The organism is Nocardia tengchongensis, assembly GCF_054781395.1.
The window spans coordinates 1-55785 of the sequence record NZ_BAAGUM010000001.1 but is presented as its reverse complement, the minus strand read 5'-3'; the positions used below and the strand labels follow the sequence as shown (position 1 = coordinate 55785).

59 protein-coding genes, 1 tRNA gene and 1 pseudogene are annotated in these 55785 nt (G+C 67.5%); 37 read left to right on the top strand and 24 right to left on the bottom strand.

The window, feature by feature from the left end:
- The first annotated feature begins 97 nt into the window (after window positions 1-97).
- From ACYVKL_RS00305 to ACYVKL_RS00290, 4 genes are all read left to right on the top strand, one after another.
- Window positions 98-322, top strand: coding sequence for a hypothetical protein (locus tag ACYVKL_RS00305; protein WP_213555077.1), 225 nt, complete (start codon window positions 98-100; stop codon window positions 320-322).
- Window positions 323-383: 61 nt separating this feature from the next.
- Complete coding sequence (locus tag ACYVKL_RS00300; protein ID WP_379170000.1) at window positions 384-1016, top strand: urease accessory protein UreF; 633 nt, start codon at window positions 384-386, stop codon at window positions 1014-1016.
- 69 nt (window positions 1017-1085) lie between these two features.
- On the top strand, window positions 1086-1793 hold the full coding sequence (ureG, locus tag ACYVKL_RS00295) for an urease accessory protein UreG (RefSeq protein ID WP_379169998.1): 708 nt from the start codon (window positions 1086-1088) through the stop codon (window positions 1791-1793).
- Entirely contained in the window at window positions 1783-2433 is a 651-nt protein-coding gene (locus tag ACYVKL_RS00290; protein ID WP_379170642.1) for an urease accessory protein UreD, read from the top strand. The genes ureG and ACYVKL_RS00290 overlap by 11 nt, the downstream gene beginning before the upstream one ends.
- Window positions 2434-2549: 116 nt before the next feature.
- Here the strand turns inward: ACYVKL_RS00290 and ACYVKL_RS00285 are convergent, their stop codons facing one another.
- From ACYVKL_RS00285 to ACYVKL_RS00265, 5 genes are all read right to left on the bottom strand, one after another.
- Entirely contained in the window at window positions 2550-3329 is a 780-nt protein-coding gene (locus ACYVKL_RS00285; RefSeq protein WP_379169996.1) for a hypothetical protein, read from the bottom strand.
- 197 nt (window positions 3330-3526) lie between these two features.
- The gene (locus ACYVKL_RS00280; protein WP_379169994.1) at window positions 3527-4534 is read right to left on the bottom strand and encodes a hypothetical protein; all 1008 of its coding nucleotides are present in this window, start codon (window positions 4532-4534) and stop codon (window positions 3527-3529) included.
- 125 nt (window positions 4535-4659) lie between these two features.
- Window positions 4660-6111, bottom strand: a complete 1452-nt coding sequence (locus ACYVKL_RS00275) for an NAD(P)/FAD-dependent oxidoreductase (protein WP_379169993.1) — start codon at window positions 6109-6111, stop codon at window positions 4660-4662.
- A 217-nt stretch (window positions 6112-6328) separates the two neighbouring features.
- Window positions 6329-7207 (bottom strand): class A beta-lactamase-related serine hydrolase, encoded by an 879-nt coding sequence (locus tag ACYVKL_RS00270; protein ID WP_246597619.1) that lies wholly within the window; start codon window positions 7205-7207, stop codon window positions 6329-6331.
- 142 nt (window positions 7208-7349) lie between these two features.
- Window positions 7350-7556, bottom strand: a complete 207-nt coding sequence (locus ACYVKL_RS00265) for a hypothetical protein (RefSeq protein WP_213555082.1) — start codon at window positions 7554-7556, stop codon at window positions 7350-7352.
- A 178-nt stretch (window positions 7557-7734) separates the two neighbouring features.
- On the opposite strand from ACYVKL_RS00265, the gene recC reads away from it, so the two are divergent.
- From recC to ACYVKL_RS00240, 5 genes are all read left to right on the top strand, one after another.
- Window positions 7735-11055 (top strand): exodeoxyribonuclease V subunit gamma, encoded by a 3321-nt coding sequence (recC, locus tag ACYVKL_RS00260; protein WP_379169990.1) that lies wholly within the window; start codon window positions 7735-7737, stop codon window positions 11053-11055.
- A gap of 49 nt (window positions 11056-11104) precedes the next feature.
- Window positions 11105-14707 carry a UvrD-helicase domain-containing protein gene (locus ACYVKL_RS00255; protein ID WP_379169988.1) on the top strand — a complete coding sequence of 1201 codons (3603 nt, stop codon included), beginning with the start codon at window positions 11105-11107 and terminating at the stop codon, window positions 14705-14707.
- Complete coding sequence (gene recD, locus ACYVKL_RS00250) at window positions 14704-16590, top strand: exodeoxyribonuclease V subunit alpha (RefSeq protein WP_379169986.1); 1887 nt, start codon at window positions 14704-14706, stop codon at window positions 16588-16590. The genes ACYVKL_RS00255 and recD overlap by 4 nt, the downstream gene beginning before the upstream one ends.
- A 145-nt stretch (window positions 16591-16735) precedes the next feature.
- Window positions 16736-17578: an alpha/beta fold hydrolase gene (locus ACYVKL_RS00245; protein WP_379169984.1), complete on the top strand. Its 843-nt coding sequence runs from the start codon at window positions 16736-16738 to the stop codon at window positions 17576-17578.
- Window positions 17579-17623: 45 nt separating this feature from the next.
- The gene (locus tag ACYVKL_RS00240; RefSeq protein ID WP_379169982.1) at window positions 17624-19078 is read left to right on the top strand and encodes a flavin-containing monooxygenase; all 1455 of its coding nucleotides are present in this window, start codon (window positions 17624-17626) and stop codon (window positions 19076-19078) included.
- A gap of 42 nt (window positions 19079-19120) precedes the next feature.
- Here the strand turns inward: ACYVKL_RS00240 and ACYVKL_RS00235 are convergent, their stop codons facing one another.
- Window positions 19121-20074 (bottom strand): aldo/keto reductase, encoded by a 954-nt coding sequence (locus ACYVKL_RS00235; RefSeq protein WP_379169980.1) that lies wholly within the window; start codon window positions 20072-20074, stop codon window positions 19121-19123.
- A gap of 101 nt (window positions 20075-20175) precedes the next feature.
- Between ACYVKL_RS00235 and ACYVKL_RS00230 the strand changes: the two genes are divergently transcribed.
- The 3 genes from ACYVKL_RS00230 to ACYVKL_RS00220 all read left to right on the top strand — a co-directional run bounded on the left by ACYVKL_RS00230 (window position 20176) and on the right by ACYVKL_RS00220 (window position 22847).
- Complete coding sequence (locus ACYVKL_RS00230) at window positions 20176-20778, top strand: TetR/AcrR family transcriptional regulator (RefSeq protein WP_379169979.1); 603 nt, start codon at window positions 20176-20178, stop codon at window positions 20776-20778.
- A 59-nt stretch (window positions 20779-20837) separates the two neighbouring features.
- Window positions 20838-21359: a DUF2199 domain-containing protein gene (locus ACYVKL_RS00225; RefSeq protein WP_379169977.1), complete on the top strand. Its 522-nt coding sequence runs from the start codon at window positions 20838-20840 to the stop codon at window positions 21357-21359.
- 228 nt (window positions 21360-21587) lie between these two features.
- A complete protein-coding gene (locus ACYVKL_RS00220; RefSeq protein WP_460770682.1) occupies window positions 21588-22847 on the top strand; it encodes a glycosyltransferase in 1260 nt (419 codons plus the stop codon).
- Window positions 22848-22862: 15 nt separating this feature from the next.
- Here the strand turns inward: ACYVKL_RS00220 and ACYVKL_RS00215 are convergent, their stop codons facing one another.
- A complete protein-coding gene (locus ACYVKL_RS00215) occupies window positions 22863-23225 on the bottom strand; it encodes a cupin domain-containing protein (RefSeq protein ID WP_379169973.1) in 363 nt (120 codons plus the stop codon).
- Window positions 23226-23260: 35 nt separating this feature from the next.
- Entirely contained in the window at window positions 23261-23968 is a 708-nt protein-coding gene (locus tag ACYVKL_RS00210; protein WP_379169971.1) for a TetR/AcrR family transcriptional regulator, read from the bottom strand.
- 89 nt (window positions 23969-24057) lie between these two features.
- Between ACYVKL_RS00210 and ACYVKL_RS00205 the strand changes: the two genes are divergently transcribed.
- The 4 genes from ACYVKL_RS00205 (at window position 24058) to ACYVKL_RS00190 (ending at window position 28522) form a co-directional block, all read left to right on the top strand.
- Window positions 24058-25629, top strand: coding sequence for a succinic semialdehyde dehydrogenase (locus tag ACYVKL_RS00205; protein WP_379169969.1), 1572 nt, complete (start codon window positions 24058-24060; stop codon window positions 25627-25629).
- A 35-nt stretch (window positions 25630-25664) separates the two neighbouring features.
- Complete coding sequence (locus ACYVKL_RS00200) at window positions 25665-26492, top strand: SDR family NAD(P)-dependent oxidoreductase (RefSeq protein ID WP_379169967.1); 828 nt, start codon at window positions 25665-25667, stop codon at window positions 26490-26492.
- Between the two features lie 205 nt (window positions 26493-26697).
- Window positions 26698-27426, top strand: coding sequence for a hypothetical protein (locus tag ACYVKL_RS00195; RefSeq protein ID WP_379169965.1), 729 nt, complete (start codon window positions 26698-26700; stop codon window positions 27424-27426).
- Window positions 27427-27631: 205 nt separating this feature from the next.
- The gene (locus ACYVKL_RS00190) at window positions 27632-28522 is read left to right on the top strand and encodes a class I SAM-dependent methyltransferase (RefSeq protein WP_379169964.1); all 891 of its coding nucleotides are present in this window, start codon (window positions 27632-27634) and stop codon (window positions 28520-28522) included.
- 46 nt (window positions 28523-28568) lie between these two features.
- On the opposite strand, the gene ACYVKL_RS00185 is transcribed toward ACYVKL_RS00190, so the two are convergent.
- Window positions 28569-28949, bottom strand: a complete 381-nt coding sequence (locus ACYVKL_RS00185; RefSeq protein ID WP_379169962.1) for an ester cyclase — start codon at window positions 28947-28949, stop codon at window positions 28569-28571.
- A 90-nt stretch (window positions 28950-29039) separates the two neighbouring features.
- Here ACYVKL_RS00185 and ACYVKL_RS00180 point away from each other — a divergent pair, with 90 nt between their 5' ends.
- Window positions 29040-29627, top strand: coding sequence for a TetR/AcrR family transcriptional regulator (locus tag ACYVKL_RS00180; RefSeq protein ID WP_379169960.1), 588 nt, complete (start codon window positions 29040-29042; stop codon window positions 29625-29627).
- 60 nt (window positions 29628-29687) lie between these two features.
- The gene (locus ACYVKL_RS00175) at window positions 29688-30704 is read left to right on the top strand and encodes a hypothetical protein (protein ID WP_379169958.1); all 1017 of its coding nucleotides are present in this window, start codon (window positions 29688-29690) and stop codon (window positions 30702-30704) included.
- 25 nt (window positions 30705-30729) lie between these two features.
- On the opposite strand, the gene ACYVKL_RS00170 is transcribed toward ACYVKL_RS00175, so the two are convergent.
- Window positions 30730-30801: transfer RNA gene (locus tag ACYVKL_RS00170), tRNA-Ala, on the bottom strand.
- Window positions 30802-31099: 298 nt separating this feature from the next.
- Here ACYVKL_RS00170 and ACYVKL_RS00165 point away from each other — a divergent pair.
- A complete protein-coding gene (locus ACYVKL_RS00165; protein ID WP_379169956.1) occupies window positions 31100-32122 on the top strand; it encodes a hypothetical protein in 1023 nt (340 codons plus the stop codon).
- A gap of 12 nt (window positions 32123-32134) precedes the next feature.
- Here the strand turns inward: ACYVKL_RS00165 and ACYVKL_RS00160 are convergent, their stop codons facing one another.
- The 3 genes from ACYVKL_RS00160 to ACYVKL_RS00150 form a co-directional block, all read right to left on the bottom strand.
- Complete coding sequence (locus ACYVKL_RS00160) at window positions 32135-32737, bottom strand: hypothetical protein (protein ID WP_379169954.1); 603 nt, start codon at window positions 32735-32737, stop codon at window positions 32135-32137.
- Between the two features lie 89 nt (window positions 32738-32826).
- A complete protein-coding gene (locus ACYVKL_RS00155) occupies window positions 32827-33537 on the bottom strand; it encodes a carbon-nitrogen hydrolase family protein (RefSeq protein WP_379169953.1) in 711 nt (236 codons plus the stop codon).
- A 37-nt stretch (window positions 33538-33574) separates the two neighbouring features.
- On the bottom strand, window positions 33575-33751 hold the full coding sequence (locus ACYVKL_RS00150) for a hypothetical protein (protein ID WP_379169951.1): 177 nt from the start codon (window positions 33749-33751) through the stop codon (window positions 33575-33577).
- 18 nt (window positions 33752-33769) lie between these two features.
- Between ACYVKL_RS00150 and ACYVKL_RS00145 the strand changes: the two genes are divergently transcribed.
- Window positions 33770-34423 (top strand): hypothetical protein, encoded by a 654-nt coding sequence (locus ACYVKL_RS00145; RefSeq protein WP_379169949.1) that lies wholly within the window; start codon window positions 33770-33772, stop codon window positions 34421-34423.
- Between the two features lie 105 nt (window positions 34424-34528).
- Here ACYVKL_RS00145 and ACYVKL_RS00140 read toward each other — a convergent pair whose 3' ends face one another.
- The 3 genes from ACYVKL_RS00140 to ACYVKL_RS00130 all read right to left on the bottom strand — a co-directional run bounded on the left by ACYVKL_RS00140 (window position 34529) and on the right by ACYVKL_RS00130 (window position 36602).
- Window positions 34529-35515 (bottom strand): DUF2332 domain-containing protein, encoded by a 987-nt coding sequence (locus ACYVKL_RS00140; protein WP_379169947.1) that lies wholly within the window; start codon window positions 35513-35515, stop codon window positions 34529-34531.
- A gap of 405 nt (window positions 35516-35920) precedes the next feature.
- A complete protein-coding gene (locus ACYVKL_RS00135; RefSeq protein ID WP_379169945.1) occupies window positions 35921-36226 on the bottom strand; it encodes a hypothetical protein in 306 nt (101 codons plus the stop codon).
- Window positions 36213-36602 carry a hypothetical protein gene (locus ACYVKL_RS00130; RefSeq protein ID WP_379169943.1) on the bottom strand — a complete coding sequence of 130 codons (390 nt, stop codon included), beginning with the start codon at window positions 36600-36602 and terminating at the stop codon, window positions 36213-36215. The genes ACYVKL_RS00135 and ACYVKL_RS00130 overlap by 14 nt, the downstream gene beginning before the upstream one ends.
- A gap of 161 nt (window positions 36603-36763) precedes the next feature.
- Between ACYVKL_RS00130 and ACYVKL_RS00125 the strand changes: the two genes are divergently transcribed.
- The 9 genes from ACYVKL_RS00125 (at window position 36764) to ACYVKL_RS00085 (ending at window position 43733) form a co-directional block, all read left to right on the top strand.
- Complete coding sequence (locus tag ACYVKL_RS00125) at window positions 36764-37654, top strand: helix-turn-helix domain-containing protein (protein WP_379169941.1); 891 nt, start codon at window positions 36764-36766, stop codon at window positions 37652-37654.
- Window positions 37651-37866, top strand: a complete 216-nt coding sequence (locus tag ACYVKL_RS00120; RefSeq protein WP_379169939.1) for a DUF397 domain-containing protein — start codon at window positions 37651-37653, stop codon at window positions 37864-37866. Before ACYVKL_RS00125 ends, ACYVKL_RS00120 begins: the two co-directional genes overlap by 4 nt.
- A gap of 78 nt (window positions 37867-37944) precedes the next feature.
- Window positions 37945-38154, top strand: a complete 210-nt coding sequence (locus tag ACYVKL_RS00115; RefSeq protein ID WP_379169938.1) for a DUF397 domain-containing protein — start codon at window positions 37945-37947, stop codon at window positions 38152-38154.
- Between the two features lie 184 nt (window positions 38155-38338).
- On the top strand, window positions 38339-39526 hold the full coding sequence (locus tag ACYVKL_RS00110; RefSeq protein ID WP_379169937.1) for an SPFH domain-containing protein: 1188 nt from the start codon (window positions 38339-38341) through the stop codon (window positions 39524-39526).
- Between the two features lie 1011 nt (window positions 39527-40537).
- Window positions 40538-41719, top strand: a complete 1182-nt coding sequence (locus tag ACYVKL_RS00105) for a TFIIB-type zinc ribbon-containing protein (RefSeq protein WP_379169935.1) — start codon at window positions 40538-40540, stop codon at window positions 41717-41719.
- Between the two features lie 22 nt (window positions 41720-41741).
- Complete coding sequence (locus ACYVKL_RS00100; protein ID WP_379169933.1) at window positions 41742-42245, top strand: hypothetical protein; 504 nt, start codon at window positions 41742-41744, stop codon at window positions 42243-42245.
- Window positions 42246-42324: 79 nt separating this feature from the next.
- Window positions 42325-42846: an ester cyclase gene (locus ACYVKL_RS00095; protein ID WP_379169931.1), complete on the top strand. Its 522-nt coding sequence runs from the start codon at window positions 42325-42327 to the stop codon at window positions 42844-42846.
- A gap of 173 nt (window positions 42847-43019) precedes the next feature.
- Window positions 43020-43199, top strand: coding sequence for a hypothetical protein (locus ACYVKL_RS00090; protein ID WP_379169929.1), 180 nt, complete (start codon window positions 43020-43022; stop codon window positions 43197-43199).
- A 105-nt stretch (window positions 43200-43304) separates the two neighbouring features.
- Window positions 43305-43733 (top strand): DUF6892 domain-containing protein, encoded by a 429-nt coding sequence (locus tag ACYVKL_RS00085; RefSeq protein ID WP_379169927.1) that lies wholly within the window; start codon window positions 43305-43307, stop codon window positions 43731-43733.
- Between the two features lie 125 nt (window positions 43734-43858).
- On the opposite strand, the gene ACYVKL_RS00080 is transcribed toward ACYVKL_RS00085, so the two are convergent.
- The 3 genes from ACYVKL_RS00080 to ACYVKL_RS00070 all read right to left on the bottom strand — a co-directional run bounded on the left by ACYVKL_RS00080 (window position 43859) and on the right by ACYVKL_RS00070 (window position 45614).
- A complete protein-coding gene (locus ACYVKL_RS00080) occupies window positions 43859-44305 on the bottom strand; it encodes a DUF6193 family natural product biosynthesis protein (RefSeq protein WP_379169925.1) in 447 nt (148 codons plus the stop codon).
- A gap of 65 nt (window positions 44306-44370) precedes the next feature.
- Window positions 44371-44919 carry a ferredoxin gene (locus tag ACYVKL_RS00075; protein WP_379169923.1) on the bottom strand — a complete coding sequence of 183 codons (549 nt, stop codon included), beginning with the start codon at window positions 44917-44919 and terminating at the stop codon, window positions 44371-44373.
- A 323-nt stretch (window positions 44920-45242) separates the two neighbouring features.
- A complete protein-coding gene (locus ACYVKL_RS00070; protein WP_379169921.1) occupies window positions 45243-45614 on the bottom strand; it encodes a nitroreductase family deazaflavin-dependent oxidoreductase in 372 nt (123 codons plus the stop codon).
- A 99-nt stretch (window positions 45615-45713) separates the two neighbouring features.
- Between ACYVKL_RS00070 and ACYVKL_RS00065 the strand changes: the two genes are divergently transcribed.
- The 4 genes from ACYVKL_RS00065 to ACYVKL_RS00050 all read left to right on the top strand — a co-directional run bounded on the left by ACYVKL_RS00065 (window position 45714) and on the right by ACYVKL_RS00050 (window position 49839).
- Window positions 45714-46358: a TetR/AcrR family transcriptional regulator gene (locus tag ACYVKL_RS00065; protein WP_379169919.1), complete on the top strand. Its 645-nt coding sequence runs from the start codon at window positions 45714-45716 to the stop codon at window positions 46356-46358.
- 169 nt (window positions 46359-46527) lie between these two features.
- On the top strand, window positions 46528-47667 hold the full coding sequence (locus ACYVKL_RS00060) for an IS30 family transposase (RefSeq protein WP_379169917.1): 1140 nt from the start codon (window positions 46528-46530) through the stop codon (window positions 47665-47667).
- A 209-nt stretch (window positions 47668-47876) separates the two neighbouring features.
- Window positions 47877-48629, top strand: a complete 753-nt coding sequence (locus tag ACYVKL_RS00055) for a Mut7-C RNAse domain-containing protein (RefSeq protein ID WP_379170640.1) — start codon at window positions 47877-47879, stop codon at window positions 48627-48629.
- Between the two features lie 703 nt (window positions 48630-49332).
- Complete coding sequence (locus tag ACYVKL_RS00050) at window positions 49333-49839, top strand: hypothetical protein (RefSeq protein WP_379169915.1); 507 nt, start codon at window positions 49333-49335, stop codon at window positions 49837-49839.
- A gap of 163 nt (window positions 49840-50002) precedes the next feature.
- Here the strand turns inward: ACYVKL_RS00050 and ACYVKL_RS00045 are convergent.
- The 3 genes and pseudogenes from ACYVKL_RS00045 to ACYVKL_RS00035 all read right to left on the bottom strand — a co-directional run.
- Window positions 50003-50257: pseudogene (locus tag ACYVKL_RS00045) on the bottom strand (IS30 family transposase); the annotation flags it as partial.
- Between the two features lie 12 nt (window positions 50258-50269).
- A complete protein-coding gene (locus ACYVKL_RS00040) occupies window positions 50270-50458 on the bottom strand; it encodes a hypothetical protein (protein ID WP_379169913.1) in 189 nt (62 codons plus the stop codon).
- 4 nt (window positions 50459-50462) lie between these two features.
- The gene (locus ACYVKL_RS00035; RefSeq protein WP_379169911.1) at window positions 50463-51845 is read right to left on the bottom strand and encodes an NADP-dependent succinic semialdehyde dehydrogenase; all 1383 of its coding nucleotides are present in this window, start codon (window positions 51843-51845) and stop codon (window positions 50463-50465) included.
- A 223-nt stretch (window positions 51846-52068) separates the two neighbouring features.
- Between ACYVKL_RS00035 and ACYVKL_RS00030 the strand changes: the two genes are divergently transcribed.
- The gene (locus tag ACYVKL_RS00030; RefSeq protein WP_379169909.1) at window positions 52069-52263 is read left to right on the top strand and encodes a hypothetical protein; all 195 of its coding nucleotides are present in this window, start codon (window positions 52069-52071) and stop codon (window positions 52261-52263) included.
- Window positions 52264-52401: 138 nt separating this feature from the next.
- Complete coding sequence (locus ACYVKL_RS00025) at window positions 52402-53256, top strand: alpha/beta fold hydrolase (RefSeq protein WP_379169907.1); 855 nt, start codon at window positions 52402-52404, stop codon at window positions 53254-53256.
- Window positions 53257-53392: 136 nt separating this feature from the next.
- On the opposite strand, the gene ACYVKL_RS00020 is transcribed toward ACYVKL_RS00025, so the two are convergent.
- Together ACYVKL_RS00020 and ACYVKL_RS00015 are read right to left on the bottom strand one after the other, a co-directional pair.
- The gene (locus ACYVKL_RS00020) at window positions 53393-54178 is read right to left on the bottom strand and encodes a type 1 glutamine amidotransferase domain-containing protein (protein ID WP_379169905.1); all 786 of its coding nucleotides are present in this window, start codon (window positions 54176-54178) and stop codon (window positions 53393-53395) included.
- A 2-nt stretch (window positions 54179-54180) separates the two neighbouring features.
- Complete coding sequence (locus ACYVKL_RS00015; protein ID WP_379169903.1) at window positions 54181-55002, bottom strand: alpha/beta fold hydrolase; 822 nt, start codon at window positions 55000-55002, stop codon at window positions 54181-54183.
- A gap of 159 nt (window positions 55003-55161) precedes the next feature.
- On the opposite strand from ACYVKL_RS00015, the gene ACYVKL_RS00010 reads away from it, so the two are divergent.
- Together ACYVKL_RS00010 and ACYVKL_RS00005 are read left to right on the top strand one after the other, a co-directional pair.
- Window positions 55162-55371: a muconolactone Delta-isomerase family protein gene (locus tag ACYVKL_RS00010; RefSeq protein ID WP_379169901.1), complete on the top strand. Its 210-nt coding sequence runs from the start codon at window positions 55162-55164 to the stop codon at window positions 55369-55371.
- Between the two features lie 82 nt (window positions 55372-55453).
- The gene (locus ACYVKL_RS00005) at window positions 55454-55702 is read left to right on the top strand and encodes a hypothetical protein (protein ID WP_379169899.1); all 249 of its coding nucleotides are present in this window, start codon (window positions 55454-55456) and stop codon (window positions 55700-55702) included.
- The last annotated feature ends 83 nt before the right edge of the window (window positions 55703-55785 follow it).

Genomic DNA, 55785 nt, shown 5'->3' with positions numbered 1-55785 from the left:
TTCATTTTGAAACAAACGCCATTCACACCTCTGGATCGTGGGTTAGTCTCGGCTTCGATCACATCCTGTGAGGATGCTGTGTGAGAAAGGGATACTGATGAAAAGCGTTGCCCTGAAAGCCTTTGCCGTCGCCGCCATCGCCTCCGGCATCGGCGCCGCCCCGGCCATGGCCGCCCCGGTGGAGCTGGTGCCCGCCGGCGCCGACACCAGCGTGACCCCGGTCGCCGGCCTGGTCCCGATGACCGGCTCGGCCGGCCTGACCAACTCGATCACCTGTGCGCTGAAGACCATCTCGGCGTCGGCGCCCTGCCTGCTCACCTAGTCGCGACCGCCACGCCGGGTGCCGCTTAGGATCGAGCCATGCGACACCCGGACGTGCGGCGATGAGCCTGGCCACCCTGCTGACCCTCGCCGACTCCCGGCTGCCGATCGGCGGGCACGTGCACTCGGGCGGCGTCGAGGAGGCGATCTCCTCGGGTCTGCTGCGCGACGTGCCCAGCGTCGAACTGTTCCTGCGCCGGCGCATCCGGACCTCGGGTCTGGTCGCGGCCTCACTGGCCGCGGCGGTGTGCGCGGGCACCCTCGACCCGGCGCGCGCGGAACTCGAGGCCGATGCGCGCACCCCGTCACCGGCGGCCCGCACCGCCTCCCGCGCCCAGGGGCGCGGCCTGCTGCGGCTGGCGAAACAGGTGTGGCCGCACGCCGATTGGAGTGCCCTGGGTACTCGCCCCCATCTCTCCACCGTGTTCGGTCTGGTCGGCTCGGTCTGCGCGGCCACGCCCGCCGACATCGCCGCCGTCACCGTCTACACCACCATGACCGGCGCGGCGACCGCCGCTCAACGTTTGCTGGCGCTGGATCCCGCCGCCGTGGCCGCGTGCACCATCCGCCTCGCCCCGCTCTGCGACGCCACCGCGCGCTCGGCCGCCGAATCCCTTGCCGCGCTCTCCGACCCGCTCCAGGACGTGCTCGCCGAACGGCACCCGCGCCGCGATATGCCGTTGTTCGCGTCGTAGTAGCCGGTCACGGCCCAGGTAACACCCGGTTTACGTGACTGGGCAAGGATGGGGGTGAAAGGAGCCGACATGCCACCTCACCTCATCGACGGGGAACCGCACGATCACAGCCACGACCGGCCCAAGCGAGCGCGGACGGCGGGCGAGCCGCTGCGCATCGGGATCGGCGGTCCGGTCGGATCGGGCAAGACCGCGCTGACCGCGGCCCTGTGCCGGCAGCTGCGCGACGAGTTGTCGCTGGCCGTGCTGACCAACGACATCTACACCACCGAGGACGCCGACTTCCTGCGCCGTAACGCGGTACTGCCGGATGAGCGAATCACCGCGGTGCAGACCGGCGGCTGCCCGCACACCGCCATTCGCGACGACATCACCGCGAACCTCGATGCCATCGACGATCTGATCGAGGCGAATCCGCCGCTGGATCTGATCCTGGTCGAGTCCGGTGGCGACAACCTGACCGCCACCTTCTCCTCCGGCCTGATCGACGCCCAGATCTTCGTGGTGGACGTGGCCGGCGGCGACAAGGTGCCGCGCAAGGGCGGCCCGGGCGTCACCTGGTCGGATCTGCTGGTGATCAACAAGACCGACCTGGCCCCGATGGTCGGCGCGGATCTGTCGGTCATGGAACGGGATTCGACGACCGTGCGCGAGGGCCGGCCGTTCGTGTTCACCTCCCTCACCCAGGACCCGGCCGCCACGCCGGTGCTGACCTGGGTGCGCGAACAGCTGCGGCTGGCCGCCGAACAGGATGCGGGCGTTGCCCATTCGCACTGAGCTCCGCATCACCGCGACCGCCCGGACGCTTCCGCACGTGCACGCGGTGGGCGGCCTGGCGGCGCGGCACACGGGCCCGGACACGGTGCACCTGATCGGTACCGCGGCGACGCCGCTGGGCGGGGACGTGCTCGATATCGTCGTCTCGGTGGGAGCGGGTGCGCGGCTGGCGGTGCGGTCGGTGGCCGCCACCATCGCGCTGCCGGGCCGCGAGACGCGGAAGTCGTTGGCGCACTGGCGCTTCGAGGTGGCCGCGGGCGGGGAGCTGGATGTCGATCCGGAGCCCACCGTCGTCGCGGGCGGCGCCGAGCACGAGTCGATCACCACGGTGTGCCTGGAAGCGGGTGCGCGCCTGCGGCTTCGGGAACGGGTGCAGATCGGCCGCACCGGCGAGGATCACGGCCACTGGACCGGGGAGATGATCGCGGATGTCGGCGCGATCCCACTGCTGCGGCACCGGCTCGAACTCGGGTCCGAGGCGATCACCGATGACGCGCTGTCGGGTCCGCGCGCGCTGGAGAGCGTGCTCACCTACCCCGACGACCGTCCGGCGGAAACCTCCGGCCTGGATCAGGCACTGCTGCCATTGGCCGCGGGGGGCACGTTGTTCACCCGCACTGCCCGCCTGCTGATGGTCTGAGCCGTAATGGCTTTCGCTGACCCAGTCGTGGCCCGCGGCGGGTCGCGGTGGGAACCGAAACTTGCCGCCGGTTCCCGCCGCACATCAATCCGGTCGAACGGCCTCGACGGCGAGGATCAGTCGCCGACGACGCGGGGCGGTGCGTTGAATCCGTTGAACGCGCCGACCGCGGCGCCGACCGCAGCACCTGCGACGGCAGCCGGTATGGCGACTACGGCCGCGCCCGCGGCAGCGCCGAGGACGGGACCGGCCACCAGGCCGACCGGAAACAGCGGGGCGCCGACGACCAGGCCCGTCACCGCGCCGACGGCGGCGGAACTGAGCTCGATCGGGATGGCCACGGCCGCTCCGGCGACAGCGCCCATGGCGGCGGTGCCGATGGTCTGCCCGGCGATCCGGTCGGAGCGGCTGCGCTCCATGCCGACCGAGTCGAGGAAGGTGGCGAGATTCGCCTCGACCTGCGCGGCATTGTCATTGATCTGGATCGCCTGTTCGTTGTCGATCCAGTCGGGCGCCGGGACGGTCACGTCGCCGAACCGGAACATGCCCGGCGGCGGCGCGATCGGCGGCACCGCCGGCACCGGGACCGGCGCGTGCAGCACGCCCACGGGGGCCAGGTAGCTCTTGTCCGGGGCCTGGCGCGACCACTGGATGGAGCTCTTGGTGTCGCTCGGAATGTGCATGCCCTCATAGGGATTCACATTCGGGGCGTCCGCGGCGGGCCACTGGGCGCGGGGCGCGTCGTCGCGCTGCGCCACCGGCGCGATCTCGGACGGGGCGGCATTGGCGGCGCCGGATCCGACGATCGCCAGGACTAGCGGGACGGCTCCGGCCGCGACCACGTTTCCGACCTTGTTCCGGTGCGGGTTGAGCGCTCGGTGCTTACCTGCGGCCATGCAAAACCTTTCTGATCAAGGTTGAAGCATCGGAAAACATCGACCGACATTCGAGCCCACCGACCACCTGGATTGGTGAGGAACCGGACGACCGAAAAACCTTGTCGTAACCGAAAATTAGCCGTCCGGTGGGGGATTCGGGCAAAAGAAGAGGCCGGAATCCGGGGTGACGGATTCCGGCCTCGGTGGCTCGGCGCTCACTCCTGAGCGGCGGCCTCCTCGGTGATCGTCGTGTCCACCGTGGTGGAGTCGTCGATGCCGGTCGCCCGGTCCGTCGGCGCGCCTGGAGTGGCCGGAGCCAGGTACCCGTTGACCGCGCCGACGGCCCCGCCGACCACGGCGCCGACCGTCGCGGCGGGCACCGCGATCAGGCTCACGGCCGCGGTCGCGCCCGCGACCGGACCGAAGACCCAGCCCGCCGGCGCGAACGGTGTGGCCGCGATCGCGCCGATGACCCCGCCCATGGCGGCGCCGGCGACCTCGAGCGGGGCGGCCACGCCCATGCCGACCACCGCGCCCACGGCGGCGGAGCCGACGGTCTGGGCGGCCATGTGGTCCGACCGGCTAGGTTCGAAGCCGGCCGAGTCGTAGGTGCGGGCCAGGTCGGCCTCGGCGCCCGCGGCGAGCGCGTTCACCTGGGCGGCCTGGTCCGGGGAGAGCCAGACCGGGATGTCGACCTGGACGTCGCCGAAGCGCAGCTTGCCCTCGGGCGCGGCGATCGGCGCGACCTCGGGGGCGGCCATCGGGTCGGGCTGGCGCAGCTTGCCCTGATCGACCGGGGCCAGCGGCGCGTTGGGGATGTCCCGCACGCCGGTGACGGAGTTGCGGCCGACCCGCACGGGCATGACCTCGGCCGCGGGCTCGACCAGATCGGCCGGGGCGACCTCGGCCGCGGTGCCGGCCAGGTAGGCGTGCGCGCCCTCGGCCATGGCCTGCGGGACCGGCACGGTGAGCTTGCCGAACGGAGTGTCCACCACCACGCCGGTCTGGGCGTCGGTGCCGCCCGGCAGCGTGGCCGCGGGTTGGTTGTCGACTACGGCCGGCTGTGAATCGTCGGACGAGACCGGTTCCGCCGCACTGGTTCCGGCGGCGGCGAGGGCCGCGACGAGCGGCAGCGCACCCGCGACCGCCAGTGTCCCCAGACGCCGTCGCCGCGGCACCGTGTTCGATTCACGAACCGTATCGACCGGTTGGCGTTTGCCCATGAATGACCTTCTCTTTCCGAAATATCGACGGATGTCGAACATTCGGACCCGGCTGTGTGCCGGATTGGTCTGGACACGCCGCCCGGTCAGTCCCGCCATCGTGGCGGGGCGGGCGCGGCCGTCAGTCAGCCCGCGCGCTGTCCTGTCGTTTTGCTCGCTTCGGAATTCGCCACGGATTTGCCATTGTCCGAGACGTATTCGGTGGCGCCGATCTGCTTGGCGAGTTCGAGCGCCTCGGCGGGATCGTCGAGCGCTTCCAGGGCCAGGCGCGCGAACACCCACTGCTCGGTGGCCGCCATCTGGCCGCGGTGGCGGCCCAGGAAGGAAACGAACCATTCCAGTACCGTGACGAAGCGGCTGCGGAAGCCGACCAGGTACCACAGGTGCAGACCCAGCCAGGCCAGCCACGCGAAGAAGCCGCTGAACTCCAGCTTGCCCACCTGGCACACCGCGCTGAAGCGCGAGACGGTGGCCATCGAGCCCTTGTCGAAGTACTTGAAGGGCTTGCGGTCCTCGACCTTCTGCTTGCCCTCGTTCTCGGCCTTGATGGCCTTGGCGGCGTAGGTGCCGCCCTGGATCGCGCCCTGGGCCTGCCCGGGCACGCCCGGCACCGACATCAGGTCGCCGACCACGAAGACGTTCGGGTAGCCCTTGATGGTGAGGTCGGGCTCGACGATGACACGTCCGGCCCGGTCCACCTCGGTGCCCTTGGACTTGTCGGCCAGGATCTTGCCCAGTCCGCTGGCCTGCACGCCCGCCGACCAGACCTTGCAGGCCGATTCGATGCGGCGTTCGGAGCCGTCCTTGTCCTTGACGGTGACGCCGCGCGCGTCGACATTGGTGACGATGGCGTTGAGCTGGATCTCGACGCCCATCTTCTCCAGCCGCTTGTGCGCCTTGGCGCCGAGCTTGGGGCCCATCGGGGCGAGCACGGCGCCCGCGCCCTCGACGAGGATGACGCGCGCGTCGCGGGTGTCGATATTGCGGAACGTGCCGTCCAGGGTGCGGTCGGCGAGTTCGGCGATCTGCCCGGCCAATTCGACGCCGGTGGGGCCGGCGCCGACCACGACGAAGGTCATGAACCGGTCGCGGGTCTCCTGGTCGGCGGCCAGTTCGGCCTCCTCGAAGGAGCCGAGGATGCGCGCCCGCAGTTCGAGGGCGTCGTCAATGGTCTTCATGCCGGGGGCGTAGGTGGCGAAGTGGTCGTTGCCGAAGTACGACTGCTGTGCGCCCGCCGCGACGATCAGGCTGTCGAACGGGGTGACGTAGTCCCGGTTGAGCAGCCGCGAGGTGACCGAGCCGCCCTCGAGGTCGATGTCGGTGACCTCGCCCATGATCACCTGCGTGTTCTGCTGCTTGCGCAGCACGATGCGGGTGGCGGGGGCGATCTCGCCGACCGACAGGATGCCGGTCGCGACCTGGTACAGCAGCGGCTGGAACAGGTGCGTGGACGTCTTGGAGATGAGGGTGATGTCGACATCGGCCTTGCGCAGGTGCTTGCAGGCGAACAGTCCACCGAAACCGGAACCGATCACCACCACCCGATGGCGCTGTGCGACGGAATTCTCGGCGTTCATCTAGTTCCTGCTCCTCGCCAGACGGTGAAACTACGACAACTCACGCACAACGGTAATGCAGTGTGAGTAGCGCAGCCCAATCAGGACCGACCGAAAACAGACCTTCCAGACAGCTGCCTCGAAAATACAATATGGGCGGTCGTTCAGTCAGGATTGGCGCGAGGAGCGCGGCGGGCGGCTGTCGCGGCCCGCCGCCGCACACTTTCCCGGTCCGGGATCAGCGTCCCTGGAACAGCAATTGCGCTACGTGCGTAGTGGTTTCGGAGCCGTCGGCGTATCCGCCCTGCATGCCCTGCTCGGTCATGATCGCGAGGGTGTAGCGCTCACCCGGGCCGGCGAAACCGACCGAGTTGACCACCCAGCCGCCCTGCTCGTCGGACCAGCCGTTCTTCAGACCCGGGTTCATCGCCGCGCCCGCGCCCCACACGCCCCAGTGCTGGTTGGTGTCGACGTGACGCATCCGGTCGAGCAGGTAGGCGCGGTCGTCGGGGTGCATGCGGGTGAGGATGTTGTCCATCAGCCGATCCAGGTCGGCGGGGGAGCACTGCTGGAAGCCCCAGTCCGGAAAGATCTTGAGCTGCTCGATGGAGGTGGTCGGCGGCAGCGGGGTCAGGCCGACCATGCCGTTGGCGCGGAAGGCGTTGTTGAACGACATGCGGTCGAACCCGGCGAACTTGTTCCACAGGATGTCGGCGGCATTGTCGTTGGAGGTTGCCAGCATCGACTCCATGAGTGCGCGGTCGTCGGGGCCGAGCACGATGGCGCCGACCCGGGCGCGGTTCAGCAGATCCTCCGCGATTGCCAGCTTGATGGTGGAGGCGGTCCAGAAGTTGGTGTCCGCGTTGGCATTCCGGTAAATGCCGCCGGTGACGCGGTCGCGCATCACATAGCCGGTGACGCCGGGGCGCAGGGCGAGGTAATTGTCGACCGCGGCGATGCGCGCGCTCATGTCGGCGTCGAATCCCGCGATCGGGCCCTGGGTGTGCACCGGGATCGCGCCGGCGACGGGAATGAGGGCGGGGGCGGCCGGAATCAGGGCAGCGGCCGCGAGGACACAAGCGGAGGAGGCCACGCGCCGGGCCTGGGAGGAACGCACGAGGGATCACAATAGAGGGGACAATGCCCGATTCGCACGTCTTGCAGGTGTTCGGGTTGTCTGTTATCGAATCGACACTGTCGCACGGATTTTCACGCGCTCCCAAATGTCCGCTGCGGGCGTTCTCGGAGGATTGTCCCGATCAGTGGAAAGCGGCGCGTAGCTCTTCGATGCCGCGGCCGTTCAAGCGATAGCAGTGCTCGAAAGCCTCGGTATGGCGATCCCGCGGCCACGAGCGCAACACCACGCCGCGTCCGTAATGGCGGGAGTTGACCAGTTCCCAGCGGTCTCCCACCCGCCGCACCGTGAACCCGGTTCGGGGGACCAGGGGAATCACCGACGCAGACATGTACGCGGACCAGCCTTTCAGCGAGAAATGAGAACCACCCCGAAAGGCACTGTCGCATACCACACTCGAAATTCGCAGTGACGCGCCCTAGCAAATACCTGGCGTGTGGCAGGTGTCACCCGGCGAGCCGCGGCGCTCGGTGTTTGCATGTCGTTCGCCAACTGTATAAACACAGCTCGTGCACATTCACCGGGCCGAACGAGCGGATACCCTCGCCGACGCGCTCGCCGGGCTGCTCAGCGCACCGCTCGGCGATCCGTTCACCCCGGAAGTGGTGGCCGTTCCGGCCAAGGGGATCGAACGCTGGCTGAACCAGCGGCTGTCCACGGTGCTCGGCAGCGGCGCGGGCACCGACGGCATCTCGGCCAATATCGACTTCGCGGATCCGGCGGCGCTGGTGTCCACCGTGCTCGCCGAGGCGACGGGCGTGGACCCCGAGCGGGACCCGTGGTCTCCGGAGCGACTGGTCTGGACGCTGCTCCCGGTGCTCGACGAGGTCTTGGCCGAACCATGGGCCGCGGTGCTGGCGCGCCATCTCGGGAACGGAGACGCGGGCGGGTACCGGGTGGGTCGGCGCTACGCGACCGCGGCCCGGATCGCGGCGCTGTTCGACAGCTATGCCGCCCAGCGCCCGGCCATGATCCTCGACTGGTCCGGCGGGCGCGACACCGATGGCGCGGGGCACGAGCTGCCGTCCGATCTGGTGTGGCAGGCGATGCTGTGGCGGCGGGTGCGCGGCGTGGTCGGGGTGCCGGGTCCCGCCGAACGGCTCGCATCGGCGTGCGCGCGGCTGCGGAGCGACCCGTCGATCGTGTCTGTGCCGGAACGGATCTCGCTGTTCGGGGTGACGCGGCTGACCACCGATCAGCTGGAGGTGCTCTCGGCGCTGTCGGCCGGACGGCAGGTGCACCTGTGGCTGGTGCATCCCAGCCCGGCTCTCTGGACCAAACTGGCCGACGCCGAGGTGATCCCGAATTCCGGTGTGCGCGTGCGGCATCCGCTGCTCGCGGCGCTCGGCCGGGACGTGCGCGAGTTGCAGGAGCGGCTGGCCGGATACGACCACATCGACACCTATCACCCGGGGCCCGAGTCCACGGGGCCGCGCACGCTGCTCTCCGAGCTGCAGTCCGCGGTGCGTCAGGACCGGTGGTCGCTGATGCCCGACCCGAGCCTGGCCGACGGGACCGTCACCGTGCACTCCTGCCACGGCCCCGCGCGGCAGGTGGAGGTGCTGCGCGATGCGCTGCTGAGCGTCTTCGCCGCCGATCCGACGCTGGAACCCCGCGACGTCATCGTGCTCTGCCCCGATGTCGAGAGCTACGCCCCCTTGGTGCGGGCGGCGTTCGGGCAGTGGTCCCTCGACGGGGCCGAGCCCGGCCATCCGGCGCACGGGCTGCGGGTGCGGCTGGCCGATCGTGCGCAGCGGGCCGTCAATCCGGTGCTCGACGTGGTGGGCACGCTGCTCGAGCTGGCCGACGGCCGCGTCACCGTGACCGAGGCGCTGGATCTGTGTGCGGCCGAACCGGTTCGGGTGCGCTGCGGCTTCGACGACGACGATATCGAGCGGCTGCGGGAATGGGCCGCCGAGACCGGTGCGCGGTGGGGGATCGGGCAGCGGCAGCGGCAGGCGTTCGGGCTCGGGGACTTCCCGCAGAACACGCTCAATGCCGCCGTGGACCGGATCCTGCTCGGGGTGGCGGCCGGCGAATCCAGTGAGGACTGGCTGGATCTGGTGCTGCCGCTCGACGACGTCGACAGCAACGACATCGATCTGGGCGGGCGGTTCGCCGAATTCGTGGACCGGCTCGCGGTGTGCCTGCGCGACCTGCGCGGCTCCACCCTCGACGAACCGGCGGGCAGCGCACGGCCCGCGGCGGAATGGTCCGCGGTGCTGGGGCGGGCCCTGGACCTGCTCACCGAGGTGCCCGCGAGCAACGGCTGGATGGCGGTGCAGGCGCGCCGGGAGCTGGCGACCGCGCTCGAACCCGCCGGCGCGATTCCCTTGCGGCTCAGCGATATCGGCGCGCTGTTGAACGCCCGGCTGGCCGGGCGGCCCTCACGCGCCAACTTCCGGACCGGGGAGCTGACCGTGTGCACCATGGTGCCGATGCGGTCGGTGCCGCATCGGGTGGTGGTGCTGCTGGGGCTCGACGACGAGGTGTTCCCGCGCGCCGGCGGCGTGGACGGTGACGACGCGCTGGCCCGGCATCGCTGCCCCGGGGATCGGGATCCGCGCAGCGAGGATCGGCAGCTGCTGCTCGACGCCATCATGTCGGCAGGGGAGCGACTCGTGTTGCTGCACACCGGATCCGATCCGGTGTCGGGTGCGCATCGCCCGCCCGCGATTCCGCTGGCCGAACTCCTCGACACCGTGCGCGCGCATATCGGCGCGGACGCGATGGACCGGGTCCTGACGCGGCATCCGTTGCAGCCCTTCGATCGCCGCAATTTCCGGCCCGAGAACCCGTTCAGCTTCGACACCGTCGCGCTGGCGGGCGCGCAGGCCGCCGGGCGTGCACCGCACCCGCGCCCGCTGTTCCTGCCCACCCCGTTGGCCGCACGCGAGCCCGGCGATGTCGAGCTGTCGGATCTGGTGGCCTTCGCCGAACATCCGGTGCGGGCATTCCTGTGGCAGCGCTTGGGAATCCGGGTGCCCGAGGACGAGGAGGAGATCGCCGACCGCCTCCCCATCGAGCTCGACGGCCTGACCAAATGGAACATGGGCGAGCGGATGCTCTCGGCCCGGCTCACCGGTGTGGACCCGAACGTGCTGCGCGCCGCGGAGTGGCGGCGCGGCACCCTGCCGCCGTTCGGGATGGGCGCCGCGGTCCTCGACGAAGTCGAGGGCACCGTCGACCAGCTGGTGCGGGTGGCGCGGCCGCTGCACGAGATCCCCGCGCGCACCATCGATATCGCCGTCGACCTCGGTGACGGCCGCCGCCTGACCGGCACGGTCCCCGACGTCCACGACGACGCGCTGCTGCGCACCACCTTCTCCCGGCTGGCCCCGAAACATCGGATGGCGGCGTGGATCCGGTTGCTGGCGCTGGCCGCCACCGGCACCCACCAGTCGTGGCGCGCGATCACCATCGGCCGTGGCAAACACCACCGCCCCGCCTGGCAGTCCACGCTCACCGCGCCGCCCGCTCCGCTGGCCCGCGGTCTGCTGCGTGATCTCGCGCTGCTGCGCGACGAGGGCCTGACCGAGCCGCTGCCCATCGCCCCGTCGGCCTCGGCGACCTACGCCGAGCGCCGCCTGGCGGGCGCGACTCCTGGCGACGCCCTGCACGCCGCCGGCCAGGACTTCGACGACCGTTTCGGCGAACACACCGACCGCTACTTCCGCCACATCTTGGGTCGCACGCCGCGCTTCGACCAGCTCACCGAGGCCGCGGCCCCCGCCCCGCCCGGTATCGATTCCGAACCGACCCGTTTCGGTGAACTGGCGCGCCGTCTCTGGAATCCCCTGCTCACCAACGAGAATCAGGGCCAGCCATGACCACCCCGAGGAGCACCACCCCGCCCGTGACCGCCCCCGGGAGCCCCGCATGACCGACGACCTGTTCTCCCTCACCGACCCCGACCTGGCCCCGCGCCCCGCGCCGCGCACGCGACGCCGGGCGGACGGGACCGTCGGTGAACCCCGCCGTGATCAGATATCGCCCGAGATTGCCGCCGACTTGTTCGACACACCCGTCGAATCACCGGTGGACTCCGACCAGATCATTCGTACCGAGGCTGCGGGCGAAGGGCTGTGGGATGCGCCGCGGGCCGACCCGCCCACTGAGGCCGGCCGGGTGGGTCGGTCCGAATCGGTCGAGGCGTCGGCGGATGCGGGGAATCGGTTCGAGTTGACCGGGCCGCTGCCGACCGGGACGACCGTGCTCGAGGCGAGCGCGGGGACCGGGAAGACGTACGCCATCGTGGGGTTGGCGGTGCGGTTCGTCGCCGAGCTGGGGGTGGATATCTCGGAGCTGCTGCTGGTGACGTTCAGCCGGGCGGCGACGCAGGAGTTGCGGGAGCGGACGCGGGATCGGTTCGTGGGGGTGGCGGCCGCGCTGGCCGAACCCGAGCGAGCGCTGGCGTCCGGGGACGAGCTGATCCGGCATCTGGCGCAAGGGAATCCGGGGGAGATCGCGACGCGGCGGGAGCGGCTGCTGACGGCGCTGTCGGACTTCGACGCGGGGACCATCGCGACGACGCACAGCTTCTGTCAGCGGATGCTGGACGAACTGGGATTGTCGGGGGAGCAGGACCCGGGGGTGCGGCTGGTCGAGGGGGTCGCCGACGTGGTGTCCACGGTCGCCGACGATCTGTATCTGAGCCGGTACGCGCGGAGCGGGTCGGTGTTCGGGCCCGCGGACGCGCAGCGGCTGGCCGCGGCGGCGGTGGGGGATCCGCACGCGTTGTTGCTGCCCGAGGCCGAGGGCGAGGATGATCCGGCGGCCGAGCGGGTGGCGTTCGCGTCGGCGGTGCGGGTGGAAACGGCTCGGCGGAAACGGCTTTCGGGGCTGCGCGACTTCGACGACCTGCTGGTGCTGCTGCACGAGGTGCTGGCCGATCCCGAGCACGGGCCGCGCGCGTGTCAGCGCATCCGGGACCGGTATCGGGTGGCGCTGGTCGACGAGTTCCAGGACACCGATCCGCTGCAGTGGGACATCCTGCGCCGCGCCTTCCACGGGCACGCCACCCTGGTGCTGGTCGGGGACCCGAAGCAGGCCATCTACGCGTTCCGCGGCGCGGAGGTGCTGAGCTACCTGGATGCCGTGGCGCACGCGGACAGCAAGCGTGAGCTCACCACGAATCGGCGCAGCGACGCGGGACTGCTGAGCGCGCTGGAACACGTGCACGGCGGTGCGGCGTTGGGGCACAAGGAGATCACCGTGCACCGGGTGGCGGCGACCCGGCCGTTCTCGCGGCTCTCCGGCGCGCCGGAACGGGTGACGCCGCTGCGGTTGCGGTGCCTGCCGCGTAGTGGCGCGGGGCCGCTGAACAAGTCGGGGTATCCGACCGTGGGCCGGCAGCGGGAACGGGTAGCGATGGATGTCGCCGCCGATATCGTCGGGCTGCTGGGGTCCGGGGTGCTGATCGACGCCGGGACCGCCGGCGAAAGGCCCGTCGGGCCGGGCGATATCGCGGTGCTGGTGCGCAATCGCTCGCAGTTGGAGATGGTGCGCGGCGAGCTGGAGGCCGCCGGGGTCGCCTCGGTCCTGGCCGGCGGCGCGAGCGTATTCGGGACACCGGCCGCGACGGAATGGCTGTGGGTGCTGCGCGCCGTCGAGCAGCCGCACCGTGGTGACCGGGTGCGGTTGGCTGCCGGGACGGCGCTGCTCGGGCTGAGCGCGCAGGAGATCGACGGTGGGGGACCGGATCTGGTGGGCCGGCTCAGCGCCGAACTGCGCGACGCGGCCCGGCTGTTCGCGCGCGCGGGCTTCGCCGCGGTCGCCGAGAAGCTCAGTGCCGAAACCCGATTGGCGCCGCGTCTGCTGGCCCTCGAGGGCGGCGAACGGCAGCTCACCGACCTGCGGCAGATCGCGCAACTGCTCGACGACGCCGCCCTGCGCGAAGGTTTGGGCCTGTCCGCGCTGACTCGCTGGCTGGCAGACCGGGTGCGCGATCCGGCGTCCGGCAGTGTCGCCGATCGCAGCCGTCGCCTGGATCGGGACGCGGCGGCCGTGCAGGTCGCCACCGTGCATGCCAGCAAGGGCCTCGAATTCCCGGTCGTATACCTGCCTTTCGCGTGGGACGCGGCCAAACTGCGCAATCCGCCTACCCTGCTGTTCCACGACGAGCAGGGCCGCCGCGTGCTGGACGTCGGCGGCTCCGAGGCGCCCGGCTACAGCTCCCGCCGCCTGCGCGCCGAAACCGAGGAGCAGGCCGAGGAACTGCGGCTGCTCTATGTGGCGTTGACCCGCGCGGGCGCGCAGGTCGTGGCCTGGTGGGCGCCCTCCTATGACACCCAGACCGCGCCGCTGCACCGCATGCTGCTCGGCCGGGAGCCGGGCAGCCCCGCCGTGGCGGACAAGGTGCCGGTGCCCGCGGATTCGGTGGTGCTGGAACGGATTCGGGAGTGGGCGTCCACCGCCGAGCCGGGCGTCATCGCGGTCGAACCGGTGCACGAATTCACCCGTGCCCGGCTGCCCCACGACGACACCGCCACCGCCGCCGAGCCGCTGGCCGCCGCCCGCTTCGACCGCGCCCTGGACCAGGCATGGCGGCGCACCTCCTATTCGGCGCTGACCGCGGGCGCCCACGACGCGCTGCCCGCCGCCGACCTGCCCGAAGGCGGCGGCGTCGCCGACGAACCGGCCGATCCGGCCGTGCTCGCCGACGACCTCGACGCGTTCGCGGGAGCCGCACCGTCGCTGATGAATTCGCTGCCCTACGGCGCGGAGTTCGGCACGCTCGTGCACGAGGTGCTCGAGTACGTCGACACCGACGCACCCGACCTGGCCGCCGAGATCCGGGCCCGCTGCCTGCACGCGGTGGGGGAGCAGATGTTCGACGCCGACCCGGACGTGCTGGCGGGGGCGCTGCTGGCGGTCATGCACACACCCATCGGCGACGGGACGCTCGCCGGATTCTCGACGCGGGACCGATTGAGCGAACTGGACTTCGAACTGCCGCTGGCCGGAGGCGACCACCCGGTCGCCGCCCGCGTGACCGTCCCGCGCATCGCGGACTTGCTGCGCCGCCACCTGCCCGCCGACGACATTTTCGCTCCGTACGCCGATCAGCTCGCCCACCTCGACGACACTCCGTTGCGCGGCTACCTGACCGGCAGCATCGACGCGGTACTGCGCACGGCCGGACCGCGATTCCTGGTCGTCGACTACAAGACCAACCGGCTCGGCGTCGGCGACCTCACCGTGGCGCACTACACCCGCGAACGCATGGCCGCGGAGATGATGCGCTCCCACTATCCGTTGCAGGCCATCCTGTATTCGGTCGCCCTGCACCGCTATCTGCGGTGGCGGCTGCCCGGCTACGACCCCGCCGAACACCTGGGCGGCATCCGCTACCTGTTCGTCCGCGGCATGATCGGCCCCGAAACCCCGGACGGCTGTGGCGTTTTCGACTGGTATCCGCCCGCCGGACTGGTCGTGGACCTGTCGGCCCTGCTCGCCGGGGATCTGGAGGTGCGTCGATGACCTCGATCCAAGTGGCGCAGCGCGGAACCGGGCTGTTGCAGGTGTTCAATACGGCCGGGGTCCTCTCCGCCGCGGATGTCCATGTGGCGCTGCGGCTGGCGCGGCTCGGTGGGGAGCGGTCGGAGGCGGCCGTTTTCGCGACCGCGCTGGCGGTGCGTGCGGTGCGGTCCGGGTCGGTGTGCCTGGAAGTGCGGCGCATGCACGAGATCGGCGTGGACGCCGAGGGGACCGAGGAGTCGGCCATCGATCCGGCGACCTTGCCGTGGCCCGAGGTGGAATCGGTGATCGCGGCGCTGCGGGTGAGTCCGCTGGTGACCGGCAGTCCGGCGGGGCCGCTGCGGCCGTTGCGACTGATCGACCCGCCCGGTGATTCGGGGCCCTTGCTCTACCTGGACCGGTATTACCGGCAGGAGGAGACGATCCGTCGCGTGCTCACCGAGCGTGCCGCCTCGCATCCGATGGTGGACGCGGAACTGGTGCGCCGCGAACTGGATCGGCTGTTCCCCGACCACAGTGGGCCCGGTGAACCGCCGGACCGGCAGCGGTTGGCGGCCGCGCTGGCCACCACCCAGTGGACGACCGTCGTCGCCGGCGGGCCCGGAACCGGCAAGACGCACACCATCGCTCGCGTGCTGGCACTGCTGGTGGCGCATCAGCAAGCCGTGCCGGGCGCATCGGCGCTGCGGATCGCGCTGGCCGCCCCGACCGGCAAGGCCGCCGCGCGCATGCAGGAGGCGGTGCGCGAGCAGGCCGGTGAGATCGGGCTGCCCGTACTGACCGCCGCCACCCTGCACCGGCTGCTGGGCTGGCAGCGCGGCGGTGCGGGACGGTTCAAGCACAACGAATTCAACCGGCTGCCCTACGACGTGATCGTGGTGGACGAGACGTCCATGGTGTCGCTGACCATGATGAGCCGCCTGCTGCCCGCCGTGCGGCCCGACGCGCGGCTGGTGCTCGTCGGCGACCCCGACCAGCTGGCGTCGGTCGACGCGGGCGCGGTGCTCGCCGATCTGGTGGCGGGACCCGTTCCGGGACAGGCGAATCCGGTGCTGGACCGGATCCTCGGCGGCGAGTTGCAGGGCACGGCCGCGCATCCGGACGCGCTGTCGGGCCGGGAACGGGAACGGCTGCGCGGCGGCATCGTCCGGCTGACCCGGGGTCGTCGCTTCGGTGGGCGGATCGCCGAACTGGCGGTCGCGATTCGCGCGGGTGACGCCGACGGCGCGCTGGCGTTGCTCGCCGACGGCGGCGACGAACTGTCGCTGCACGCGCCCGACGACATCGCGGGCGTGCGGGCCGATGTGCTGCGCGCTGCCCGCGAGGCCACCGATGCCGCCACGGCGGGTGAGGCCGGCGCCGCGCTCACCGCCCTCGAATCGCATCGGCTGCTGTGTGCGCACCGCCAGGGCCCCTACGGCGTCGAGCGCTGGGACCGGCTGGCCGCGGGCTGGGTGATCGGGGCCGGGATCAGCGCTGATCCCGGTGCCGGACACTGGTATCCGGGCCAACCGCTGCTGGTCACCGCCAACGACCACGAGGCGCGCATCTACAACGGCGACACCGGTGTCATCGTCCGCGCCCCGGACGGCACCCTGCGGGCGGCGTTGCAGCGCGGCACCGAACCGTATCTGGTGCACCCCACCCAGTTCCCGGGCGTGACGACGGTCTACGCCATGACGATCCACCGCAGTCAGGGCAGCCAGTACGACACCGTGTCGACGGTCCTGCCCGGCCCCGAATCGACGCTGCTCACCCGAGAGCTGCTGTACACGGCCGTGACCCGCGCGCGCCGCCACGTGCGGATCCTCGGCACCGAGGAGTCCATCCGCTCCGGTATCGCCCGGCGGGTGCTGCGCGCCAGCGGCCTGCGCAACCGGGAGTGACGTCCGGATCGGGACACGCCTGTGGGGGTGCAGAGTTTCGTGGACCGTGCGGGCGGCGGGCGCTGCGGCGTAGCGTGAACGGGGTGCAATAGCCGTGTAGCCGTACGCTTTCGGCGTTCGGCGTCCGAACCAGGGGAGGGTGGACGTGGTCGATGCCGACGGTGATCAGGACGTGGATTCGGTGGTGTCGGGGGACGGGACTCGGATCGAGTATCTGACGACCGGTTCCGGGCCGGGGGTGATCGTGATTCCGGGAGTGCTGGCGCTGGCGAGCGGCTACGAGCGGTTCGCGAAGGCGCTGGCCACCGCGTTCACTGTGCACACCATCGAACGGCGAGGGCACGGGCACAGCGGCCCGCAGCGGGCGGATCACGGGGTCGAGGACGATTGCGCGGATGTGCGAGCGCTACGGGACAAGACCGGCGCGGCATTCCTGATCGGGCACAGCTACGGGGGATTCGTGGCGCTCGAGGCGGCCCGCGGGAACGCGGATATCGCGAAGGTCGCGGTGTACGAGCCGGGACTGTCGGTGAACGGGTCCATGCCGTTGGGGTGGATGGACGCCTATGAGAAGTACTTGGCCCGGGGCAAACCCTTCGATGCCTTCATCGAATTCTTGCGGTCGATCGGGCCGGACGCGATCCGTAAGACGCCGCGGTGGATGTTCCGGCGCATGATGCCGATCATGATGAAGGCCCCCGAGCAGGAGGAGGTCTTCGCGCAGCTGCCGCAGAATCTTGTCGAGCATCGCCAGTACGCGCGGTTCGACGGCACATACCGGAATTACGCGGAGATCACCGCCGCAGTGCTGCTCCTCTACGGGGATCGGGACCGGCGGTCGTGGACCGCCTCCGACGAGGACCTACTCGCCTCGGTGATCCCGAATCATGAGCGCGCGACGCTGCCGGGCCTCGACCACTTCGGCATCGACAAGGGTGCGCCGGAGCAGGTGGCGGGCGTGGTCGCGGAATTCCTGTCGCGTTCGTAGCGGCATCCGCCGCCGCGATCGTGCCGTGGTGGATACGCTGAGGTCATGGCCACTACGCCGGAGCACGTCGATGTGCTCATCGTCGGGGCCGGATTGTCCGGCATCGATGCCGCCTACCATGTCCAGCGCGCCTTCCCGGAGCGGACATACGCTCTGCTGGAGGCGCGGGAGGTCAGCGGCGGCACCTGGGATCTGTTCCGCTACCCGGGGATTCGCTCCGACTCCGACATGTTCACCCTCGGCTATCGGTTCCGGCCCTGGCTGGGCGCGAAGGCCATCGCCGATGGCGACGACATCCTCGCCTACCTGCGTGACACGGCCGCCGAGAACGGCATCGACCGCCACATCCGGTACCGGCACCGGGTGGTGCGGGCGGAATGGTCGTCGGAGACCCAGCGCTGGACGGTGACCGCCGACCATGCCGGCGAACCGGTCACGATGACCGCGAACTTCCTGTTCAGCTGCTCGGGCTACTACCGCTACGACGAGGGCTACATCCCGGACTTCCCGGGCACGGAACGCTTCGCGGGCCCGATCATCCACCCCCAGCACTGGCCCGGGCAGGTCGACGTCGCCGGCAAGCGGGTGATCCTCATCGGCTCCGGCGCCACCGCCGTCACCCTCGCCCCCGCCCTGGTCGAGCAGGGCGCGCAAGTGACCATGCTGCAACGCTCACCGTCCTACATCATCTCCTTGCCCGACCGCGACGGCATCGCCGACCTCGCCCGCAAAGTCCTCCCCGCTCGCCCCGCCTACGCGGTGGCCCGCGCCAAGAACGTCGCCCTCAGCACCGCGATGTATCAACTGTCGCAACGCTATCCGAAGCGCATGCGGGCCTGGATCCGCGGCTGGCAGGAGCGCTGGCTCCCGAAGGGCTACGACCTCGACACCCACTTCAACCCCAGCTACAAGCCCTGGGATCAACGACTGTGCCTCTCGCCCAACGGCGACTTCTTCCGCGCCATCCGCCACGGCAAGCTGGAGCTGGTCACCGACCGGATCGTCACCTTCACCGAATCCGGCCTGAGCCTGGAATCCGGCCGCGACCTCGACGCCGACATCATCATCACCGCGACGGGCCTGAACCTCGTCCCCTTCGGCGGTCTCGCCCTGGCCGTGGACGGCCAGGACATCAACCTCCCCGACACCATGGCCTACAAGGCGATGATGCTGTCCGGCATCCCGAATTTCGCGTTCATCATCGGCTACACCAACGCCTCCTGGACGTTGAAGGCAGACCTGGTGTGCGAGTACGTCATCCGCCTGCTCCGCCACATGGACGCCAACGGCTACACCAAGGCCACGCCCATCCGCGACCCCGCCATCGGCCCCGCCCCCTTCCTCGATTTCGAGCCCGGCTACGTCCTGCGCTCCCTCGCGGTTCTCCCCAAACAGGGCACCCGCGCCCCCTGGAAGCTCCACATGAACTACCTGCGCGACCTCCCCGCCCTGCGCTACGGCAAGCTCACCGACCCCGCCATCCGCTTCGAACGCGGCTAGCGCATCGGTTCTCCCGCAACCGAGTTGCGCGCGGCTGTCCCGCTACCGCCAGGGCGAGGGTGTGCCGCGGCCGCCGTGTCCGCCGGCGGGGGCGATGGCGGCGATACGCGCGAGGTCCGCTGCGGTGAGCGCGATGTCGGCGGCCGCGATGTTCTGCGCGACGCGGTCGGGGTTGCGGGAGCCGGGAATCGGGACGATGTCGTCGCGTTGCGCGAGCGTCCAGGCCAGGGCCAGCTGCGAGACGGTGATGCCCGCGGCGGCCGCGAGTTCGGTCAGCTGATCGACGATGTGCGTATTGGCCTCGTAGTTGTCGGCGTGCCACCAGGGCACGTGGCTGCGGAAGTCGCCCGAGTCGTACTCGTGCGCCGGTTTCGCTGCACCGGTGAGGAATCCGCGCGCCAGCGGCGAGTATGCGACGAACCCGATACCGAGCTCCTCGAGCAGCGGGAACAGTGGTTCGGCGTCCGGCGCGAAGATCGAGTACTCGGTTTGCAGCGCCGAGATCGGGTGCACGGCATGGGCTTTGCGAATGACCTCGGGCGTGGCTTCCGACAGGCCGAGGTATCGCACCTTGCCGGCGTCGACGAACTCGGCCATGGTGGCGACGACGTCCTCGATCGGCACGGCGGGGTCGACCCGGTGCTGATAGAGCAGGTCGATGCTGTCCACGCCCAGGTTGCGCAGGCTGGCCTCGACCACCTCGCGAATGTGCTCGGGTCGCGAGTCGGTGCCGAAGCGGCGGGTGAACCCGAACTTGGTGGCGATCACCACCTCGTCGCGAAACGGCGCCACCGCGCCCCCGAGCAGCTTCTCGCCCTCTCCCCAGCCGTACATCTCGGCGGTGTCGAAGAAGGTCACGCCGAGGTCGTGGGCCCGGCGGATAGCGGCGACCGATTCGGTGTCATCGCTGGCCCCGTAACCGACCACGGTGCCCATCGACCCGTAGCCCATCGCCGAGACGGTCAAACCTTGCTTTCCCAGAGTCCTGTGCTGCACGTATCGACCTTTCCCATTGCCAAACCGAACTGTTTGGTTTGACGCTACGCCGGCTGATCAACTCGGTCAAACCAAACAGTTCGGTTTGATAGGGTGCTAAGGTGCCGCCCGCGTCCAGAACCGACTCGTCCCGTGACCGCATCGTCGAAGCGGCCACGGCCGAATTCGCCCGGCACGGCATCGCCGGTGCGCGCATCGACCGGATCGCGAAGTCCGCCCGGACCAGCAAGGAGCGGGTCTACGCCTACTTCCGCAGCAAAGAAGAGCTCTACGGATTCGTCGTGGCCCACGAACTCGACGCGGTCGCCGAGGCGACCCACATGGATCCCGCCGACCTCCCCGGCTACGCCGGCCGAGTCCATGACTACTTCGTCGCCAACCCCGACAACCTCCGCCTGATGCGCTGGGGCCAACTCGAATTCGCCGCCACCGGCTCCGACGCCGCCACCCGCGCCACCGTCACCGGCAAGGCCGAAAAACTCCGCCGCGCCCAGCACGAAGGACTGCTCGACCCCGCCTGGGACCCCCTCGACATCCTCATCTTCGTCAACCAGATCGCGATGGCCTGGGCCGAGCAACCCGGCCTGATACCCACCGAAAACCCTGCGCGCGACCAATTCCTGGCGGACCGCCGAGCAGCGGTCGTCGCGGCGGTCGAGCGGCTCTTTCCTCCGTTCGTCGGCCGGACGAACCGACGCTCATAGCGACCGATCGACTGACCCCGCCGCATTCCTCGCAGCCAGGGTCCCCCTACGCTGCCATCGTGACCGACAGCCCCACCTTCCTCTGCCCCTGCTGCTCCGAACGGCACGACGGCCCCCCGTTCAGTTACGCGATGCCCGCGCCCGCGTACTGGAACGACGACCTCGCGCACGAACCGGGCAACGTCCTCGGCGAGGAGCAGTGTGTGATCGCCGGACCGCACTACTTCGTGCGGGCGAATCTCGTCCTGCCGGTTGTGGACGCCGACACCGAGTTCGTCTGGGGCGTATGGGTATCGCTGAGCGAGCAGAACTTCCGGCAGATGGAATGTCTGTGGGACAAGCCCGAACGAGTCGACGAACCACCCTATTTCGGCTGGCTGTCCACTGTGCTCCCGCTCTATGAACCGTCGACCCTGAACCTCAAGACCAAACTCCGCACTCAGCCGCCGGGAACCCGCCCCCTCCTCGATTTGGAACCCACCAACCACCCGCTCGCCGTCGAGCATCGCACCGGAATCACCCGTGCCCGAGTCCAAGCCATAGCCGAACAACTCCTGCACGGGCCGGCGTCCAACGGATAAGTGGCCCTATCGGATCTGCCCGGCCCACCTGATCGCTCGATGGTCGGCTACCCCCGGTGGTGGTTGCGGTGAGTGGTGGTGTCCGGGGCGGTGGTGGTGGAGTATGGGTGCGCGCATGACTGGGGGTATTCGATGAGTTGCCAAGCGGGAGTGGGCATTCGATAGTCGATTCGTGGAATCAAATCGTTTCGGTTCGGTCGTCGGGGCTCCTCGGGTGGGGGTCGGGCAGTGAGCAAACTTGTTATTGCGGCGATGGGGACTCGGGGCGATGTGGCGCCACTGCTGGACGTGGGGCTGCGGTTGCGGGAGGCGGGGCATGACGTCGTCGTCGCCGCGCATTGTTTGTTCCGGGAGTTGATCACCGAGTCGGGGCTCGAATTTCGGCTGATGGGCGCCGATGTCAAGGTGGACGAGTCGGATCCGTTCGCGGTGGATCTGAGCGGGCACGAGGATCTGGTGGTGCCGGACAAGCTGGCCTGGCCGGAGGGGCAGCGGTTTCTGGGGAATGGGCTGATCGAGGCGTTGATCGATGAGCCCGCGGATGCGTTGCTGCTGAGTCCGATCACCGAGTTCTCGGGCTTTCAGCTCGCCGAGGCGAAGGGGATTCCGGCTATCGGGTTGCGGCTGTTCCCGCTGTCGGCGACGGCGCAGCATCCGCCGAGTTTGTTCGGGGACAAGGATTTCGGCGGATTCCGTAATCGGCGTGCGGCCGATTTCGGGGCGTGGTTGTTCGACACCGTGTACCGCGGTCCGGTCGCGGATTTCCGGCGTGATCTGGGTCTGCCGAAGGTGTCCCCCCGGGAATTGCGCCGACGGCGCACCGTTTCGGAATGGCCGGTGCTGCACGGATATTCGCCGAGTGTTTCGCCGCGGCCCGCGGACTGGCGGCCGGGGCTGGAGGTCTCCGGCTATTGGTGGCCGCCCCGGCCGATCGACTGGGAGCCGCCCGCCGAGCTGGTGGATTTCCTCGCGGACGGACCGCCCCCGGTCTTCGTCGGATTCGGCAGCACCACCGAAGGCCGGGAACGCCGGACCGAGTTCTCGGAGATGCTGAACGAGACGCTGAGACGGTTCGGCGGTCGGGCGCTGGTGCAGACCGGGTGGATGAACCTCGACATCAGCGGTGACGATGTGCTGACCATCGGCAGCGTGCCCTACGACTGGCTGTTCCCGCAGGTCGCGGCCGCCATCCACCACGGCGGCGCCGGAACGACGTCGGCGAGTCTGCGGGCGGGCATGCCATTCGCCGCGGTGCCCGGTCAGGCGGATCAGGGTTTCTGGGCGCGGCGGATGCGGGAACTCGGCGTCAGCCCGGCGACGATCCCTTTGCAAAAGCTGTCGATCGACGGCTTGGTCTCCGCCTTGCACGCGTTGACCGCCGACAGTTTCTACCGCGACAACGCGGGCCGGTTGGCCGACCGGATCGCGCTGGAAGACGGTGCTGGCACCGCGGTCAAGGTCATCGAGGCCCACCTCGCCGCGTACTGACCGCGTCGAATCCGCTCAGTCGGCGGGCCATTCGATCGCCGGTTCCTGGTCGGCGCTCAGGAGGAAGTGGGCGAGGAAGACGACATCCTGGTCCAGGGCGTCGAATTGGGCAATGCGGGTGGATTCCGGTTCGAAGAACACGTCGCCGGGGCGCAGGGTGATCAGGGGTTCGCCGTCGATGCGGTAGGCGACGGAGCCGGGCACGATGCTGCCGACGACCGGTCCGTTGTGGGTGTGCAGGCCCGCGGGCGTGCCGGCGGGCATGGTGATGCGGCGGGTCTGGATGCGGTCGGTCGGCTTGGCCGGGCTGACCGTGACGTCCTGGACGACCGTGCGGGTGACGGCCGAGAAGGCCTGGGGCGGTGTGGTTTCCGGCATGCGGCCAGCCTAGCCGGGTGGTGCCGGGGAGCCCGCTACTCGGGCAGGGGGTCGAACAGGCCCGGCACAGTGAGGGCGTATTCGACGTCCTGACGCGTGCCGAGCATGGTGAGCACGCCGCGGATCATGGTCAGGCGAGCGGCGTCGATGGTGGCCTGGTCGGGTTCGCCGTGCGGCGCGGCGGCGGAGATGCGGTAGACGACGTATTCGCAGGTGTGCAGCGCGGTGTCGAGTTCGAGGTCGGTGGGGGCGGGCCGGCCCAGCGCGGTGATCTTGCTGCGCACCAGGACCCGGATGTCGTCGACGACCCGGTTGCGATACTCCGAGACCGGTGAGCCCGGATCGTGCAGTTCGGCGAAGAGCGGGGCCAGCATCGACCCGTGCCCGCCCGCCCAGTCCAGATACGCCTCGATCATGTTGATGCCGAGTTCGACCGGTTGCTCGGTGCGTTCCAGCGCCGACCGGATGCCGCCGACGAGATCGTCGTTGGAGACGGTGAGCACCGCGTGCAGGGGTTCGGTGGCATTGGCGAAGTACCGGTAGAAGGTGGGCCGCGCCAGTCCGGCCTGTTCGATGATGCGGGCCACGCTGAGCCCGCGGGAGCCGTGCGCGGCGAACACCTCGGTGGTTGCCAGCACGATGCGGGCCCGCACCTGGTCGGCCTGCTGTTCCGTCTGCGGGGGGCGGCCGCGGCGGGCGGGGGTGGTCTTGTCCGCCGAAGGGCTTGACATCGCATGCGTCACGTCTATTAATCTAACACTGGTGTTCATGTAACACTGGTGTTCAGTTAATAGTGAGCTCCACCGGATACGACTCTTCGAGAGGGCGACCAATGTCGACTGCCCCGCAGCTCGCCGCCGCCGATGCGCTGCCTTTTGACCTGGTCCAGCGGCTGCTCGGCCATGCCGTCGCGGGTGGTGCGCCCTCGGTCGAGGTGTTCGCGCCCGCCACCGGCGCCAAGATCGCCGATCTGCCGCAATCCTCGGTCGCCGATATCGAGGCCGCCTTCGTCACCGCGCGCGCCGCGCAGGCCGAGTGGGTGAAGGTCCCGGTCGGGGAGCGGGCCGCGCTGCTGCGTCGCATCCACGATCTGGTGCTGTCCGAGCAGCAGACGATCCTCGACATCGTCCAGCTCGAGACCGGCAAGTCCCGCGTCCACGCCTTCGACGAGGTGTCCGACGTCGCGGTCAACTCCCGCTACTACGCGGCCGAGGGCAAATCGATTCTGGCGCACCGCAAGCCGCGCGGCGTCATGCCGGTGCTCACCCAGGTGGAGGTGCGCAACCGGCCCAAGGGCGTGGTCGCGGTCATCTCGCCGTGGAACTACCCGCTGGCCCTGGGCGCCTCCGACGCGCTGCCCGCGCTGCTCGCCGGAAATGCCGTGATCGGACGGCCGGACAACCAGACCGCGCTGACCCTGCTGTGGGCCATCGACATCGCCGAGCGCGCGGGCCTGCCCAAGGGTCTGTGGCAGGCCGTGCTCGGGCGTGGCGCGGTGGTCGGCACCGAGGTGATCGCCCGCGCCGACTACGTCGACTACACCGGCTCCAGCGCCACCGGCCGCACCATCGCCCAGCAGGCGGGGGAGCGGCTCATCGGCTACTCCCTCGAACTGGGCGGCAAGAACCCGCTGCTGGTGCTGGAGGACGCCGATGTCTCCGCGGCCGCCAAGATCGCGGTGCGGGCCTGCTTCGCTTCGGCCGGGCAGCTGTGCGAATCGATCGAGCGAATCTACGTGCACGACAAGGTGTATGACCAGTTCGTGTCCGAGTTCGTCGCGCACACCAAGAATCTGAGCCTCGGTAAGACCCTCGACTTCGGTTACGAGATCGGGTCGTTGACCTTCCCGCGTCAGATCGACAATGTGTCCAAGCATGTCGATGACGCCGTCACCAAGGGCGCGACCGTCCTGGCGGGTGGCAAGGCGCGTCCGGACCTGGGCCCGTACTTCTACGAGCCGACCATCCTCGAGGGTGTGCGCGAGGGCATGATCGTCTACCGCGAGGAAACCTTCGGACCGGTCGTGTCGCTGTACCGGGTGCACAGCGACGACGAAGCCGTCGCGCAGGCCAACGACACCGCCTACGGCTTGAACGCGAGCGTGTGGAGCCGCGATATCGCCCGCGGCCGTGAAGTGGCCGCCCGCGTGAACGCCGGCTCGGTCAACGTGAACGAGGGCTTCATCGCCGCCTGGGGTTCGGTCGCCGCGCCGTCGGGTGGACTGGGCATCTCCGGCACGGGTCGTCGGCACGGTCCCGAGGGCCTGCTGAAGTACATCGACACCCAGACCATCGCGGTGCAGCGGGTGCTGCCGATCGCGCCGCTGCCGGGCATGTCGGAGCAGCTGTGGGCCAAGACCATGACGCTCTACCTGAACGTCATGAAGACACTGCGGCAGAAGTGAATCCGCTCGACCATTCGACAGGGGAACAAGGGGTTATGAAGACGGTTGCCGGTAAGCGGGTCCTGGTCACGGGTGCCGCCATGGGTCTGGGTAAGTCGTTCGCGCAGCGGGCGGTGGCCGAGCAGGCCGCCGACGTGGTGCTGTGGGACGTCAACGAGAAGGCGCTGAAGGAGACCGCCGCCGAGTTGGCGGCGCTGGGCGGCAGCCGGATCCACCACTACGTGGTCGACGTGTCCGACCGTGACGCCATCGCCGAGGCGGGCGCCACCGTGCGCGCCGATGTCGGCGGCATCGACGTGCTGGTCAACAACGCGGGCATCGTGCGTGGCAACGGCTACTTCTGGGAAGCCGACAACCGCGCCGACATCGACAAGACGATGGCGATCAACTCGCTGGCGCCGATGTACATCACCCTCGAGTTCCTGCCCGCCATGGTCGCCAACACCGGCGTCGAGGCCCGCGTCCTCAACATCGCCTCGTCCGCCGGCCTGGTCTCCAACCCGCGCATGAGCGTCTACGCCGCCTCCAAGTGGGCGGCTCTGGGTTGGTCGGACTCGGTCCGGCTGGAGCTGGAGCAGTCCGGCAACACCCACGTGACCTTCACGACGGTCTGCCCGACCTACATCAACACCGGAATGTTCGACGGCGCCAAGGGATTCTGGTTCACCCCGATCCTGGAGCAGGAGGAAGTGGTCGACACCTCCTGGTCCGAAATGAAGAAGGGTTCGGCCCTGGTGGTCCTGCCCTGGACCTCCCGCCTCAACCGCGCGATCTCGGGCCTGCTGCCGCTGAAGCTGCGCGACTTCTACCTCAACACCGTCGGCGTCTATCACTCGATGGACGAATTCACCGGCCGCAAGTAGGGATTCGCGCCGAACGACGAAGGCGCTCCGCCGCACCGACACCACCCGGCCGTCTGGTCCGGGTGGTGTTCGCTGTCGGGGCCTACTACGGATCCGCGCCGAATGCACCCGGGCCGGAGCTGGACGTGTTGTCGGACCCTTGATTTACGGTGGCGGACAACGCCGTACACGGCGGCGAGCCGAGTACCCGAACGGAGCACCCGTCGTGCTGTATGTCGTAGTCAATGGATTGTGGGGCCCGCGAGCGGAATTCGTGCCGGGCATCGCCGAACGCTTGTCCGGCACGGTGTGCGCGCTCGAGGAGATCGACGGCTCGACATTCCAGCGATGGCACGAGGCGGGCAACGATATCCCGTCCGATCCCGTGGTGGAGCCGTCGGTTCCCGCGATGGCGGAGTACATCGAACGGAAGAACACAGGTCCCGACCTCGACGTCATGGGCTACACGACATCGCTGTGGGCGCGGAACCCCGGTGCGGCGTACGTGTCCATCGCGATTCACGCGGGCGGTACCTCGCGCTATGCGGTGAGTTCGGTGTCGCTCGTCTTCCGGTCGCGTGAGATCGACGAAACCGCCGAGGTGATCCGGCGGGCTCCGCGGATCCTGCGACTACTTGCGGAGAACTGGGAGATCGACGCCGGGCAGGTGTACAACAAGCACCAGTATCGGGCGGTGGCCGAGCGGTGGGACCTGGCGAACAGTGACCCGCGCTGTGGCCGCGCGGTCTACCTCTCCGCAGGTCGTGCCGCGCTCGCACCCGAGGGACTGCCCGCGATGTACGTCCGCACGGCACACGGTGGACTGGTCATCGACCTCACCCTGGGCGGTGCGGTTTCCCCGGCCATCGAGACGATCCTGGAAGCGAACGCGCGATTGCGGGCCGCCGGGGCGCTGGACAAGCTCGCGACGCCGTTCGACCGGGCCACGTTCTGACGGCTGTGCGCTGCCGGACGGGGTGCCGCTCCGATCGTTGGGCTTGCCAAAACTTTGCTGAGTGTCAGATCCAGCCGCTGTCCGGGAGGTATCCGGTTGGTTGCCGGAGCTTCGGAATGGGCGCAGAATCGACGGGGGTGGTGATGGGCCATCAGCTCCGCTCGAGATAACTCAGACGATCGCTGACACCATTGGGGTGACCTTGATGCGAACCGACGGGGATAGCTGGGACATAGTGACGAGCGTGGGCCTGACCGCCTTGGGCGTCGCCACGTTTCGCGCGCTCGAGACGGTCGATCCCGAGCCGATGATCCGCGACGACTACGCGGCGTGGTTCGTCGAAGCGGCCGGTGAACCGCACTTCGTGGGCATGCTGGCCGACCCGGAGTCGGTGGGCGACGTCAGGCGGTTCGGGCGGTTCATGGGTGTTCGGACCAGATACTTCGACGAGTTCTTCGCCGCCGCGTGGCAGCAAGGGGTGGAGCAGGCGGTGATCCTGGCATCCGGTCTGGACGCACGGGCGTACCGGCTGGATTGGCCCGCCGGCGCGGTCGTCTTCGAGATCGATCAGCCTCAGGTGCTGGAGTTCAAGGACCAGGTTCTCGCCGAACACGGTGCCGTGCCCAAGGCCGATCGCCGAGTGGTAGCGGTCGATCTGCGCGACGATTGGCCCGCCGCGCTCACCGCCGCCGGATTCGATCCGGGTCAGCCGACGGCGTGGTCGGCCGAGGGCCTGTTGCCGTTCCTGCCGGGCCCCGCGCACGACGCACTGTTCGAACGCATCGACGCGCTGTCCGCGCCCGGCAGCAGCGTGGCCACCGACGAATTTTCCCGCGGCTTGGCCCTGCGAGACTTCGCCGACACAGAGGAAAAGTTCTTCGGCAGCAACCCCTTCGGCAACCTCGACGTCAGCGACCTCTTGTACGACGACACCCGCGCCGACCCGGGCGACTGGCTGTCCCGCCATGGCTGGTCGGTCCACATCACCACCCCCGTCGACCTCGCCGCCGCCTACGCCCACCCGATCACCGACGTACCCCCCGAACTGATCGACCTCATGCGGCAAGCGCACTACGTGCGCGCCGAGAAGCGGTGAACCAGGGGACCCGGTACCTCTCGTCCCGGGGATCAATGCGTCGGTGTCAGTTGCCGCTGGTGATCGGTTCGGCGTAGGCCCAATGCTCGACCAGTAGTCCGTCGACGACGCGGACCATGTCGATACCGCCTATCTCGAACGGTTCACCGGTGGGGGCTGAGCCGAAGAACGCGCTGGTATGGGTGCCGCGAATCGTGTAGCGGTTGGTGACCCATTCACCGTTCTCCACACTGTGTTCGGTGATCACCTCCATGTCGGGGCAGCTGGTCTGCATCAGCTCCCACTTGCGTCGCCAGTCGTCGCGGGTGACCTGATTGCCCTGATCGAGCGTCTGCGTCGCGATGAGACGTAAGGCTGCTTCCCGGTTGGTGTTCCGGTTGGCGATGATGGCTTGCACGACGGCCGCCGGGCTCTTGACCTCGGTCATTTTCTCTCCTCAGAGAAACGGGGACAGTTCCCCGAATACCGTCTCGGACGATACGGGGATTCGACCCCGGTTGGCAAGTATCGTGTCGGCGTGACCCCTTCGCCGCCACTGCGGGCTGACGCGCAGCGCAACCGTGAACGTTTGCTGTCCGCTGCCGAATCGGTCCTCAACGAGCGTGGTGTCGGCGCGTCGTTGGACGACATCGCCAAGGCCGCCGGGGTCGGCAATGCCACGCTGTACCGGCACTTCTCGTCAAGAGACAAGCTGATCGAAGCTGTTTACGATCAGCGAATCAAGGGGCTGTGTGACAGCGCCGCTCAGGCGGCAGAAGCATCGAAACCTGGTGAAGCACTGGTGATTTGGCTTCGTGAAGTGGTGATCCACCTCAATGAGAGCAAAGTTCTGGGCGAGGCGTTCATGGCGGACTACGACGGCCCCGCCGACGTCGAGCCGCCGCAGGTAACCGCCTGGCACCGCGCCGTCGACGAGGCCGCGACGCCACTGCTGGCCGCCGCGCAGCGCGTCGGCGCCATCCGCCGGGACCTCACCGCGACCGAGTTGCTGGCCCTCACGACTGCCGTGGCCCGCGCGGGCAGCCCCGCCCAGGCCGGCCACTTCCTCGACCTGTTGCTGGAGGGCGTCGTACCGCGCGAGCACCCGAAGGCGGCTTCCCGCTGAGCGGCCGGAATGCCTGCCGGCGTTGCAGAGCCGCCCTCGGGTAAGTGGAATAGGTTGCCGATGACCTCCAGCCGCCAACTTGCACTCCACGCAACTCTGCCGGAGCGCTACGTACGATTCGATCTTCTTGCTTCCACGATCGATCACACCGGCCGACTGCTCGCTTTGCTCGTCGATCCCGCACAGGATGGGTCTTCGGGCTTGCCGTGGAGGCGGCAAGGGCCGTGGAGTCCGCCGATACCGCGTTTCGACGCGATGGCGGTCATCTGTGACGGCGACGATGTTCACGAGATTCCGTTGCACGGTCTGGACCAGTGGTTCTCCGAGATCGATACCCTGGGTGAGGGCGTCATCCTGGGTGCTCCACGCATTACACCCGCGGATTACGTGCGGGCGGAGCAACAGTCGACGTCGGCGACCGAAGTTGCGTTGGTCCGCAACGTTCAATCCTTCGATGGTGACGGAAACCCGTTGGGGGCCTTCTATGCAGGAGACGGTATCGAGCAATTGCTGACCGATCCCAGTGGCAGGATCTGGATCAGCTATTTCGACGAAGCCACCTATCGTTTCGTCGACTCGGATGGCACGTGGTCCTGTAGCTCCGGTCCCGGCCTGGCTCGGTGGGACGACCTCGGCAGCGATCCTTGGTTCGCGAGGAACAGCACCGGCACAGCGGTCTCCTGGGTTGACTGCTGTGCGTTGAATGTCGGTCGGTCGCTGGTCCATGCCTGCCCCTACACCGATTTCCCGCTGGTAGCGATCGATGCGTGCGGAGTCCGATCGGTCACCCCGAATCCGGTGACTGGCTGTCACGCCCTGGCGGTTTCCGGCTCCACCTTCGCATTCCTGGACCACCACCGACGCGGCGATGCGGTCGTCTGGCAGATCCGTCGAGCGAGTAGGCAGGGCGCGGAGATCACCGAAACCGGCAGGGAGACTCTGCTTCTGCCCGGCGGTCGGCCACCCACCCGTTGGGCTCGTGGACGGATAGGGCGCGACGCCAAGCTCTGGATTCACGAAGACGGAAATCCCCGGCAGTGGTATCGCTACGAGATCGAAGACGGCGACGCATCGTAATCCCGACCCCGCTAGGGATGTGAGGACATGGAGGCGGGAATCGAACCCGCGACCGTCACACTGCAAGTGAGAGCTCTACCAGCTGAGCTACTCCATGTCCGATTTCAAGGTACCGGTCTCGTCAATCCGATTATCGAGCCCGCAATGGTTGAGGCCGTTGACTGTACGGCGGGGCGGCCGCCCGAACCGGCCGGATCGCGCACCGTCTGCCCGTGGTGATGGGCTGACCATAGGCGTATTCGGGTGGTTTGTCGCTAGCCTGGCGGTCGGACCGAGACCGGTCTGCGGCGTTTCCGCGATTCCGCTACCGCCGACGAACTCGCGCGCGCTGCCGCGCTGCTCGCCGAGATCGACAGTGCGGCGGGGGAATAGCGGCTTCTGGCAAGATCGACGCTATGCGCTTCACCGTGCCCACCATCGTGTTGATGATGGCCGCAGTCCTGCTGACCGGATGTTCGCTCTATGCGAAAGGGCCCGATCAGGCCGAGCGTGACAGGTGGTCGGGGGTGATCGAGTCGGCCATCGAGGCCCTTCCGGGGGTGGCCGACGCATCACACAAATTCCAGTATCACCGGTACGGCCCCAACTCGTATTACGTCTCCCTGCTCGACGTGCAGCTCGAGGACGGCGCCACACCGGACGAGGCCGCGTCTGTGGTGCGCACTATGGGCGCCCAGCAGTTTCCGCCGCACTATCGAGACGACTCGAAAGTGCTGACAATCAACCGGATGACGGACTCCTATTTCGGGAGCTGGCGGAACGTGGACCTGGAAGCGAACGCGGCATCCACCTGGGCCCGACTATCGGCAGCCAAGACCGGCGCGGAGATTCACTGGTCTGCCGGCGGCTTCAAACCCACTGCTGATGCGGACGGCCTGACCGGATCCATCAGTGTCCGAGCGGGGTCCGAGTCGGAACCCCACCGTGCCACGGCGGCGATGCGCCGAATCATCCAGGACTTTCCCGAACTGGCATCCAACAACTGGACGGTGTCTCCCATTCATTCGGACGGCCTGGGTGGGAACCCCTACTCGAGCCTGGCACCCAGTTTGACCCACATGGACCGCCGCCCTCGCTTTCCGTCCAGTAGCGAACTCGAATTGTGGGAGTGGTTCCTGACCGATCAACCCACCCCGTTCATCGTCGAGGTGTCGGTATACGACCCGCCCGACACAGCAGGCCGCACACTGGGTGTCGCGGTATTCCCGCCCGCCGGAAAGCAGTTCAGCCCTGCGCAGGTGACACAACTCGCCGATCGGCATCTTCGCCACTTGGCACAGCCCGATGCCGTGATCGACTACACGATCAGAACGCGCAACGGCCCCGGTATCGCCGTCCTCGTCGGCGGCTGCCCGGAATCCGGGCGCGAGATTTCGCCGGAGTCGGAGCCGTTCGTGCGCCAGTATGAACGCTGCTAGTGCCGCGTGGTGTCATTGGGCGAGTGCGTGGAAGACCTCTGCCCAGTTTCCCCCAGCAGCATTCATCGCGTTCCGGGTCTCGAGGAGGACGTCCCGAGCGATCTGCTCGAGCGCGGCCCCTTCGGCAGCACCCTCGCTGCCCTTGATGGACCCGATACCCTCAGCAGCCGCGGTGAATTGAGCCCGCCATTGTCCGGCCGAGGACAAGAGGAATCTGAGATGGTAGGGGTAGTCGAAGTCAGGCACCGGTACCCCGGTTTCCGCGATGTTCTTCAGTGAGCTGATGATCAACCGCAGTTGTTCGGATTCGAAGGAGCAAGAATCCGGGTCCGCCAACCCCGAGTATTCGAGTGACGCAGCAACGAGATCCCGCCAGTACTCGCGATCGTGAAGACCGTCCCGTTGCTCCATGTGCTTCTCCGCGAAGATCGACATGAGCTCGCTGTCGTCGATGAGTGGGGACAGGACCAGATCCTCGCTGAAGTCATAACCGAAAAAGTATCGAGTGCCGTCGATCTCGATCGATTCGATGCCTCCGATGTGGCGGTAGTCCCGAAGCAGTGGTGCAGGAACGCCCGTCGCCGCTGGTTCTCCTATCATCACGCCATCATCCACGAGTCGACCCACCAATCCGACCACGGCGACCCCATCACACCGCCAGGAGTCGCCGCAGGCTGATCACCACCGCTATTGGGAGACATGACCTATCCGATATCCGCGACGACGAACATCGACGATTGTTCGTCAGCTTCTGCGAGCACGGTTCCGTCTTTGCCCCACAGGGCGGCGCGGCCGCAGCCGGTGATCGGGCCTGCGGGCCCTACGTGGTTGGCGAGGGCTACGTAGACGTCTGCGCGGCGGGCGATTCCGGGATACGTCGATGCTCGCTCGGCCAGGCCGGGGCCGGTGCCGTACAGGGCGCTGGCCAAATGGATGTCGCAACCATCGTCGGCGATTCGGTCGACCAAGTCGGGGAAGTGGTTGTCGAAGCAGGTGGCGAGGGAGAAACGGAGACCGTGGAGTTCGAAGCGGCCGTCTTTGTCGGCGGGGGTGAAGAATTGCTGCTCTTGCTGGAAGAGATGCTGTTTGCGGTAGGTGGTGAGCAGGTCGCCGGTGGCGTTGTAGACGTAGGTGGCGATGACGGGGTGGGGGCCGTCGAGGTCGGGGGCGGCGCAGTTCACGACGGTCGCTATCCCGGTGGCGCGCAGTCGATCCAGGCGAGGGTCATCGGCGCGAAGCCACAGGCCTGCATCGGCTGCAGTGGCGGCCAGTTCATATCCGGTCACCGCCAGTTCCGGAAACACGATCAACTCGGCCGAGTCTGCGGCTGCCCGCTCGGCGAGCCTGGCCATCTGCCCGATGTTGGTCCGGACATCGGTGGGCGCGCAAGTGAGCTGTGCCGCAGCGACTCTCATGCGCGGCCGAGTGCCCAGCGTGAGGTAGCCGGAGGCTTCACTCCGGTTGCGGGGTTTGGTCGGCCGCGGGTCGATCGCCGAGCCGTGCGTGCAGCCGGTCCCGGACCTCGTCGGGGGTGTAGGCGCGGCGTTTGCGTTCGGAACGCACGATCACCACACCGGTCGCCGCGACACCCGCGGCGCCTGCCAAGCCGAGCAGCTTCCACCAGCGCATGCGCCTAGGCTAGCTGTTGTGGCACGAGAAGCGCTGTCGAGTATCGGTTTGGACGAGGCGATCGAACTCACCAGGACCGGTGATCTGTGGCTGTTTCGCGGACATACCGGCGCCGACCGGGCGATCCGCGGACTGACCAACAGCCCGGTCAACCATGTCGGCATGGCGGTGGTGATCGACGATCTGCCCGCCCTGATCTGGCATGCCGAGCTCGGCCGGTCGTTGCCCGACGTCTGGTCGGGCAACCATCACCGCGGGGCCCAGCTGCACGATCTGCGGGCCGCGGTCATGCGCTGGTCCAACGACTACGAGCAGCAGGCGTGGTTCCGGCAGCTGGATCGCCCGGTCACCCGCGAGATGGAGGATGCCGCGCTGCGGATGGTGGCGAGGCTGGACGGCATGCCGTTTCCCTCCACCAGCGCCCTGGCGGGCCGGTGGCTGCGCGGCCGGGTCCCGCTGCCGAAGCGACCGCGCACGCCCGAAACCGAAGCGGGACTCGAGAACGCGTACTGCGCGGAGATCGTCGCCATGACCTACCAGGCCATGGACCTGCTGCCGCAGAAGCGCCCGAACTGGTACGACCCGGGCCGATTCTGGAGCGGCGACAACCTCCGCCTCGCCGACGGCTACCACCTCGGCGGGGAAATTGCGGTGAAGGTTCCCGCCTCCTGACCGGTACCGCCGCCGAGACGTCTCTGGCCAAGCACGCGAGGCTTTCGAGCGCTCGACCGCGAGGAACATAACCCCGTCGCGATCGCCTCCAACAAGAACCACACATCACGGCACTGACCGAGGCCCGAACCAATCCAGACGTTGGCCATGAGCACCCGCATAACCCAGCGGAACCCCATCCAGCGCGACAACGAACCGGCCGGGCGTCGCCGACGCCGGCACCGGAAGCCGGTCCGCGACAGAGCCGATGACACCGCAGCCCTCATTCGACACCCAATGGCAGCGCAATGTTCGCACCGTTCGTTCGAACCGGTCACGCTCGTCGACACTCAGATACGCCAGCACGGCGCTGTGAAAGACCACGATCGTCGCCTCGTCCGGCGCGGCCGAGACCAGGTCTGCCACAGTCTCGTTCAAGTCGCCGGACACCACTTCTATCGGGTCGGCCCCAGCGATCGCCACCGCTGCGCGCAGGCGCTGCAATCGTTCGGGTTGTCCAGGCCAGACCAGGGTTTCGAGCCACCGCATCTGGTCGGCATCGGCAACATTCAGTGGGTTCAAATCCACACCCGCCCGCCACACCACCTCGGGTAGGCGATCCGGAATCGGTGGTTGGCCTGTGGTCGCACAGCGCAACTGCACACCGGAGGCACCACCAACCGGATCGAGGTCGGTCCGATCGTCATAGCGATAGCTGAACCGATCCGGATACAGGCACAATCCGGCCGAGGCGCCTACCTCGATCAACGCCAACGGGCCGGCGAGTTGGGCCAATACAGGCAACAACACCGCAGCTCTGCCGACCTCATTGGTTTGGGTCCTTCGGGCCTTCGCCACCTGGGCGACAGCCTCCCAATCCCGAATCACCCGACGTCGGAAGTCTGGAAACGACACGTCGCCGACCCCGAGAAAACGCGCAGCAGCAAGCACCAGATTCGGCTGCCGCTTCTCCGGCGGCAGCTGATCGATCAACGACAGCAGTTCGGTATCCGACGCAATCCCTGACGCCCACAACTCATAACACGACGAACTGCCCCTCGCTTCGACCTCGGCGAAACGCCGATACCGCCCACTCGTTGTCTCCCCATCCACGGCACTCTTCCTACCGACTACGCCCGCCGCAGACCACCTCCAGAATCAGCCTGATCCACTGCCCCCGATGCAGTCCACGGAGACGACCGTCCGGAACATCCGTCCCAGAGCAACACCCGACAACTCCGCCGAGTTTCACTCCGATTTCCCTGCACCCGACAGCCTCGGACCCCGTAGGCATTTACTCCGAAAGCGCGCCAAGAATGACCGGCGATGCCGTACTGCCACTCACATGCAGTGGATAAGCACACGAATCCTGGTGCAATGTAGGCCGATCGGGGCTGGACGGAACCGGATCTACGGTGCATTGACCGCGAAAGCAAATTACTGTGCCGCAGGCAGTCGGCACGAGTGTGAGAAGCCGGTCGGCCTGATTTTCTGCGTCTGTATCCCTGATCAAACTACTCAGTTCACCTGCACGGTGTGGGTGCTGATGACATCGTCGATTGGCTGGCCGACAGCGTGGTCGTTCGCGGGCTCCGCACCGTCGAGGATCGTGTCGAGGATCGTGGCGTGGTCGAGAGTGGCTGGCAAGCGATGAGATTCGCGGGCACTGGCCACGACCGCATGCAGGAGGGTGGCGTAGACGCGGGAGCGGGGGACGGTCAGGCGCCAGCCGTGGCGCTCGCGGTCGCGGAGGCGGATTTCGATGGCGTCGAGGACGTCCTGGATAACCTGGATCTCGACCTGGTCGGGGTCATCGGAGGGCATGGCGACCTCCGAAAAGCAGTGTGCTGTAGCCGGATACTGCGGCGCGCAGCAGGGTGAAGACGGATGGGCGTGGCGCTCTGGGTGCGCGGGCCGCGCGTGGATCCAGGATCATGCGACCGCCCGCGACCAGGGCGGTGCGTGCCCGCGATCGAACCGCGCAGGTGCGGACTCCACATTCGAGGTGCAGTTGCATCGCGATGTGTGCTTGGGCGGCAGTCAGTTTGCCGGGGTCGGAGTAGCACGACCACAGGCCGCGCACCGAGTAGCCGGCGGTCGCGGCGTGGTCCGGCGGCGGTTCTGTGCCGGCGGCTTGACGCTTCTCTCGTTCGATCCGGTCGATGATCGCCTGCACCGACCATGGGCTGTTGCTGGACATCGTCACCTACCTGGGTGTCGTCGTTGTCTGTCCAGGACACCACCCTCGAACCGCCATGACATTCTCATTCAGGGATTCTCAAGAAACAGCCGCAAATCCCCAGTAGCGGTGTCACTCTGGGATCGGAGCAGTGCCACTCTGACAGAGTCGAGGAGTTAGCGATGCCCGAGGAGAACCCGCGCGCTTCGCTGCCACGTCGGCAGCTCGGGCGCTACATTCGCCGTCAGCGCGAGGAGAACACCGTGCTCACGCAGGCCGAGGTAGCGGCGGCGATGCAGTGGAGCCACAGCAAGTACTCCCGGCTGGAACGGGGTGAGCCGGGCCGGATTCTCGATCGCGATCTCAGGGAGCTCGGCAAGATCCTCGAGATCCCGGACGAGAAGACCGACGCCATGATCGAACTCGCGCGGCAGGTGGCCGAAAAGACTTGGTACAACAGCTTCAACGACCTCATCCGGGCGAACTTCGATGTCTACATGCGGATGGAGACCGAAGCGGGGGCGATGGAGATCTACCGTCCTGATCTCGTCCCGGGACTGTTCCAGACGGCCGACTACGCTCGATCGCTGAACAGTGTCTACTTTCCGAAAGACTCTGAAGAAGAACACGATCGGCGTGTCGAGCTGAAGCTGAAACGACAGACGATCATCACCCGGAAGCGGTCGCCGATCACCGTCGACCTGGTACTTCACGAGTCGGCTCTGCACACAACCGTCGGCAACGAGGTGACCATGGCCACCCAACTCCGGCACCTCGCCGACCTGGGTACCCGTCCGAACATCAGCGTTCGTGTTCTTCCCTTCCGCTCCGGTTTTCCACTCGGGATGGCGGTCGGGCCGTTCGTCACCCTCGACTTCAAGCCGGATCCGAAGGGTATGGCCGAACCGACGGTCATCTACGTCGAGAGCTATACCGGCGATATGTACCTTGAAGGAGAGGCTGATGTCGGCAAGTACCGCAGAGCGTTCGCGACGATTCAGCACGCCGCGTTGGACGCCGTAACCAGCCGGAACCTGCTGCGGCAGGTCGCAAGAAGGGATTCAGGACAGTGAACGATCGCCGCCTTGCCGGGGCAGAGTGGTTCAAGAGCACCCGCAGCGCTGGTAACTCGGAATGCGTTGAGGTCGCGTTCCTCGACGAGGGTCTGGTCGGGATCCGCGACTCCAAGAACCCGACCGGTCCGGCGCTGGTGTTCGCCCCGGGCGAGTGGGACGCGTTCACCGCCGTTGTCGCGGCTGGGAAGCTCGAGGGTCCCGCGAGCTAGCTGCGGCCATTCGCGCCGAAACGCTGGATGAAGTGCGCACAAGAGACCTGGTCCGCCAGGTAGCTAGGGAGTTCGATCGTGAACGGTGACCTGTCCGGGGCACGTTGGTTCAAGAGCAGCCGCAGCGAAACCGGTTCCCAGTGTGTGGAAGTCGCGTTCCTCGATGAGGGCCTGGTCGGGATCCGCGACTCCAAGAACCCGACCGGTCCGGCGCTGGTGTTCGCCCCCGGCGAGTGGGACGCGTTCACCGCCGGTGTCGCGGCTGGGAAGCTCGACGCTCCGGCCTGATCCGGGGGCGGTAGCGGATTGGTATGGCTCGGGTGGGAAAGGTCGCGTGGGCCTTGGTGGTTCATGGATCATTAACACTGTGTGTGGTGTGCTCGATAGCCACGTGACAGTGACCGGCGCGTTGCTGTCCTGTGCCATACTCGGCGCGGGCTGCGGTCGCGCCTGAGGGAGGAAAGAGAGCTCGATGGGCCTGTTCGACATGATCCGCGGCGAATTCGTCGACATCATCGAATGGTTGGATGATAGTCGGACCACGTTGGCTTGGCGGTTTCCGCGGTACGAGAACGAGATCAAGAACGGTGCGGAGCTGATCGTCCGCGAGGGGCAGCAGGCCGTTTTCGTGTACCGGGGGCAGTTGGCCGACAAGTACGGGCCCGGCCACTACCAGCTGACCACCGAGAACATGCCCATCATGTCCACCCTGCAGGGGTGGCGGCACGGGTTCAACTCGCCGTTCCGGTCCGAGGTGTACTACGTGAACACCCGCGCGGTCACCGATATGCGGTGGGGGACACCGCAACCGGTCACCGTGCGCGACCCCGATTTCCGGATGGTGCAGATCCGCGCCAACGGCACCGCGAACGTGCGGGTCACCGACATCGAGGTGTTCCTGCGGCAGATGATCGGCACCAACGCCGAGGTCGACGCCGACGTGCTCAGTGAGCAGTTGCGGGCCAACGTCGCGCTGGCGTTCTCCGACATGGTGCTGGCCAGCGGGCTCGGGGCGATCGATCTGCAGGGACGCCAGGTCGAATTGTCCGACAAGCTGCGCGAATTCGTGGGACAGCGACTGTCCGGCTTCGGTGTCGGCGTCGAGGGCGTCACCATGAGCATCTCGCTGCCCGAGGAGATCCAGCAGGCCATGACCCGCGGCGTCGCCCGCGGTGTGGAGGCCGGCGGGTTCATGAACAACGTGGACCTCAACCGCTACCAGCAGATGCAGGCTGCCGACGCCATGCTCGCCGCCGCCCAGAACCCCAGCGGCGGAATGGGCGCCGCCATGCAGGCCGGCATGGGCGTGGTCCTCGGCGGGCAGATGGCCGGCACCATGCAGGGCAGCATGCAGCCGCAGCAGCCGGGATACGGGCAGCCCCAGCAGGGCGGATACGCCCAGCCCGCGCCCCAGCAGGCCCCGCCGCCGCTGCCCGGCCAGCAGCAGTTCCACTTCGACAACGGCGGCCAGGCCGCGGGACCCTTCCCGATCGACCAACTACGCCAGTACGTCTCGGCGGGCCAGCTCACCCGCGACACCAACGTCTGGTCCGAAGGCATGGCGGGCTGGGCTCCCGCCGGCACCGTCCCGGCGTTGCAGCCGCTCTTCGCCACCCCGCCCCCGCTGCCGGGCACCCCGCCGCCGCTGCCCCCGCAGTAGAGGTAGCGCACGCACGGTTCCGGCGACAGCCGCCGGGCGCACCCGTCGGCCCGTATGGCGCCGACGGGTCCGCCGCCGTACCCGAATCAGCTTGAACGCCCGACAACTCGGTGCGTCCCGAAAGTCCCTCCACCGCAACAGCGCGACCGTCGAGTCCGCCGCACCGAGTGAGCCCACATGAACGACAGCCAGCCCCCACACCACCCCTCCGTCCCGCCGCCCCTTCCCGGCAACGACCCGGCCGCCCCGGATACCGCCGAACCGCGGCAGTGGACGCCACCTGTGCCGCAGGGGCAGCAACCGCCGCAAAATCCGTCCGTGCCAGGTACTCCCGGGGCTAACGCGCCCTACCAGATGCCGCCGATGCCGGGCCACGGTCCCGGTCAGCAAGGCGTACCCACCGGACCGCCGTTCGGTCCGCAGGGGGGATCGCCGATGCCGCCGCCGATGCCTGGAGGGCCGCGCCCGGGATCGGGTGTGCCGCCGCAGGTTCCGGTCTCTGGACCCGGCCAAGGTGTTCCGCCGATGCCGCAGCGCGGTGCGGTACCGCCGCCGATGCCGGCCGACGGTCCCTACGCGGGATCGCCCGTTCCGCCGCCGCTGCCTGGATCGGGTGGTCCTGGCGGCCCGCCTCCGCTGCCCGGATCAGGTGGTCCTGGCGGCCTGCCGCCGCAGGGCTACGCCGGTGCTCCTGCCGTCGGCGGGGGCGTGGGAAGGGCTGTGCCGCTTCCGGCCTCGGGTCCGGGTGGTGTGCCTCCCATGCCGTCGGGTGGAACTGTGCCGCCGCCGCTTCCGGGCTCCGGTCCGGGCGGTGCGCCTCCCATGCCGCAAGGCGGGACGATGCCGCCGCCGCTGCCGGGGGGATACGTGCCGAATCAGCCGATGCAGGCTCCGGCCGGGCCGATGGTGCAGCCGGTGATCGTGGCTCCGGTGTTCGTTCCCGGCGTTGGCGAGCCGGGGCCTTCGGCCGGGGAAAGTGCTGCGCCGCAGCCGGTGGCGCCGGATCGGGCCATGTTGCACAGCACGGAGCTGACTCGGACCTATCCGTGTTCGGCGTGTGGCGCACAGTTGGTGTTCGATCCTGCCGGGCAGGATCTGCTGTGCCCCAGTTGCGGGAACCGGTCGCCGGTGACCGCGCCGAATGTGCCGGTGGAGGCTCGGGAGCTGGCGCCCGCCATGGCGGCGTTGCGGGAGTTGCAGGGGCAGGCCGCCGGGCCGCAGGTGACCGGGGAGTGGGAGGTGAAGTGCCAGAATTGCGGTGGAACAACCGGATTCAACGGCAGCCTCACCGCCACTCGATGCCCGTACTGCGCTACGCCTATCCAGCGCGACGACGTGCACAACGCGCCCGCTCGCCTGCCTGTGGACGGTGTCGTGCCGTTTCTGGTGGGGGAGAAGCAGGCCCGTGAGCTGGTCGAGAAGTGGGTGTCGAAGCGGTGGTTCGCGCCGTCGAACTTCCGGAAGTATCGCCGGATCGGCGCGTTCTCCAGCCTGTACACCGCCTACTTCACCTACGACGCCGATACCGCGAGCTGGTATCAGGGTGAGCGTGGCGACGACTATCAGGTGCGGGTCGGGACCGATGAGGACGGCGATCCCATCTACGAGACCCACACGCGGTGGTATCCGGTGGCGGGTGAGGTCGGCAACGAGTTCGCCGATCTGCCGGTGCTGGCCAACGAGAATCTGAGTCGCGAGCGGATCCGCTCGCTGGAGCCGTGGCCGGTGGAGCAGGCGCGCGCCTACTCGCCGGAGTTCGTGGCGGGGCATCTGTGCCGCACCTACGACAAGGATGCCGAGGAGTCGTTCCCGGAGGCGCAGCAGCGGATCGAATCGGCGATCGAGTCGAGCGTGCGCTCCGACATCGGCGGCGACCATCAGCGCATCCATGAGCTGAACACCTCGTGGAACTGGCTGGCGTACAAGCACTTGCTGCTGCCGATCTGGCTGCTGACGGTCGTCTACATGGACAAGACCTATCAGGTCTACATCAACGGCCTGACCGGTCAGGTGTCCGGTGACCGGCCGTGGAGCAAGGTGAAGATCATCGCCGCGATCCTGGCGGTGCTCGCCGTCATCGTGGCGGTGGTGGTGGCGTTCGCGGTCTCGCGCGGTCACCACACGCCGACGCATCATCCGAGCGGGCCGATCCACACCACGGTCGCCCCGCCCCGCCCCACCTCCCATCGATGATCGACCGAGAACGGAACTGACCATGCTGATGTTGGTACTGATCGCCGTAGTGATCCTGGTGGGCGCCGCGGTCGGCGGCGTCACGGTGCTGTCGCGCCGGCAGCAGGCCGGGACCACGGCCGCCAACCAGGTGGTTCCCGGCATCGCGACCCGCGCCCCCGCCTCCTGGGCGGGTTCCCACGATCCGGAGCCGCGCCTGCACCGGCGGCTGCGCGACGCCATGCGGGCGCTGCACACCGCAGACGCCCTCGACGACGCCACCACCATCGTGCTGCGCGCCGAACTCGAGCAGGCCGCCCTGGCCTGGGACGACCGTCTGGTGGCTATGGCCGCCCTGCCGGCGGCTGCGCTCGGCGACCAGCGGGCGACCGCCACCCAAGCCGTGGAATCGATCGAAGCCGCAGTGGCGCAGTATGTTTCGGCCGCCACCCAGCGCACGGCGGCCGAGGTGACCGCGGGATTGACGGCGGCGCGGGCGCAACTCGACATCCAGGCCGAGATCCGAAAGTCTCTCGAGGCGGGCTGAACCCGCGGAAGCGCTGCGGTCCCTCTGCGCCGGCGCGCAGACTGTGGGGACTCCCGTCGTGCCGAGAATCGGAGGGACCATGACCGACACCGGTGAGGACGCCAAGCAGGTAGCGATCCGATCCATGCAGATCATGGCCGCCGGCGAGCTCGCCGACTTCGAAGCGGTGATCCACCCCGAGGCGACCAACCGTGAGGACACCGCCGAGCCGCCCGCGACCCGCGGCAAAGGCCCGGCCGCCTTCCACGCCAGCGCCGAATGGCTGCGCTCGGCCTACGCCGACCTGCACTGGGAAGTGCACGAGGCGACGGCCGAGGGCGACCTGGTGGCCCTGCACGTCACCATGAGCGGCCGCCAAACCGGCACCTTCGTCGTGTACGGCCCGGACGCCCAACCGGCCCAAGCCTTCCCGTCCACCGGCAAGACCTTCGCGGTGACACAGACACACTGGATTCGCGTCCGCGACGGCAAACTGATCGAACACTGGGCCAACCGCGACGACCTCGGCCAAGCCACCCAACTCGGCTGGGTCCCACCCAACCCGATCTACCTGCTCCGCATGCGCCGCGCCCTGTCCGAGGCCCGCAAGGCCGCGCACTGAGATTGGCGTGTCCACCTGCAGTCGGGAAGGCTCGGCGATACGGTGACTGGCTTCTTACGGCGCAGCGTGCGGCGATTCCGAACTTCGGCAGGTCCTGGAACTCGGGTCGATGAACACGGACCTTGTCCTGTTTGTCGCTGTGCTGGCCGCAGTTCCAGAGGGACGTTTGGTGGATGTACCGAAGTGTTCGGCGTAAGCAGCGCCGAGGCCAATTGACCAACGCGCCCCCTCGGACCTACGGCGAACTGATGCTCCCGGGCTACGACCACACCGAGGGCAGGGCCGCCGAGAACTACATCGAACAGGTCGACAACGACGACCGGTCTCGTCGATTTCGGTTGGGCGACAACTGACCTGATCTGTCCGTGTCCGCCCATCACCATGAGCGGATCCGCTGTCCCGGAACGGATCCGACAGCTGATTCCATATTTGTCAGTGGCTGACGCTAGCTTGCCCATGTGACTGAGTTCGTGGACTTCAACCTCAAACTGGCTGTAATCGAAGAGCTTATGTATGGAGAGGATCCGAAGCTTGCACCCTGGTCGCTCGAGGAATCGCTGGCGGCCCATGGCTTCTCCGGTGATCTCTGGGAGTACTCCTTCGACAATTTCCCCGACCAGGTGGTGCCGGAAGCCCGCGCGTACTTCGAGAGCCTCGAGCTCCCCGCCGATCTACTTGCCGAGGTCGAGCAGCTGAACTTCGATGGTGGCTGTCAGGTGTACTTCGAATGCTGCCCACACTGGGATGGCGAGAGCGACCAGTTCGACGTTCACAGTCTCGACGACCTCCGCCACCTCCCTGGTCTGAAGCGCGTTATCTGCGCCGACCTCCTTGAGTTTTATCTCCAGGATGTCTTGCGTTCCGGGGGTATCGAATTGGTCTTCTAGGGACCGCCGTGTAATCGGCAGTTGCGAACGTTCCTGACCATCGGTAGGTCGTGGCGATGGCTGACCACGCTGACCGCTTCGGTCAGCGCGATCAGCGGCATTACAGGGCGCTTCCAGGAGTCGAATTAACGGAGGTCCTCGGCTGTTCCGTCGATCGCAGGCCCACACCCTTCCGGCAGATGCGCGGCGATCAGCGTAACCGCTTCTGCGGCCGTCACGCCGACCCCGATCATTTTCGGCCCGGTCACCATATTGTGTGTGCGCATGACTTTGAACGTCCCGGTGAAGTCGGGGACGACGCAAGGGACATCGAAGGAGAACGGGTACCGGGTGCATCTGCTCAAGTGCAGGACCGTGACACTGGTGAATGGAAACAGCACCCCTAGCTGTGGGTGAGCGTAGACCGCCTCGACCAGATCGTGGTCCAGGAAGCGACGGTAGTAAGTCTCATCATTTCGGAGCAGATCCCATTGAGCCGCCACCGAGTTGCCGCCCGCTGAAGGCTCGGTAGGTGAGTGTGCACTGTCCGAATCCACGAGCGTGATTGTGCCCGTTGCAACGGTCTGCGTCACGTGCTGTCATCCGTGGTCGAATGCACTCAACTCGGCCATAGCGGGATGTTCGACAGGTCCTTCAGCTACAGGTTCGGCAGCGGGTCGTCCGCGGCCGGGTATCGATCGTTCTCCAGCCTGAACACATACGCCTGGAGATCGTCTTCGAGGTCGGTGGCCAGATAGGTGAGGAAGTCCCGTACACCTTCTGCCGCATCGGCATCCTGAAGGCCTGCGCCTTCCTTGGTGTATTCAGCGAGAAGCTCGGCCAGGTGCTCTTCGACCTTGCTGCGACCGCTCCACCAGGCACGAACAGCGGCGGGAGTCCAACGCGAGTCCCCATCGCAGGCGTAGCCGCCAAAGGGGTCATCGTTGGCTGCCGCCAACATGCCTTCGACTTCGGCCGGCGACTTCGGCTGACGATAGACGAACTCGTTGTGGTACTCGCCGCCATACAGGACGTTCCGCGGCGCGTGAAGCCTTCCGGTCCAACAGTTATCGGTCTGTCCCGTATAGAAGGGACCTGGCACGTTCATCCAGTGCCTGTCCTCCCACTTGTCTCCGTGGTAGGCGAGGTCGTCGAGGTCGGGCGGAACCGAAGTCATCGGATCCCAGCGTTGCGGTAGGTCGCTCACGGCACCAGCATTACCGATCACCGCAGCATGCGCTGACGAGTATCCATCTATCGACTGTCGCGGATCGAGGCTCGCCTGCCCGGCGTCGATTCGGGCGCGCGTCAGCTCGGTACGCGGCGCGACAAGACGTCGCCCTCCTTTGGTGCTCTGAGCGATCTTTCACGCACATGCTCATCGGTAATAGCGTGCACTGCCGGCGGTTGGTCAGCCGCCCGGGATGCCAGCGGCCCGTTCATCTTCCGCGGCGCCCAGCTGGCCGGTTCGATCAGCGAAAGAAGTGGTGTGATCGGATGATTGCGATCCATGGGCCGGGCAGGGTGCCGTCAGGCCACCAGGTCCATTCGCAGGAACTCTTTGATACGCAGCAGTCGCGGCGGCCGGTTCGCGTCGGCCGCGAGGGCTCCGAACGCCTCGTCCTCCCCGACCATCCGTGGCGCCGTGAGCTCGAACTCGCGTCCGTCGATCCGGAGTCGTGCCCGACCCGCGGCGAGAATATTGCGCACCCAGTCCGAGTTCGATCCGTACACCGGGACGAATAGATACCCGCCGCCGACGGGAAACGCATCGAGCGGGGTGTGATGGGTCGCGCCGGAGATGCGCCCGATATGTGTCAGCACCGGCCACTTCCCGCCTGCGATCGCACGCGGATTGAAAACCCGCTTGTTGACGTGCCCCCACCATCTCGGCATCGGCATCGAAACCACCTCTCCTCTTACGCTTGTAAGGTTGACTTACATCCGTAAGGTAGGCTTACGGCTGTAAGCCTGTCAAGACCTCCGCAGTCAGGAGCCGCCGTGCCACGCCCCGCCCAACCCCTCAGCAGAGCCCGCATCCTCGACGCGGCCATCCGAGTCGCGGATCGTGGTGGCGCGGAAGCGATCACCATGCGACGTGTGGCCCAGGAACTGGGCGTGGAAGCGATGTCGCTCTACCACCACGTGCCGAACAAAGACGCCATGCTCGACGGTGTCGTCGACGCGGTCTTCGCCGCCATCGAACTGCCCCCGCCCGCCGCCGACTGGCGCGACGCTCTCCGCGCCCGCGCCGACTCCGCACGCGCGGTCCTGTCCCAGCACACCTGGGCCCTGGGCCTGTTGGACTCCCGCCGCACGCCGGGCCCGGCCACCCTCCGCCACCACGACGCCGTGCTCGGCGTCCTCCGTACGGCAGGCTTCACGCTTCCCCTTGCCGCACACGCGGTTTCACTGCTCGACAGCTATATCGGCGGATACGTGCTGCAGGAGGCGAATCTTCCGATAACCACCCCCGACGATGTCAACGAGGTGGCGGCCGACGTTCTCGACCAGTTGCCGCCCGGCGAATTTCCATATCTTCGTGAGCTGATCGTCGACCACGCCTGTCAGCCGGGCTACGACCACACCGCCGAATTCGACTTCGGCCTGGATCTCATCCTGGACGCCCTGGAACAGCGCCGCTGAAATCGATGTCCGCGGCAGCGAAACGGCTGCGGCCGAACGCGACCGGGTCCAAGGTGGCCGTGGCTCGAACTGGAGAAGCAGACATGGCCCGGCGCAGACTCGGTCATCGGTGTGGTCTCAATGAGTCAGCGCAACACTGGTTTTGTTCAGGCGAAACAGGTGGTGCGTGATGACGAGAACGCCGTTGTCGGAGGCCGAGGTGGAGGAAGTTTGGCGTCGGTGGAGATCTGGGCAGGCGGTGAAGGTCCTGGCCCGGGAAATGCGCCGGAATCCCTCGACGGTGCGGGACCTGCTCAAACGCTGTGGCGGGGTGCGTCCCGCGCCGCGGCGTCGGGGCGCGTTGCGGTTGAGTCCGGTTGAACGGGAACAGATTTCACGTGGTCTTGCCGCTGACGAATCGCTACGTGGCATTGCTCGCGGTTTGGGCCGGGCGCCGTCGACGGTCTCTCGGGAAGTCGCCGGCAACGGCGGCCGTCTGGGTTATCGCGCCGTGGCCGCAGACCAGGCGGCGTGGTCGCGGGCGGTCCGGCCGAAACCGACGAAACTGTCACAGAATCCGCGGCTGGCTGCGGTCGTGACCGAGCGGCTGGCCCAACGCTGGTCGCCGCAGCAGATCGCGGGCTGGCTGCGCCGCAATCCACAGCGCAGCATGGGATCTGTGTCGCACGAGACCATCTACCGCGCCCTGTTCATCCAGGCCCGCGGCGACCTGCGCCACGAGCTGACCCGCTACCTGCGCAAACCACGCTCCACCCGCCGTCCTCGCGCTGCACGCCTGCCCGACGGCCGAGGACAACGCCGCGGCGTGCTCACCATCTCCGAGCGCCCCGCCGAGGCCGCCGACCGAGCCGTGCCCGGCCACTGGGAAGGTGATCTGCTCTGCGGACACGGACCCTCCTGCATCGCCACCCTCGTCGAACGCTCGACACGGTTCCTGCTGCTCGTGGCCCTGCCCGACGGCAAACGTGCTGATCTCGTCGCAGCAGCACTGGCCGCCAAGATGGTCACTTTGCCGGCCGCTCTGCGGCGCACCCTGACCTGGGACCAGGGCTTCGAGATGGCCGAACACGCCCGCTTCACTGTCGACACCGGGGTTCCTGTCTACTTCTGCGACCCGAACAGTCCCTGGCAGCGCGGAAGCAATGAGAACACCAACGGTCTTGTCCGCCAATACCTTCCCCGCGCCGCAGACCTGCGTCACTACACCCAGCACGATCTCGACGCCATAGCCGACGAACTCAACGGCCGCCCTCGACAAACCCTCGGATTCCGCACACCATCAGAAGCACTCGACGAAGTGTTGCGATGACCGCCTGAACCCGCACCGATGAGCGGATGTCCGTTGCCTACCTCAACGTTCAGTGGCGCCGACTGCTCTGCGGTCCGCCAAGGGGGGAGAGCGGACCGTTCTCGGTCAGCGCATCCGGGGAGATGCTGACCCGCACCGGGCATACGCGGGATTGCTCAAACCGGAGATTGCTCTGGGCACGCTGGGTGCTCCCGCCGGACAATGGTCCTATGACCGCCAGTGTCGAGCTGCGTGTGTATGCCGAGCTGAACGACTTCTTGCCCCTGGGAGTGCGGTACGCCGCGCAGCTGCGGCCGGTCCGGCCGCACCAGACCGTGAAGGACGTCGTCGAGGCTGCGGGTATTCCGCACACCGAGGTCGACCTGATGCTGGTGAACGGTGAGTCCGTCGACTTCGGCCGCCGTCTGCAGCCGGGCGATCGGGTTGTGGTCTACCCGATGTTCGAGACGCTCGACATCGGGCCGCTGACCCGGGTGCGTCCTTGTCCGCTGCGCGATCCGCGCTTCATCGTCGATGTCAACCTCGGCGGGCTCGCACGGCTGATGCGGCTGATGGGACTCGACGTGCGCGAGGACTGGGAAGCCGACGACGCAGCACTGGCGAAAACAGCCGCGGCCGAGCATCGAATCCTGCTTACCCGCGACCACGGACTTCTCAAGCGCCGCACCGTGACTCACGGCGTATGCATCCGGTCGGACCACCCGCTCGAGCAGATGGTGGACCTCGTCCGCCGACTCGACCTGGCGGATCGGCTGGTGCCGTTCAGTCGCTGCCTGCGCTGTGGCGGCGCTGTCACCGGTGTGGCCAAGCAGGACATCATCGAGAGACTCGAACCACTCACCCGCCGCTACTATGACACCTTCCGGCAGTGCTCGGATTGCGGCCGAATCTATTGGGAGGGTTCACATCAGCAACGTCTGGACGCCCTGGTGGCCCAGATCCGCGCGGCCATCTCGTCGTGATACGGCGACGGCGCTCCTCAGCACCGTGACGGCGGTCGGCCTTCTCGCAGAGGGCATTCACCGAAATCCATTCACCAGCTCCGCGCGCAGGGCATGAGCTGCATTCGTATGCACGGAAAGCCGACAATCGGCCACCGCGACCGGGCTGCCGACGGGCTTGCACTACGTCGCGATACTCCCAGCCCAGAAGTACCGCGTAGAGATGGTGTCGGCAACATCGGCCAACCGCTGGACAAGGGCCAGGTCATCCATCGGGGCCACAGATACCAGAGCTTGGAAGCGGCTGGCCGCTCGGCCGCAAGATCAAACCGAACCATCTGGCGCACTTCAGACAACACGTACCGTAATGCCGCGTAGCGCGCGGTTCGAGTCGGTCACGGAGCGTGGTGAATGCTCCTCACCCAGGGGCGTTCGTGATCGGGCCATGGCGAATGACGCTCCGCGCGATGAGCCGTTTCGGTTACCAGTTGAGGACGTATTCACGCTGACGGGCCGTGGGATCGCGGTCGTGGGACACGTCGAGTCGGGCGTTGCGAGCGTGGGTGATCGGTTAAGGGAAGCCCCCTGCCCAAAGGGGCTGACCCCGGAAATATCGCCCAAGGAAGTTGGGGCACATGGGTTTACTGAAGTGAATCAATTTCACAATTGGCGGCGGTTAGATTCTCCCCAACCCCCGACCGGGGTACGAAAGAGGAGTTCTCGAATGCCCGCCAAGACCCGCGCTATCCACCACATCAGCTGGGGTGCAACAACTTTGACTCTGGCCGCGACTTTCGTCACTCTTTCCGCGCCCACCGTCTCTGCCTTCGTCGACGCACCCCAGGTTGACGATTGCTCGACCGGCACCTGCGTGGTGCCGTCGTCCTACACCGTCGGACAGACCTACTCGATCTACGCGGGCGCACCACTGGACGACGCGCTCTACGCGAGCTTCTACGACAACGGGACATGCCTCGGGAGCTTCTCGTACGCGCAACCCGGCAATACGGTTCCGTGGGTTCCCACCACCGCCGGAACACACGAAATCACCATCAAGACCTCGGTCAGTAAGCCGTTCGTCATACCTGCGCCGATCAAGTTGACCGTGACCGTTGTCGCCGCGCCGTCGGGGTCGGTCACCCCGTCGCCCACGCAATCGGGCCACTGCACCGTCACCGGTAGCGGAACGGGCAGCGGCAGCCCCCTCGGATCCGGCAGCGCCGGTTTCTGAGCTAGACCGACCGTCCTTCACCGGTCGATGGCTGCCCGACGCTCTGGACGCACAGCCACGTCGACATCCAACACCGCGTCCGCACATGCCGCATACGGGGCCGGCTCGGACCGGCCGAGCTATAGTCGGCCGAACGCACCCTCATGCCTGTGGTTTCAGGCGGTCATCGCAACACTTCGTCGAGTGCTTCTGATGGTGTGCGGAATCCGAGGGTTTGTCGAGGCCGGCCGTTGAGTTCGTCGGCGATGGCATCCAGGTCGGCCTGACGGTAGGCGCGTAAGTCGAGGTGTCGGGGAAGGTATTGGCGGACAAGGCTGTTGGTGTTCTCGTTGCCGCCGCGCTGCCAGGGGCTTTTGGGGTCGCAGAAGTAGACGGGGACGCCGGTGGCGACGGTGAAGGCGGCGTGTTCGGCCATTTCGTAGCTCTGGTCTCAGGTCAGGGTGCGGCGCAAGGCGTTGGGCGGGGTGAGGATCCGGGCGGCGAGGGCATCCGCGACCAGATCGGCGCGTTGCTCTCGAGCAGGGCGACCAGCAGCAGGAACCGGGTCGAGCGTTCGACCAGGGTGGCGACCGGAGACATGCCGCCCGAACAGCAGATCGGCTTCCCAATGCCCTGGCACCGCCCTATCCGTCTGCCCCGATCCAGACGGTCTTGGCATTCATGAACTCTCGCATGCCGAGGTCGGACAGCTCGCGTCCGTAGCCGCTGCCTTTGATGCCGCCGAAGGGGATCTCGGGGAAGCTGGTGGTGTTGCCGTTGATGAAGGCCATGCCCGACTGCACGTCGCGGACGAACAGTTCACGTTCGGCCTCATCCTCGCTCCACAGATTCGACCCCAGACCGTAGGGGTGTCCGTTGGCCTCCCGCAGGGCCTCCTCCAGCGAAGACACCGTCCACACCTGCGCCACTGGGCCGAAGACCTCCTCGTGGTACATCCGCATCTCCGGTGTGACACCGGTAACCACGGTGGGCGGGTAGTACCAGCCGGGCCCGTCCGGGCGTTCGCCGCCCAGCAGTACCGTCGCGCCCTTGCTGACGGCGTCCTCGACATAGGACTCCACATCCAGCCGGCCGGATTCGGTGGCCAGCGGACCCACGTCGGTGTTCTCAGCCATCGGGTCGCCCACAACCAGCGCGCCCATCTTCGCCACGAACATCTCGATAAACGCGTCACCGATGTCCTGGTGAACAAAGAACCGCTTGCCGTTGATGCAGGACTGCCCATTGTTCAAACACCGCGCCTTGACCGCGACATCGGTGGCCCGCTCCATGTTCGCGGATGGCATCACGATGAAGGGGTCGGAGCCACCGAGCTCGAGGACCACCTTCTTGGTCACGTCACCGGCGATGGCACCCACCGACCGCCCCGCCGGTTCACTGCCCGTCAGTGTCGCGGCCGCCACCCGCGGGTCGCGCAGTACTTGCTCCACCCTCCCCGAGGAGATCAGAAGAGTCTGGAACACATCGTCCGGGAAGCCTGCGCCACGGAAGAGTTCTTCCAGGTACAGAGCACACTGCGGCACGTTCGACGCATGCTTCAACACTCCGACGTTCCCCGCCGTCAGGGCGGGCGCCGCGAACCGCATGACCTGCCACAAGGGCAGATTCCACGGCATTACCGCGAGCACTACTCCGATCGGCTGGTATGTCACGAACGTCCGCTTCGCACCCACGCGCCCGGCGTCACCGCTCACATCCCGCAAGAATGCGGGACCCTGGTCGGCGTAGAAACGCAGCCCGTGAACACACTTGGCCACTTCCTGCTCCGCCGCCCGCAGAGTCTTGCCCATCTCCGTGGTGATCATCCGGCTGACGCTCTGAGCCTCCTGCTCCAGACGTTCGGCCGCGCGCCGCAGCCATCCAGCTCGCTGCTCGACACTCGTGAGCCGGTAGGAGATAGCCGCGGCCGCCGCCCGGGCGAGCTTGTCCTCCAGTTCCTCAGGAGTCAGTTCGTCGAACTTCCTGAGGACTTCACCTGTCACGGGGCTCGTCGTCGCGATAGCCATCAGTTAACGGTACGGCGGCCTAATATGACATGCAATCACCCGTTTGCGCTCTCGTCCCACCACAGCGAAAGCGAGGCACACGTGATGCAGATGCACGCAGCCCGCATGTACGGATACCAGCAGCCGCTTCGGATCGAAGAGGTTTCGGTGCGCGAACCCGGGCCGGGCGAAATTCTTCTGAAGGTCCGTCCCATACGCGAAGCTGCTCGGTGCCGCCGCGACCGTGATCGCAGTTGAGCGAACAGGCAGCAAACTCTACGTCGCCAAAGACAACGGCGCGGACCGCGTGCTGTCGCTCGACGAAGCCGGCCTCATTAGACACAACGTCACCAAGGTCAAGCTCGAAGACATCAACGAGAACCTGCAGACCCTCGGCCGCGGCGAAATTGTCGGACGCCAAGTTCTCGTCTTCGAGTGAAGCCGCGGCTGCCTGCCGAGCGGAGCGAGATCACTCCCTCTTGGAGCGCACCCGCTGGCCGGGGTGGTGCGGGCATATCCCATCCCGCCGCTCGAGCAGCAGGGCCGATCCCCGCCACACCCCGAGGAGAAAGACGCCATGAGCACCATCCGTTACTCGACCGCCGACGTGGACGGCTTCCGCATCTTCTACCGCGAGGCCGGTACGTCCGGAAAACCCAAGCTGCTTCTGCTGCACGGCTTTCCGACCTCCAGCCACATGTTCCGGGACCTGATTCCGCACCTGGCCGACGACTTCCACATCGTGGCACCCGACCTGCCCGGATTCGGCCGCTCCGACATGCCCGACCACGACCGGTTCGACTACACCTTCGACCACATCGCACAGGTCATCGACCGCTTCACCGAGATCGTCGGATTCGACCGCTACGCGATCTACGTCTTCGACTACGGCGCCCCCACCGGATTCCGGCTCGCCGTCGAACACCCCGAGCGAATCACCGCCATCGTGTCGCAGAACGGCAATGCCTACACCGAAGGCCTCAGCGACGGCTGGAACCCCATCCGGACGTACTGGGAATCCCCGAAATCGGCGAACCGTGACGCGCTGCGGACGCTCCTGACCCCGGAAACCACCCACTGGCAATACACCTACGGCGTCGCCGACGAATCCGCGGTCTCACCCGACGGCATCGCCCTCGACAATCACTACCTGGCCCGTGCAGGTGCGCATGAGGTCCAGTTGGATCTGTTCCTGGACTACCGCACCAACGTCGCCCGCTACCCGGAATTCCAGGAGTTCTTCCGCCGCTACACTCCCCGGCTCCTCGCCGTGTGGGGCAGGAACGATCCCTTCTTCCTGCCGGCCGGCGCCGAGGCCTTCCAACGCGATATCCCCGACGCCCAGGTCCGCTTCTTCGACACCGGGCACTTCGCGCTCGAGACCCACGCAGGCGAGATCGCCGAAGCGATCAGGACGTTCGTCACCGAATGACCGAACTGCGAGTCCGGGTACTCCCGACCATTCGATCGGCGGTGAATGGCCCTGCCCTCGACCACGTTCCGCGCTCCCTGGGCGCCCGCCGACCCAGCGTTCCGGCATCGTTCTCCGCAACCGAATCGCGTTCGCGTCAGGCGCCTTTGAGGATCTCGACCATCCGGCCGCCCAGCACGGCGGCCGAGGCCGGGTTCTGGCCGGTGATCAGATTGCGATCTTCGACCATGTATGGCTCCCAGATCGGGCCCCGGCTGAACTGCACCCCGATCTTCGCCTTCAGATCGGTCTCCAATAGCCACGGCGCGATCGCCGCGACACCTACGGCCTCTTCCTCCTCGTCGGTGAAACAGGTCATGCGGTAACCGGTGAAGGGAGACTCGCCGTGGATCCGGGTCGACAGGATCGACGCTGGGGCGTGACACACGATGAACAGCGGATTACCCGACGCCAGCTGCTGGCGCAGCAGACGCCCACAGTCGGCATCGAATGCGAGGTCCGCCATCGGACCGTGCCCACCGGGCAGATACACCGCGTCGTAGTCTTCGAGCCGCACGTCCGACAGCCGCAGCGGCCGCCGCATTGCCTCGGCTTCCCGGATGATCGACTCCATCCGCAGCGCCCCGTCGATTCCGCCGTTCATCGCCGGGCGCAGGCTCATCATGTCCGGAGTGGGGATCACCCCGTCAGGGGTCGCCACGACCACCTCGTGGCCGGCGTCGGTCAGGATCCGGTACGGATTCGCAAACTCCTCGGCCCAATAACCGGTCGCATATCGCGAACCGTCCTTCACCACCCAGTAACTGGCACCGCTGACGATGAAAAGTACCTTCGCCACAGCCAATCTCCTCTCAGATTCTGCGCGGTCGAGCCTTATGGAATCGAAGGACCGACCGGTGCTCGGATCGGCCCGGCCGGACATGATTACTCCCTGATGAACTGCAGGATGTCCGCGTCCAGCTGCCGCTGGTATTCGCCGAAGATCCCATGTGGCGCACCCGGATACACCTTCAGGGTGCCGTTGCGAACCAGGTCGATGGACTTGCGGGCCGCGTCCGCGATGGGCACGATCTGGTCGTCGTCGCCGTGGGCGATGAGGATCGGCACGTCGAGTGCACGCAGGTCCTCGGTCTGATCAGTTTCACTGAACGCCGCGACGCAGTCGTAGGCGGCGGCGAGGTTGACAAGCATGCTCTGCCGCCAAAAGTCGTCGATAGCGCCCTGGGACACGGCGGCGCCGACGCGGTTGAAACCGTAAAACTGGAGCGCGAGGTCCTTGTAGTACTGGGATCGGTCAGTGAGTAAGCCGGCGCGGATGCCATCGAAGACCTCGATCGGTGTGCCGTCCGGATTTTTGTCGGACTTGACCATGATCGGTGGGATAGCGCCGCAGGTGATCACCTTCGCGACGCGGCCCTTTCCGAACTGAGCCGCGTACCGGACGACTTCACCGCCACCGGTGGAGTGACCGATAAGGATGACGTCCCGTAGGTCGAGGTGCTCGATGACTTCGGACAGATCCCGTGCGTAGGTCGTCAGGTCATTGCCAGCGTAGGTTTTCGACGACCTGCCGTGGCCACGCCGATCGTGGGCTATCGTGCGATATCCCGCGTCAGCGAACAGTTTCAATTCGAGCTGCCAGGCGTCGGAACAGAGCGGCCAGCCGTGGCTCATCACGATGGGCTGCCCCGACCCGTTGTCGGTGTAGTAGATCTCGGTCCCGTCCGATACGGTCACAATGGGCATTGCGTCCTCCAGAGCATTCGGGGAACGGCGAGGCCAGCGATCCCGGCGACCTGCCGAGAGACATCGCACGAGCATATTCGAGCGACATCGCGGCCCGGGCCGCTGCCGCCGATCGTGTCGCGATCGACAGCGAAGGTTGCTGTGTAGTTCCTGGTCGGCATGACGACACACGTTCCGCCCGGCACCTCTCCGACCGCCGTCGACGACCTGCGGGCCCGTGAGGCACTTCGTGCGCACGAATTCGCGGGTGCGGGCCATCTCCTGCGGCTGTGGCGGCCGCCCCTTGCGCCGGGACAGTGGCGGACATTCGGACTCTTCTCCGCAGACCGGCTCGAGACCGAACTCGCGTCGATGCCGTTGTGTGTCTGACGCACCGATGCGGTGACACGTTGCGGCACATTCCAACGACCCCGGTAACCGGACTTCGGTATCGCCATCGACCGAATTCCTCGTGACGTTGACCATCACTGTGCCGGAAGGTGTCACGACCGAGGCGATCGACGATCGGGCGGCTGGTGAGGCCGTCCACGCCGACGAACTCGCGGTGCGGGGCATTCTGCGCCGGCTGCGATTCCTCCGCACCTGGCTGGCCGTGGCGGACTACCGCGAACGGACCGCCACCGGCCTGCGCCATCCATCCTGGCGCGGCCTGCGATTCGGCCTCTCGCCAGCGGACGTCTCGGTTCCCGAGCCCAATTGACCTTCCCCGCGGGCGGCTGACCATCTTGATCTCAACCGGTCGGCGCATCACTGCTGGTGAATGATGTCTGGTTGTGGAGGCCG

Bases quoted from the DNA above. Each gene is read 5' to 3' on its own strand.
- ACYVKL_RS00305 (WP_213555077.1), top strand. From the start codon at position 98: ATGAAAAGCGTTGCCCTGAAAGCCTTTGCCGTCGCCGCCATCGCCTCC.
- ACYVKL_RS00300 (WP_379170000.1), top strand. From the start codon at position 384: ATGAGCCTGGCCACCCTGCTGACCCTCGCCGACTCCCGGCTGCCGATC.
- ureG (WP_379169998.1), top strand. From the start codon at position 1,086: ATGCCACCTCACCTCATCGACGGGGAACCGCACGATCACAGCCACGAC.
- ACYVKL_RS00285 (WP_379169996.1), bottom strand. From the start codon at position 3,329: ATGGCCGCAGGTAAGCACCGAGCGCTCAACCCGCACCGGAACAAGGTC.
- ACYVKL_RS00280 (WP_379169994.1), bottom strand. From the start codon at position 4,534: ATGGGCAAACGCCAACCGGTCGATACGGTTCGTGAATCGAACACGGTG.
- ACYVKL_RS00275 (WP_379169993.1), bottom strand. From the start codon at position 6,111: ATGAACGCCGAGAATTCCGTCGCACAGCGCCATCGGGTGGTGGTGATC.
- ACYVKL_RS00265 (WP_213555082.1), bottom strand. From the start codon at position 7,556: ATGTCTGCGTCGGTGATTCCCCTGGTCCCCCGAACCGGGTTCACGGTG.
- ACYVKL_RS00255 (WP_379169988.1), top strand. From the start codon at position 11,105: ATGACCGACGACCTGTTCTCCCTCACCGACCCCGACCTGGCCCCGCGC.
- recD (WP_379169986.1), top strand. From the start codon at position 14,704: ATGACCTCGATCCAAGTGGCGCAGCGCGGAACCGGGCTGTTGCAGGTG.
- ACYVKL_RS00240 (WP_379169982.1), top strand. From the start codon at position 17,624: ATGGCCACTACGCCGGAGCACGTCGATGTGCTCATCGTCGGGGCCGGA.
- ACYVKL_RS00215 (WP_379169973.1), bottom strand. From the start codon at position 23,225: ATGCCGGAAACCACACCGCCCCAGGCCTTCTCGGCCGTCACCCGCACG.
- ACYVKL_RS00205 (WP_379169969.1), top strand. From the start codon at position 24,058: ATGTCGACTGCCCCGCAGCTCGCCGCCGCCGATGCGCTGCCTTTTGAC.
- ACYVKL_RS00200 (WP_379169967.1), top strand. From the start codon at position 25,665: ATGAAGACGGTTGCCGGTAAGCGGGTCCTGGTCACGGGTGCCGCCATG.
- ACYVKL_RS00190 (WP_379169964.1), top strand. From the start codon at position 27,632: ATGCGAACCGACGGGGATAGCTGGGACATAGTGACGAGCGTGGGCCTG.
- ACYVKL_RS00185 (WP_379169962.1), bottom strand. From the start codon at position 28,949: ATGACCGAGGTCAAGAGCCCGGCGGCCGTCGTGCAAGCCATCATCGCC.
- ACYVKL_RS00175 (WP_379169958.1), top strand. From the start codon at position 29,688: ATGACCTCCAGCCGCCAACTTGCACTCCACGCAACTCTGCCGGAGCGC.
- ACYVKL_RS00165 (WP_379169956.1), top strand. From the start codon at position 31,100: ATGCGCTTCACCGTGCCCACCATCGTGTTGATGATGGCCGCAGTCCTG.
- ACYVKL_RS00155 (WP_379169953.1), bottom strand. From the start codon at position 33,537: ATGAGAGTCGCTGCGGCACAGCTCACTTGCGCGCCCACCGATGTCCGG.
- ACYVKL_RS00150 (WP_379169951.1), bottom strand. From the start codon at position 33,751: ATGCGCTGGTGGAAGCTGCTCGGCTTGGCAGGCGCCGCGGGTGTCGCG.
- ACYVKL_RS00135 (WP_379169945.1), bottom strand. From the start codon at position 36,226: ATGCCCTCCGATGACCCCGACCAGGTCGAGATCCAGGTTATCCAGGAC.
- ACYVKL_RS00130 (WP_379169943.1), bottom strand. From the start codon at position 36,602: ATGTCCAGCAACAGCCCATGGTCGGTGCAGGCGATCATCGACCGGATC.
- ACYVKL_RS00125 (WP_379169941.1), top strand. From the start codon at position 36,764: ATGCCCGAGGAGAACCCGCGCGCTTCGCTGCCACGTCGGCAGCTCGGG.
- ACYVKL_RS00110 (WP_379169937.1), top strand. From the start codon at position 38,339: ATGGGCCTGTTCGACATGATCCGCGGCGAATTCGTCGACATCATCGAA.
- ACYVKL_RS00105 (WP_379169935.1), top strand. From the start codon at position 40,538: ATGTTGCACAGCACGGAGCTGACTCGGACCTATCCGTGTTCGGCGTGT.
- ACYVKL_RS00100 (WP_379169933.1), top strand. From the start codon at position 41,742: ATGCTGATGTTGGTACTGATCGCCGTAGTGATCCTGGTGGGCGCCGCG.
- ACYVKL_RS00095 (WP_379169931.1), top strand. From the start codon at position 42,325: ATGACCGACACCGGTGAGGACGCCAAGCAGGTAGCGATCCGATCCATG.
- ACYVKL_RS00090 (WP_379169929.1), top strand. From the start codon at position 43,020: ATGTACCGAAGTGTTCGGCGTAAGCAGCGCCGAGGCCAATTGACCAAC.
- ACYVKL_RS00070 (WP_379169921.1), bottom strand. From the start codon at position 45,614: ATGCCGATGCCGAGATGGTGGGGGCACGTCAACAAGCGGGTTTTCAAT.
- ACYVKL_RS00060 (WP_379169917.1), top strand. From the start codon at position 46,528: ATGACGAGAACGCCGTTGTCGGAGGCCGAGGTGGAGGAAGTTTGGCGT.
- ACYVKL_RS00055 (WP_379170640.1), top strand. From the start codon at position 47,877: ATGACCGCCAGTGTCGAGCTGCGTGTGTATGCCGAGCTGAACGACTTC.
- ACYVKL_RS00050 (WP_379169915.1), top strand. From the start codon at position 49,333: ATGCCCGCCAAGACCCGCGCTATCCACCACATCAGCTGGGGTGCAACA.
- ACYVKL_RS00035 (WP_379169911.1), bottom strand. From the start codon at position 51,845: ATGGCTATCGCGACGACGAGCCCCGTGACAGGTGAAGTCCTCAGGAAG.
- ACYVKL_RS00025 (WP_379169907.1), top strand. From the start codon at position 52,402: ATGAGCACCATCCGTTACTCGACCGCCGACGTGGACGGCTTCCGCATC.
- ACYVKL_RS00020 (WP_379169905.1), bottom strand. From the start codon at position 54,178: ATGTCCGGCCGGGCCGATCCGAGCACCGGTCGGTCCTTCGATTCCATA.
- ACYVKL_RS00015 (WP_379169903.1), bottom strand. From the start codon at position 55,002: ATGCCCATTGTGACCGTATCGGACGGGACCGAGATCTACTACACCGAC.
- ACYVKL_RS00010 (WP_379169901.1), top strand. From the start codon at position 55,162: ATGACGACACACGTTCCGCCCGGCACCTCTCCGACCGCCGTCGACGAC.